The following is a 47,351-nucleotide window of genomic DNA, read 5'->3' as shown; positions in this document are numbered from 1 at the left end:
CGCGCACGGGCCCGTTTGGCCCGTGAGGAGGAACTCAGTCACTCGGGGAGTGCCCGCCGTAGGTACGGCGCCGTGGCGCTTCCCGGGGCTTGTGCCACCTCGTTCGGTGAGCCTGCCGCCACGATCCGGCCGCCCTCGTCGCCGCCGCCCGGGCCCAGGTCGATCACCCAGTCCGCGGCCGCTACGACCGTCATGTCGTGTTCGACGACCACGACCGTGTGCCCGGCGTCGACCAGGCCGTGCAGCTGGCGCATCAGCACCTCGACATCGGCCGGGTGGAGGCCGGTCGTCGGCTCGTCGAGGAGGTAGAGGGCGTGACCCCGGCGGGCGCGCTGGAGTTCGCTCGCCAGCTTGATGCGCTGGGCCTCCCCGCCGGACAGCTCGGTCGCGGGCTGCCCGAGCCGCAGATAGCCGAGCCCCACGTCGAGCAGCGTGCCCAGGCTGCGGGCCACGGCCGGGGTGTCCGCGAAGAAGTCCGCCGCACTCTCCACGGTCAGGTCCAGCACCTGGGCGATGTTCCGTCCCCGGTACGTCACTTCGAGCGTCTCGGGGTTGTAGCGCGCCCCGCCGCAGTCCGGGCACGGCGCGTAGGTGCTCGGCAGGAAGAGCAGCTCGACGCTCACGAACCCCTCGCCCTGGCAGGTCTCACAGCGCCCGCCCGCCACGTTGAAGGAGAACCTCCCCACGCCGTAGCCCCGTGCGCGAGCGTCGTCGGTGGCCGCGAACACCTTCCGTACGACGTCGAACAGACCGGTGTACGTGGCGAGGTTGGAGCGCGGGGTGCGTCCGATCGGCCTCTGGTCCACCGACACCAGCCGGCCGCCCCCGGCCGCCTCCTCGGTGATCTCGCCGATGAGCGTGGACTTTCCGGAGCCCGAGACACCCGTGACCGCGGTGAACACACCGAGCGGGAACTCGGCCGTCACCTCGCGCAGGTTGTGCCGGGTCACCGGACCGACCGTCAACCAGCCCCGCGGAGCCCGGACCTGACGCACCGGTGCGGGCGAGCGGCCGAAGAGGAAGCGCGCCGTCGCCGACCCGTCGACCCCCGCGAGCGCCGTCACCGGGCCGCTGTGCAGCACCTGTCCGCCGTGCTCGCCCGCGCGCGGGCCCACGTCCACCAGCCAGTCGGCGCCGCGCATCACGTCCAGGTGGTGCTCCACCACGAACACCGAGTTGCCCGCGGCCTTCAGCCGGGCCAGGACCGTGAGGAGGGCCTCGGTGTCCGCCGGGTGCAGACCTGCCGACGGCTCGTCGAGGACGTACACCACACCGAACAGCCCGGATCGCAACTGGGTGGCCAGCCGCAGCCGTTGCAGCTCGCCCGCAGACAGGGTCGGCGTGGCGCGGTCGAGACTGAGATAGCCGAGGCCGAGCTCGACGACCGGCGCGATACGGGACTTGAGGTCCTCGGTGAGGACACGCGCGGTCTGTGACGTGCCGTCGAGCAGTCCGGCCAGCTCGGCGAGCGGCAGCGCGGCCAGTTCCGCGATCGTACGGCCCGCGAAGGTCACCGCAAGTGCCCGGGGCCGCAGCCTGCCGCCGCCGCACACCGGACAGGGCGCGCTGGTGAGGAAGCGCTCCGCCTTCGCCCGCAGGGACGCGCTCTTGGAGTCCGAGAACGTCTTCATCACATACCGGTGGGCGCTCATGTACGTGCCCTGGTACGGCCGTTGGATCCGGTCGGCGTCCCGCACCGGATGCACCGTGACGACCGGCTGCTCTTCCGTGAACAGGATCCACCGCCGCCGCTCGGCCGGCAGCTCGCGCCAGGGCCGGTCCACGTCGTGTCCGAGGGCGTCGAGGATGTCGCGCAGGTTCTTGCCCTGCCAGGCGCCCGGCCAGGCGGCGATCGCGCCCTCACGGATCGACAGCGACGGGTCGGGGACCAGCAACTCCTCGGTCGTACGGTGCACTTGACCGAGACCGTGGCACTCGGGGCAGGCCCCGGCCGCCGTGTTGGGGGAGAAGGCGTCGGAGTCGAGCCGCTCGGCTCCCGGCGGGTAGTCACCGGCCCGCGAGAACAGCATGCGCAGCGAGTTGGAGAGGTTGGTGACCGTGCCGACCGACGAGCGGGAGGTCGGGGAGGAGCGGCGCTGCTGGAGCGAGACCGCGGGCGGCAGCCCGGTGATCTCCCCGACCTTCGGCGCGCCCACCTGATGGATCAGCCGGCGGGCATAGGGCGCCACCGACTCGAAGTAGCGACGCTGTGCCTCCGCGTAGATGGTGCCGAACGCCAGCGACGACTTCCCCGAGCCGGACACGCCGGTGAACACGGCCAGCACGTCCCGCGGGATGTCCACGTCGACGCCCTTGAGGTTGTGCTCGCGGGCGCCGCGGACACGGACGTACGGGTCGTGGGCGCTGTGCATGGGGGGTACTCCGTACGGGCCGGCCGGGCGGGGACAAACCCCGCGATTCTAGCCCGGCGCCCGCAGCGCCCCCCAGGAGTGGGGCCTTACGGGTGCGGCGGGAGGTCCCGCTCCTGGCCTCCGAGCTCGTCCTTCAGCCTCTGCTGTGCGGTGTCGACCTGGGACTGGTACTTGTTCCCGGTCTTCTGGTCGACGTGGTCGCCGCCCTTGTCGATGCCCTTGGAGGCCATGTCCTCGTGGCCCTTGAGCATTCCCTTGATCTTGTCCATGAAGGACATGGGGTCCTCCCAGCCGGTAGACGTTCCCTCTCCAAGCCTGGTCGGCCCGGGCGCCGTCCGCATCTCGGCGGCCGTCGCCGTGCGGGGGTGCCCGCCCTGTGCGAATTTGGAAGGCGCGTATGCCTGGCGCACCAGAAAGGCCCGCTCCCATGACTACTCCCGGTTTCGGTTTCGGACGCAGCCCCTTCGAAGAGTTCGACGACCTCATGAATCGCTTCTTCGGTGGATCCGGCCCGGCCTCGTCCGGCAGGCGGGTGCAGCGGGTCGACATCGGCAGCCTGCTGTCGGAGCGTGCCCGCGAGCTGGTCGCGGACGCACGCGACATCGCCGCCGTGGAGGGCAGCGAGGAGCTCGACGCACGGCACCTGCTGGCCGCCGCCACCGAGCACGAATCCACCCGCCGGCTGCTGACCGAGGCGGGCGCGGACCCCGACCGGATCCGGGAGCGGCTCGGCACGGCCCCGGGCGGCGCCGAGAAGTCCGAGCCCACCACGCTGACCCCGGCCGCCAAGCGCGCGCTGCTGGACGCCTACCAGATCTCCCGCGCCGAGGGCGCCTCCTACATCGGCCCCGAGCATCTGCTGCGGGCACTCGCCGCGAACCCGGAGTCGGTGGCCGCGCGGGAGCTCAGCGACAGCGGCTGGGAGCCGACCCGGCTGCCCGCGGAGGGGGCGGCGGAGCGCCGCAAGCCCAGCAGCACGCCGACCATCGACGAGTACGGCCGCGACCTCACCGAGGACGCCCGGGCCGGGCGGCTCGACCCCGTCATCGGACGGGACGAGGAAGTCGAACAGACGATTGAGGTGCTCTCTCGGCGCAGCAAGAACAACCCGGTCCTCATCGGCGACCCCGGCGTCGGGAAGACCGCCATCGTCGAGGGCATCGCCCAGCGCATCGCCGCGGACGACGTCCCCAAGACCCTGGAGGGCAAGCGGCTCGTCTCCCTGGACCTGGCCGGGATGGTGGCCGGGACCAAGTACCGGGGCGAGTTCGAGGAGCGGCTGAAGAAACTGCTCGACGAGGTGGGCGAGCACAGCGACGAACTGGTGCTGTTCCTCGACGAGCTGCACACCGTCGTGGGCGCAGGCGGGGGCGGCGAGGGCGCCCTGGACGCGGGCAACATGCTCAAGCCCGCCCTGGCCCGCGGTGAACTGCACCTCATCGGCGCGACGACCGTCGACGAGTACCGCAGGCACATCGAGAAGGACGCCGCGCTGGAGCGCCGCTTCGCCCCCATCCTGGTCGGCGAGCCCACCGTCGACGACACCATCGAGATCCTCCGCGGTCTGCGCGACCGCTACGAGGCCCACCACCAGGTCCGTATCACCGACGAGGCGCTCGTCGCCGCCGCCGAGCTGTCCGACCGCTACATCACCTCCCGCTTCCTGCCCGACAAGGCCATCGACCTGATGGACCAGGCCGCCGCCCGCGTCCGGCTGCGGTCCAAGACACCCCTGTCGGACACCCGGGACATCGAGGACCGGATCGCCGCCCTCAACCGGGAGAAGGACCAGGCGGTCGCCGACGAGGAGTACGAGCGCGCCAAGGAACTGCGCGACCGGATCAAGGACGCCGAGGAGCAACTGGCCGGGTCGGACCGGGCCGAGGAGCACGCGCCCAAGGTCACCGCCGAGGACATCGCCGAGGTCGTCTCCCGCACCACCGGCATCCCCGTCGCCCAGCTCACCGAGGAGGAGCGGGAGCGGCTGATGAAGCTGGAGGAGCACCTCCACGAGCGGGTCGTCGGCCAGGACGAGGCGATCACCGCGGTCGCCCGGGCCGTCCGCCGCGCCCGCGCCGGCATGAGCGACCCCAACCGCCCCGTCGGCAGCTTCCTCTTCCTCGGCCCCACCGGCGTGGGCAAGACCGAACTGGCCCGCGCGCTCGCCGCCGCCCTCTTCGGCGACGAGAACCGCATGATCCGCCTGGACATGAGCGAGTTCCAGGAGCGGCACACCGTCTCCCGGCTGGTCGGGGCCCCTCCCGGATACGTCGGTCACGAGGAGGCCGGCCAGCTCACCGAGGCCGTGCGCAGGCAGCCGTACGCCGTCCTGCTGCTCGACGAGGTCGAGAAGGCGCACCCGGACGTCTTCAACACCCTGCTGCAACTGCTCGACGACGGCCGCCTCACCGACTCCCAGGGCCGCACGGTGGACTTCAAGAACACCGTCGTGATCATGACGTCGAACATCGGCGCCGACCGGATCCTGACGTCCGGCGTCGAGGACTACACGAAGGTCCGCGAGTCGGTGACGACGATCCTGAACCGGCACTTCCGGCCCGAGTTCCTCAACCGCATCGACGAGATCATCGTCTTCCGCGGCCTGGACCGCGCCCAGCTGCGCCAGATCGTCGACCTGCTGCTGGAACACACCCGGCGCCGGCTGCACGCCCAGGACGTCTCGATGGAGGTCACCGACGCGGCCGCCGACCTGCTCGCGAACATCGGCCACCAGCCGGAGTTCGGCGCCCGCCCACTGCGCCGCACCATCCAGCGCGAGGTCGACGACCGACTCGCCGACCTGCTCCTGTCCGGTCAGCTGAACGCGGGCGACCGGGCCGTGGTGGACGCGGCCGACGGAACGATTACGATCCGGACGGATCAAGCGGCCGCCGTCTGAGGACCCTCCAGGTTCGCGATCCCGGCGAGCCGCCGGTAGGAGTCCAGCAGCGCTGGTCGGTCGTGCGTGCTGGTCGTGACGAGGATCTCCTGGGCGCCGGTGTCCTTCAACAGCATTTCCAGCTCGTCGGCCACCTGCTCCTCGGTGCCCGCGATGTGCCCGGTCAGACCGGACTCGTACAGGCCGCGCTCCTTCGCGGTCATCGTGCGGGACTCGATCCGCTCGGCGGGCGGCAGGGGCGGAAACGTGCCGTGGGTGCGCGCGTACGCCATGGACCAGGCCTCCGGGACGAGCAGGCGCCGGGCCTCCTCGGGAGTGGCGGCCACCGCGATCGCGCCGGAGACGACGACGTACGGCTGCGACGCCCAGGGCGAGGGCCGGAAGCGGGCGCGGTAGTGGTCGATGCCGCGCAGCATCTTCTCCCGGTTGCGGAGGTCGCCGATCACCATGGGCAGCCCGGCGCGGGCCGCGATGCCGGCACCCTCGCCCATGGCCAGCACGAACGGCGGCACGCGCAGCCCCTCCGCCGGACGCGCGTGCACCCCGGTGGGGGAGGTCCCCTCGAACCAGCCGAGCAGTTCGTCCAGTTGTGCCGCGAAGTCCTCCGCGTCGTCCTTGCCGCGTCCCAGCGCCCTGCGCACCCCGTCGGTGAAGCCCACGGACCGGCCCAGACCCATGTCGATCCGCCCCGGGAACAGCGACTCCAGCACCCCGAACTGCTCGGCCACGACCAGGGTTTGGTGGTTCGGCAGCATCACTCCGCCGGTGCCGACCCGGATCGTGCGCGTGGCCGCGGCCACCGCGGCGGCCAGCACGGTCGGCGCGGACCCGGCGACACCGGGCACGCCGTGGTGTTCGGAGACCCAGAGCCGGTGATACCCGAGCGCCTCCAGCTCCCGCGCCAGCACGACGGTGTCGCGCAGCGCCTCGGCGTGCGTGTGTCCCTCCCGGGTGCGGGAGCGGTCGAGAACGGAGAAGCGGGCCGAGGCGACAGCGGAACTCATACGGGGTACAACACCGCAGCGCCCGTGGGATTCCTCCCGGTGGCCGTCGTGGTCAGCGCCGCGAACGGGCCCGCGCGCCCCGCGGTGGACGGATGAACTGCAACTCCAGCGTCAACGGCGGCTCCGCGACTCCCGGACCGCCTGCCGCCGCCCACTCCACGACCTCCTGTGTGCAGTCGTCGTCCATGGCGAAGCCGATCCAGGTGGGCCCGCCCCCGGCCCGGCGGCCCGCGGCCGAGGGCTGTACGACGATGACGTTGGCCTGGTCGCAGGGGCCCAGGCAGTCGGTCGTACGGATCTGGAAGCCGTGCTCGGCCGCGGCCGTGCGCAGCCGGTCGAGCTGCCCGGCGTGGTCCGTGCCGGGATGCTTGCGCGGGTCACCGCAGCAGCAGCCCCGGCACACGACGAGGGTGCAGGGGCGCCTGCGGGCGGCGCCGAGCAGGACCGTGCGGGGGGCGGGAAGGGCGGAAGGCATGGGAGAAGCATGATCCATCGGCTCGGTGCCGTGTGCCGGGGGGGCCGTGCGTTCCTCCGCCCGGGTTCCGGGAGTCGTCGCCTATTAGGGTGGCCGGGTGACTGACAGCAGTACGCGACCGCTCGCCGTGTTCGATCTCGACAACACGCTCGCCGACACCGCGCACCGGCAGCGGTTTCTTCAGGACAAGCCGCGGGACTGGGAGGGCTTCTTCGGCGCGGCGTCGCTGGATCCGCCGCTCGCCGAGGGCGTGGCGCTGGTGCTGGAGTGCGCGCGGGAGTGCGAGGTCGTGTATCTCACCGGGCGGCCCGAGCGGTGCCGGCCCGACACGGTCGACTGGCTGGCCGCCCAGGGGCTGCCCGAGGGACGTGTCTTCATGCGGCGCGACGCCGACCGCCGGGGCGCCCGTCACACCAAGCTGGAGATCCTGCGGCGACTCGCCCGTGACCGCGAGATCCGGGTCCTGGTGGACGACGACAAGCTGGTGTGCGAGGACGCCGAACGGGCCGGATTCACCGTCGTACGGGCGCGCTGGGCCGACCGGTCGGCCGCCCTGGAGGACGCCCAGGAGCGGGAGGGGCGGACCTGAGCCGGCCGGGCACGTCAGGTCCCGTCCCGGGTCGGGTCAGGTCTCGTCCTCGATGCGGAAGCCGACCTTCAGGCCGACCTGCCAGTGCTCGATCTGCCCGTTCTCGATCTGGCCCCTGACCTGTGTCACCTCGAACCAGTCCAGATTGCGCACGGTCTGGGCGGCGCGGGCGATGCCGTTGCGGATGGCCTTGTCGACGCCCTCGGGGGAGGTGCCGACGATCTCCGTGACCCGGTAGGTGTGATTGGTCATGTGGGTGCTCCTCTCTCTCCGTGACGGATGTGTCACGCGTCACTCCACCGTGCCGTATGTGGAGGCGGAGCGCGAGGCGTCACGGCGCTACCCCCGGTAGCCCTTGACCGCCGCATTGGTCCATACCAAAATCCTCCACACCCGTACGAGCCCCACGCTCGTCCCCCCACGTCGGGCCTCTTCCCCTGTCCGCAGACAGAACAGGACCCCTCGTGAGTCACGAACCGGTGCGCCGACGGCTGCTCGCCCTCATCTGTGTCTCCGCCTCCCTCGCCACCGGCTGCGGCGTCCTGCCCGGCGGGAACGAGCGCCACACGGTCACGGTGTGGCTGATGAAGGACAGCGCGTCGAAGGAGTTCCTGCGCCGCTTCACCGAGGACTTCGAGCGCACGCACAAGAGCATCCGGCTCGACATCCGCATCCAGCAGTGGACCGGCATCGTCGACAAGGTGCAGTCGGCCCTGAAGGCACAGTCCAAGGACGGCCCCGACGTCATCGAGGTCGGCAACACCCAGGTCCCGCAGTACGTCGAGGACGGCCGGCTCACCGACCTGACGCTGGAGTCCGCGCGCGACTGGGGGATGTCGCACTGGCTGCCCGGCCTCGCCGAACCCGGACGGGACAACACCCAGCAGTACGGCATCCCCTGGTACGCGGCCAACCGCGTCGTCATCTACCGCAAGGACCTGTTCGAGAAGGCCGGCATCGACGCGCCGCCGAAGACCCGCGAGGAGTGGCTCACCGACACCCAGAAGCTCAACTCCGGCGGCAACCAGGGCATTTACCTCGCCGGTCAGGACTGGTACACCCTCTCCGGGTTCATCTGGGACGAGGGCGGCGACCTCGCCCGGGAGGCGGACGGACGCTGGAAGGGCACCCTGGAGACCCCGGCCGCCCTGCGCGGCATGGAGTTCTACCGCCGGTTGCAGGCGCTGGGCCGGGGACCCGTCGGTGCGGACGAGGAACACCCGCCCCAGGCGGGCGTGTTCGCGGACGGCAAGGTGGCGCAGATCGTGGCCGTGCCGGGACTCGCCCAGGCCATCGTGCAGCAGAACCCCGCGCTCGCAGACCAGTTGGGCTACTTCCCCGTCCCCGGCAAGACCGCGGGCCGTCCCGGCACCGTCTTCACCGGCGGCTCCGACCTCGTCGTACCGCAGAACACCGACCGGCCGTACGACGCCGCGGCCGTGGTCGGGGCGCTCGCCGGGGCCAAGTGGGACACCGAGCTGGCCCGCACCATGAACTACGTCCCCAACAAGACGACCCTGGCGAGCGCGGTCGCCGGGGCCGAGGGGGTCGCCGCCATGGCGGCCGGTGCCGCGCACGGCCGGGCGACCCCCAGCACCCCTCAGTGGACCGCGGTCGAGGCCGACAACCCGATCAAGGAGTACATGACCAGGGTGCTGGGCGGCGCGGACCCGGCGACCGAGGCGCGCCGCGCCTCCCGGCGGATCACCGAGGCCCTCGCACCCGACCTGGGCTGAGGCACCGCACCCTGCCCGGTGACGGGCACGGTGCGCACCGGCCGCGCACGGTGCTCAGCGCTCAGTGCTCGCGCACGGTGCTGAGCGACAGCGCGAAACGGTTCTGCGGGTCGGTCCACCAGTCGGTCGGCGTCAGCCCCGCCGCGGCCAGCTCGACGGAGATCCCCTCCTTCCGGAACTTCGCCGACACCTCGGTGCGCAGTTCCTCGCCCGCCGCGAACTCCACGGCCAGATCGACCGCGGGGATCTTCACGGTCTGGGCCGTACGGGAGCGCAGCCGCATCTCGATCCACTCGTTCCCGGCGTCCCACAAGGCCACATGCTCGAAGGCGTCCGGATCGAAGTCGGCGCCCAGTTCGCGGTTGACCACGGCCAGGACGTTCTTGTTGAACTCGGCCGTCACCCCGGCCGCGTCGTCGTACGCCCTGACCAGCACCTCCTCGTCCTTGACCAGGTCCGTGCCGAGCAGCAGCGCGTCGCCCGGCGACAGCAGCCCGCGCACCGACGCCAGGAAGTCGGCGCGCTCGGCGGGCAGCAGATTGCCAATGGTGCCGCCCAGGAAGGCGACCAGCCGCGGACCGGGCGTGTCCGGCAGGGTCAGCCGGGCGGTGAAGTCCGCGATCAGGGCGTGCACGTCGACACCCGGCCGCTCCTCGACGAGGGCCTGTCCGGCCTGGACGAGCGCGCTCTCGCTGACGTCCACCGGGACGTAGGTGTGCAGGTCGGTGAGCGCGTCGAGCAGGAAGCGGGTCTTCTCGGAGGAGCCGGAACCCAGCTCGACCAGGGTGCGGGCGCGGGAGGCTGCCGCGATCTCGGAGGCCCGGGCGACGAGGATCTCGCGCTCGGCGCGCGTCGGGTAATACTCGGGCAGTTCGGTGATCTTGTCGAACAGCTCGCTGCCCCGGGCGTCGTAGAACCACTTCGGCGGCAGGGTCTTGGGAGTGACGGTGAGGCCGTCCCGGACGTCGGCGCGCAGCGCGGCGTCGGTCGCGTCCTCGGGAAGCGTGCGGGTGACGTGCAGGGAACTCACGTACAAGGCTCCTTCGATGATGGGGGTCCCCCCGCTCGAACGGAGCTGGGAGCGGGGGAGGAAGCCGGGTCCTCGACCGGGGTGAGCAGCACCCCCGCGCGGCTCGCCGTGAGCAGCGTGCGGTCGGGGACCTCCTGCCAGTGCGGGTCGTCGTCGTACGGCTCGGAGGCCACGACGGTGCGATCGCCGGGTTCCGCGAGATAGAAGAGGGTGTCGCCCCAGGCGGTGGCGGCGACGGTCTCGCCGTCCGTGAGCAGCAGGTTGAGCCGGGAGGCCGGGGCCGCCTCGGCGACCTGCCGCACCGTGCCGGCCAGCGCCCGGCCCAGGTCGTCGCCGCCCCGCAGCCGGTGCAGGACCAGGGCCCACACGAACGCCGAGTCGGTGCGCGCCTCCAGGGACAGCAGATCGACCGGAGGCAGTCCGGGGACGAGTGGCGCCGCCGACTGCGGCCAGCCCGCGACGGCGCCGTTGTGGCTGAACAGCCAGCGGCCCGCGGCGAACGGTGCCGCCGCGGCCTCCGCGTCCGCGCCCGCCAGGGTCGCGTCGCGCACCGCGGCGAGCAGTGCTGCGGTGCGGACGCCCCGGGCCAGATCGGCGAAGGAGACGTCCGCCCAGATCGGCCCGGCCCGCCGGTAGCGGACCGGTACCGGATCGCCCGGGGCGTACCAGCCCACCCCGAAGCCATCGGCGTTGACCGTCCCGTACCGCTGCCGCCGCGGCGCCCACGACTGGCGGTACAGACCGTGCGGGGGCTCCACGAGCAGCCGGCCCAGCGGCTCCTCGGGTCCCAGATACGCCAGATGACGGCACATCAGGCGCTCTCCGAGCGGGCGGTGCGGAACCCGGAGAAGATCTGTCGCCGGATCGGGTAGTCCCAGTTGCGGAACGTCCCCCGGCAGGCCACCGGGTCCACGGCGAACGAACCGCCGCGCAGCACCTTGTACTCGGACCCGAAGAACACCTCCGAGTACTCCTTGTACGGGAACGCCGCGAACCCCGGGTACGGCCGGAAGTCGCTCGCCGTCCACTCCCACACATCGCCGATCAACTGCCGTATCCCCAGCGGGGATTCACCGGCCGGATAGCTGCCGGCCGGAGCGGGCCGCAGATGGCGCTGGCCCAGGTTGGCGTGTTCCGGCGCCGGATCGGCGTCGCCCCACGGGTAGCGCGTCGAGCGGTCCTGGGCGGGGTCGTGGCGGGCCGCCTTCTCCCACTCCGCCTCGGTGGGCAGCCGGCGCCCGGCCCAGCGGGCGTAGGCGTCCGCCTCGTACCAGCACACGTGCAGCACCGGCTCGTCGGGTGGCACCACCTCGGTGACGCCGAAGCGGCGCCTGAGCCACTGCCCGCCGTCGCGGCTCCAGAACAGCGGCGCCGTGATGGAGTGCCGGCGTATGTGCTCCCAGCCCTCCGGCGTCCACCAGCGCTCCTGCTCGTAGCCGCCGTCCTCGATGAACGCCTGGTAGGCGGCGTTCGTCACGGGGGTGGTGTCGAGATGGAAGGGCGCCACCTCGACCTGGTGTGCCGGGCGTTCGTTGTCCAGCGACCACGGCTCGGTGGAGGTGCCCATGGTGAACGGGCCGCCGGGGACCAGTACTTCGGCGGGGCCGGTGAACGGCGGTGCCGGGTCCGGGTCCGGGGCGGTGAGGGCCTGCGGGCCCCTGCGGAGCTGATGGGTGATCAGCATGGTCTCGTCGTGCTGCTGTTCGTGCTGCGCGATCATCCCGAAGGCGAAGCCCGCCTCGGTCAGCCGTGTGCCGTGGAACGCCGTGCTCTCCAGCAGGTCCAGCGCGCGTCCGCGCACCTCGGCCGCGTAGCGCCGGGCCTCGGCGGGCGGCAGCAGCGGCAGCGACGGCCGCTCGGCACGCGGGTGCTCGAAGGCGTCGTACAGGCTGTCTATCTCGGGTCGCATCGCCTCCCGGCCGCCGACCGAGCGCAGCAGCCACAGCTCCTCCTGGTTGCCGATGTGGGCGAGGTCCCACACCAGCGGGGACATCAGCGCAGAGTGCTGGGCGGTGAGGTCGGGCTCCTCGACGCAGCTGGTCAGCAGCGTGGTGCGGTCACGGGCCGCGGTGAGCGAGGTCAGGGCGCGTCGGCGCAGGGTCTCGGAGTCGGTCTCGGGGGCGGTCATGTGAGGATGTCCTTCCCGTGGGCGGTGGGCGTCCCTCCGGTCGAGCCGAGCCGAGACCGGGGGAGTTCCGTGCCGTGCAGACGGTCCAGCAGATCGTCGGCGGGGCAGCGGCCCCGGACGACATAGCGGTTCAGGTACGCCGCGACGGCGTCCGTGACGTCGTGGGTCGCGCCGAGGCGGGGCAGGGCCTCCAGCGCCGCCGTGAAACAGGTGACGGCTGCCTCGCGCAGCTCGGGGTCGGCGAGCCCGGTCCGTGCCGCGTCGATCCACAGCGGATTGTGCGGCGCGGGGCGCGACAGGGCCCGCTCGGCCAGCGGCTTCACGGTCCGGTACGCGGTCTCGGCCGCCTCCGGGTCGTCGAACAGCGCCGCCGTCACCGCGAGCGGCACGATCCAACCGTCGTCGCCGGGCTGTGCGTCGATCATGCGCAGTTCCAGGTGGCCGCGCGGTCTGATCGGCGGGAACAGCGTCGTGACGTGGTAGTCGAGGTCCTCGCGGGTGGGCGGCCGGGGCGCCTTCGAGCGGGTCCACTCCCGGAAGGTGAGCCCCTCGGGCACCTCCCACGGGCCGTCGTCGTGCCGTACGCACATCACCGGGGCGTCGAGAACGTGCCGGGCCCAGGCGTCGCGCGGCTCCCCGTCCAGTGGGGGAGCGCCCGCCTGCCCGGGGCCGATCTCCAGCCACAGCAGCTGCCGGGTGGACAGCCAGCCCGTGGGCTGCCGTCCCACCAGCGGGGAGTTGGCGAACGCGGCCACCAGCACCGGGCCCAGCTGATGCGCCAGCCACCAGCGGCGGCCGTGGCCCAGCGGGCCGGGTTCCTCGTACCCGGCGTCCACGCACACCTGGACGGAGGCCGAGGTGCACATCATGTGCCGGCCGGCCGTGCCCCTGCGGTCGAGACTGGTCTCCATGGCCTCGTAGCGCGGATCGCGCAGGAACCGGCGGGGCAGGTGCCAGGGGTCGTGACCGACGCCGACCAGACCGAGGCCGTCCTCGGCGAGGACCGCGCGGACGGCGTCCAGATCGGCGGAGACCGTACCGATGCACTCCATCAGGGAGGCGGCGGGCGGCGAGCTGAGTTCCAGCTGGCCGCCGGGCTCGACGGTGAGCGCCGACCTCAGGGGCACGGTACGCAGTGCGGCATAGGCCGCTTCGAGTCGTTCGGGTGTCACGGGGAGCTGCGGCTGCCGCAGCTCGTGGACCAGCCATTCCACTTCGACCCCGAGGCAGCGGGGCGGTCCGGTCTTGAAGCAGATGCCCCGGACCAGGGCCTCCACCTCGGCTTCGGTGACGGAGGTGCGTGGCTGCGTACAGTCGCTACAGTCACTCACCGAACCGGCACTGGATGTATCGGACATATCGCGATCCTCTCAGAGATTGCGCGATGCCACCGGTCGGGCGTTCGACGGGCCCCGGCCGGCGGCACTCGTCCCACCCAAGACCCTCGCCTCGATTCGCACAAGGGTGCACATAGGCGTGTTCGGGACTCGTCATCTCCGTTTCCCGCGCGTTTCCGGGGCCGGGAAACTCTGTTGCACCCGAAGACCGGCATCGCTCACGATGCGTTCATGAACACGACGGGGGAGACCGCGCGGCACGCGGTCGTGGCGCACACGGGGGTGGCGCCATGAGCGCGCGGCTGCGCGGTATCGCGACGGAGACCGAGCGGATCGTGGCGCAGGGGGCGTATCGCGCGCCCGGCGGTCACGAGGTGTCGCTCGCGGCCGGGATCGAGGCCGCGCGGGCGGGCACCCGCATGCACGGGCCCGACCCGGTCCCGTTCCCTCCCGCGACGGCCACGGCCACGGTCCTGGAGGTCACCGGCGAGAGCAGCCTGGAGGCGGCCCGCCGTCTTTCGGGACCGGTCGCCGTCCTGAACTTCGCCTCGGCCCGCAATCCGGGCGGCGGCTATCTGAACGGCGCCCAGGCCCAGGAGGAGGCCCTGTGCCGCGCCTCCGCGCTGTATACGTGCCTGCTGCGGGCCCCGGAGTTCTACGACCACCACCGCGCCCACCGCGACCCGTTCTACACGGACCGTGTCATCCACTCACCGGCCGTGCCGGTCTTCCGCGACGACCGCGGCCGACTGCTCGACGAGCCGTACGCGGCCGGATTCCTGACCTCCCCGGCCCCCAACGCCGGAGTCGTCCTGCGTACGACTCCTCAGCGGGCGCCCGACCTGCCGCGGGCCCTCGCGGTGCGTGCCGAGCGGGTGCCGGAGACGGCCGCGGCGCACGGCTACCGGCGGCTGGTCCTCGGTGCCTGGGGCTGCGGAGTCTTCCAGAACGACCCCGCGCAGGTCGCGGGCGCCTTCCATGGGCTGCTCGGGCCCGGCGGGCGGTTCGCCGGGACCTTCGAACACATCGTGTTCGGGATCTTGGACCGCACACCGGGAGCAGTGGTGCGAGCAGCTTTCGAACGGACGTTCGTGGAGCGTCAGGTCCAGCCGTAGCGCTCGTGCAGCCGCTGCCGCACCAGGTTGAACCGGCCGCGGTCCAGCGCGCACGCCTCCCGGCGCATGCCCTCCTCGTGCAGCCGCAGCACCCGGTCGACGTCCACCCATGAGTCGCGTCCCGTGCGGTCCCACGGCCCGCTGCCGATGGCCACCCACTCGCGGTCACCGTCGTGCCGCTTGCTGGACAACTGGACGGCGAGGAACGTCCCCTCGGCCTCCCGCGCCACGACCAGCACCGGCCGGTCCTTGCCCCGCCCGTCGTTCTCCTCGAAGGGCACCCAGGTCCACACGATCTCACCGGGATCCGGGTCGCCGTCGTGCGCGGGGGAGTACTCGGTGCGCACCCGGCCCACCGCACGGGGGTCGGCCTCGGTGGTGGCGGTGGGGCCGTGGCGGCCCGGAACGTTCTCTTCGGTAAACGCGGTCACGGGGGCACCTTAAAGGGTGCCCCCGTGACCGCGTCAGCCCGTCACCTACTCCTTCTCCACCGGCACCTTCTGCGCCGGCGGCGTCGCGATCCCGCTGAGGGACGAAGTCCCGTTCGGGGCCTGTCCGTTCTGGTTCATCGAGGCCAGCAGCTGACGCGCGAGGCCAAGACCGGTGCCGCCCATGGTGAGCGCCTTGGCGAACATGTCGGCCATGCCGTCGGCACCGTTGAGCAACACCATGTTGTCGACGTTGCCGAAGGCGGACGCGCCGGCCTTCACGATCTCCGGCCAGTTCTCGGCGAGTTGCTGGGCGACGACCGCCTCCTGGTTCTCGGCGAGGGCCGCGGCCCGCGCCTTGATGGCCTCCGCCTCGGCGAGACCCTTGGCCTTGGTCGCCTCGGCGTTCGCCAGGCCCTTCGCCTGTGCCGCGGCAGCCTCGGCCTCCCCGGTGGCCCGGGTCGCCGCCGCCGACGCCTGACCACGGGCCTTCGTCGCCTCGGCCTCGGCGCTCGCGGCCGTCTTGACCCGGGTGGCCTCGGCGGCCGCCGCGAGCTCCGTCTCCTTGGCCTTGGCCTGGGCCCCCGAGATACGCGCGTCACGCTCGGCCTCGGCCAGCGTGCGCTTCTCGTAGGCCCGGGCGTCGGCCGGCTTGCGGATGTCCGCCTGGAGCTGCTGCTCGCGCCGGTGCGCCTCCAGTTCGGCGACCCGCGTCTCCTGGACGACGACCTCCTGCCGGGCGGCCGCGTCGGCGAGCGGTCCGGCCTGCCGGGCCTTCGCCCCCGCCTTGTCCCGCTCGGCCTGGTAGCCGGCCTGGAGGATCTCGCTGTCCCGGGTGGCCTCCGCCATCCGGGCGAACGACTGCTGCTCGGCCTCGGTGGCGAGACGATTCGACTCCGCCTGCGCGATGCGCGCGTCCCGCTGGACGGCCGCCGCGTGCGGGGCGGCCAGGTTCTGGATGTAGCCGGTCGGGTCCTCGATCTCGTGGATCTGCAACGAGTCGACGATCAGGCCCAGCTTCTCCATCTCCGTGCCGCAGGCGGCGCGGGTCTGCCCGGTGAGCTTCTCCCGGTCGCGGATCATGTCCTCGACCGTCAGTCCGCCCACGATGGACCGCAGATGACCGGCGAAGACGTTGTGCACGCGCTCCGACATCATCTTCTGCTGGTCCAGGAACCGGCGGGCCGCGTTGGCGATCGACACGAAGTCGTCGCCCACCTTGAAGATGACCACACCCCGCACCTTCAGCGGAATGCCCTGGTGGGTCACGCAGTCCACCGACAACTCGGTCTCGTTCAGGTCGAGGGAGAGCTTGCGCACCGCCTGCACACCGGGCAGCACCAGCGTGCCGCGCCCCGTGACGATGCGGAATCCCATGCCCTCCTCAAGACCCTCGGTCCGATGCTTCGAACCGGAGATGATGAGCGCCTCGTTCGGTTCGGCGACCCGCCACATCATCTTGAACACACCGATCAACACGAGGACGGCAACGACCGCCACCCCCGCAACGACGCCGACAACCATCGGCATACGCCCCCTTTGCATGGTGCCCTCTCGGCACCGAACGAAGGGAGTGTGCTCCCGCGCAAGCCCACGGAGAAGATGCTGACGGATCCTTGTTGCAATCTTGACGCGAGGCCCTCACCTGGGGCGACGGATGCTCAACTGTCGTACGCGGCAGTGACGTAGACGGTCCTCGGCGGCAGGTACTCCACCACCATCACCACCGTGCCCCGCTCCAGCCGCCCCGCGCCGTCCGCGGCGTACGCGAGGAAGTGCTCCGCACCCCCGCGCACCCGGACGATCACCTCGCCGACGAGTCCCGGCCCGATCGTTCCGGTGACCCGCCCCATGAGCCCGACCATCGACGCATCGTCCATGGTCACAGGGTACGGGCCGAGCGCCGTCACGCGGCCGGGGCGTCGGCGACGGCGTGCTTCGGCGGCCACAGTTCGTGCCAGCGCAGCTCCGCCTCCAGCTGGGCGGCGACGGAGATCAGCAGGGCCTCGCTGTTCGCGGGGCCGAGCAGCTGGGCGCCGACCGGCAGCCCGCCGTCGACGAAGCCGGCCGGGACGTTCACCCCGGGCCAGCCCAGGACGTTCCACGGCCAGGCGTAGGGACACGCGGCGATGATGGCGCGGTCGGTGGCCAGGCCGCCCAGTTTCAGCATCGAGCCGATACGGGGCGGGGGAGCGGCCGTCGTCGGGGCGAGGATCACGTCGTACGTCCCGAAGAAGCCGCCGATCCGCCGGTGCAGGGCCGCCTCCGCGCGCCGGGCCACCCGCAGCGGCGCCCCGCCGAGCAGCCGGCCCAGCCGGGCGGCGTCCCGGGTGCGGCGGTCCAGCAGGGCGGGGTCGGGTGTGTCGGCGACGTGCTCGGCGATGCCGACCGTGGCACGCGGTACGAAGGTCAGCCCGATCTGGCCGTAGGGCGGGTCGGCCTCCTCGACGGTGTGCCCCAACGCGGCGAGTTTTTCGGCGAGTTCGAGGACCCTGGCCCGCACCTCGGGCTGGAGTCGGGCGGGCACCGCGGTGAACGGCGGCTTCAGCGACAGCGCGATGCGCAGCCGCCCGGGGTCCCGGCCGACCGCGTCCGAGGCCGTCAGCGGGGGCGGCTGGTGCGGGTCCCGGTCGTGGTTGCCGCTCGCCGCGTCGAGGAGCAGGGCCGCGTCGGCCACGGTCCGGGCCAGGGTGCCGTTGACCGTGATGCCCTGGAAGGCCTCGCCGCGCGGCCAGGTGGAGATACGGCCGCGCTGCGGCTTGATGCCGATCAGATGGGTCCAGGAGGCCGGGATCCGTACCGAGCCGGCGCCGTCGGAGCCGAGCGCGGCCGGGACGAGCCCCGCGGCGACCGCCGCCGCCGAGCCGCCCGAGGAGCCTCCCGGGCTGTGGTCCGTGTGCCAGGGATTGCGGGTGTCGCCGAACGCGGGCCCCTCGGTGAACGGCCACTGCCCGAGCTCACAGGTGTTCGTCTTGCCGACGATCACGGCTCCGGCCGCGCGCAGCCGCCGTACCGCCTCGCCGTCCTCGGCCACCGGCGGGAAGTCGCCCGGGCAGCCGAAGGCGGTCGGCTCGCCCGCGACGTCCATGTCGTCCTTCACCGCGACCGGCACGCCGAGCAGCGGGCCGCGCTCTCCCGCGGCCAACGCCCGGTCGGCGGCGTCCGCTTCGGCGAGGGCCGCCTCGCCGCGTACGATCCGGAAGGCGTTCAGGGAGCCCTGGGTGGCCTTGATGCGGGCGAGGGCCTGCTCGACCAGCCGACGGGAGGTCACCTCCCCCGCGGCCAGTGCGCGGGCGGACTCGGCCAGGCCTTGGGCACGGTCGGGCGTCATTGCGGGACCACCTCCGGAGCACGTTGTCTACCGGAGAGTAACGTCGGAACGGCCGGCGCAGTACAGGTTTCGCACAGGTGACGGCGAGCCGTGTCGAAAGCATTGACGTGCACCTGCCTCCCCTCTACTTTCTGCTCGACTTCTCGAACTTCGTCCGAAATCTCGGACGTCTTGAGTATGCCGAGATGCACGAGCCCCAGGGAGAGCCGCCCGTGACCCCACGTCCTTCCACCCCCTCCCGTCGCGCCCTGCTCCGCGCGATGGCCGCCCTGCCCGCGTCGGCCCTCGTCCTGGGCGAACTGCCCGGACTGCTCGGCACGGCCGCGGCCGCCGCCCCCGCGAGCGGCTCCGCCACCCGCTACACCATCGTGCCGTTCCTCAACAGCAACGACGGCACGGTGAACGTCTACCAGTCCGACGACGCCACCGACTTCCGCCTGCTGCGGGCCTCCGCGTACACCCCGGCCGCGGGCCGCATCCGGGACGCGAGCGTCCTCAGGCACACGGACGGCTACTACTACCTCACCTACACCACGCACACCTGGCAGGACGTCAGCACCACCATCGGCTTCGCGCGCAGCTTTGACCGGGTGAACTGGACCTTCCTGTACGACTACCCGGTCCCGATCACCAACCTCTCGCGCGCCTGGGCGCCCGAGTGGTTCGTGGACAGCGACGGCAGCGTCCACGTCATCGTGTCCTGCTCGACCGCCGACAACGAGTGGATCTTCACGCCGTATGCGCTGAAGGCCACCGACTCCGACCTCACCGCCTGGAGTTCACCGGTCGCCCTGTCCGGCATCGGCAGCAACCACATCGACACGTACATCGTGCGGATCGGCTCCACCTACCACGCCTTCACCAAGAACGAGACGGCCAAGTACATCGAGTACGGCACCGCCTCCAGCCTCACCGGCCCGTACACGATCTCCAGGACGGGAGACTGGGCGGGCTGGGGCAGCTATCGCGAGGGCCCCTCGGTGATCCAGCTCGACAACGGCGGCTGGCGGATCTTCTTCGACGGCTACGGCGACGGCAGCTACTACTACAGCGACAGCTACGACACCTTCGCCACCTGGACCGCGCCGAAGGCACTGCCGGGCATCTCGGGCACGGCCCGCCACTTCACGGTCGTCAAGGAGACGGTGTCCGGCGGCGCGAGCATCACCAGGAACGCCACCCGCTCCTTCCAGTCCGCCAACTACCCGAGCCGGTACTGGGCGGAGCAGTCCGCCCTGCTCAACCTGCCGGTGGTGAGCGGCTCCAGCGCCACCGCCGACAAGCAGGCCGCCACGTTCACGGTCGTCGCGGGCCTCGCCGACGCCAACGGCTACTCGTTCCGCGACGCGTCCGGCAACTACCTGCGCCACTACAACTTCCGGGCCCGCTTCGACGCCAACGACGGCACGACGACGTTCGCGAAGGACGCCACGTTCATCGCGCGGGTGGGCTCGGCCACCGGCTCGGTGCGCTTCGAGTCGTACAACTACCCCGGTTACTACCTGCGCCACTACAACTACCAGCTCCGTGTGGACGTTTCGGACGGCACCGACCTGTTCCGCCAGGACAGCTCGTTCGTGCCGGTGACCGCCTGGGGCTGAGCGGCCGGGTCACCGCGGCCCCCGGCGGAGATCACCGGGGGCCGCCGGTCCGCCGGACTCAGCCCGTCTGCGCCGTCGGCATGACCGTGACCTGCTGGAGGTTGACCCGTGCCGGCAGGGACGCGATGAACCCGATGGTCCGGGCGATGTCCTGGGGCGTGAGCCAGTCGATGGTCTGCCGGGAGCCCTCCAGCCAGGCCAGGGCGCCCTCGTCGGTGACGTGGTTCTGCAGCTCGGTGCCGACGATGCCCGGCTCGATCGCCGCGACCCGGACGTTCTTGGCGCCCAGCTCCGCCCGCAGGTGCCGGGAGAGATGGGTGACGTAGGCCTTGGTCGCGGAGTAGACGGCGAAGGTCGGGAAGACGTTCCGCGCCGCGATCGAGGAGGTGTTGATCAGGTCGGCCACCCCGCGCTCACCCGCGGCCGCGACCAACTGCGGGGTGAATGCGCCGATGACGTTCATCAGGCCGGTGATGTTGAGGTCGATCTGGTGCTGCCACTGGTCGGCGGCCACCTGCTCGACGGGGGCGGGGAGCATGACGCCCGCGTTGTTGAACAGCAGGTCGGCGCCGCCCAGTTCGGCCGAGACCCGGACGGCGGCCGCCCGTACCGCCGCCGCGTCGGTCACGTCGACCGCCAGGGCCAGGGCCCGGCCGCCGTTCTTCTCGATCCGGGAGACCAGGTCGTCCAGCCGCTCCGCGCGCCGCGCCAGGACGGCGACCCGGGCGCCCAGCTCGGCCAGATGCTCGGCCGACGCCTCGCCGATGCCGCTGGAGGCACCGGTGACGACCGCGACCCGGCCGGTGAGTGGACGGGCGGAAGTCTGCGTGGTCATGAGACACACCTTTCAAGGCAGTGAGAGGTCAGGGCAGGGAGAGACCGAGGGCGGGGAGAGATCGAGAGCGGGGCTCTCAGCCGTGCGCCGTCTCGGCCCTCCACCAGCAAACCGCCCGCCGAGCCCGTACCGGGCGCCGGAAGTTGCCCTGAGCGGGCAGGTATCCGCGAGGCAGGTACTGGCAGGGCCACCCACCCGAGGCCATGTCCCGCCCGGCCCGGTCACACTGAAGGCATGGGAGAACCAAGTCGCGAGCTCGCCGATTTCCTGCGCACCTGCCGCGCCCGGATCACCCCCGACCAGGCGGGACTGCCCGCCGACGGCCGGGCCCGCCGCGTACCCGGACTGCGCCGCGACGAGGCCGCCCGGCTGGCCGGCGTCAGCACCGAGTACTACACCCGTATCGAACAGGGGCGCGCCCACAACCCCTCTCCCGAGGTCTTCGAGGCCCTCGCCCGCGCGCTCCGGCTCGACCACTTTGAGCGCGAACACCTCGCCGACCTGCTGGCCCACCGCCCCGCCACCGCGCGCCGCGCACCCACCAGCCCTCAGCGGGTCCGGCCGGGCCTGCACCTGGTGCTGCACACCCTCGACCATGTGCCCGCCCTCATCCTCGGCCGTCGTACCGACGTGCTGGCCGCCAACCGCCTCGCCCGCGAGGTCCTGACCGACTTCGAGGCCCTGCCCGCGACCCGCCGCAACCTGGCTCGCTACTACCTCCTGGACCCCGAGGCCCGCGAACGCGTCGGCGAATGGGAGCGGGCCGGCGCCGAGACCGTCGCCGTCCTCCGGCTGGAAGCCGGCCGGCACCCGCACGACCGGCAGCTCGCCGACCTGATCGGCGAACTCACCCTGCGCTGCCCCGAGTTCACCACCTGGTGGAACGACCACCGCGTCCTGCGCCGCACCCACGGCACCAAGCACCACCGCCACCCGCTCGTCGGCGACCTCCACTTCACCTACGAGTCCTTCCAGCCCCTCGGTGACACCGACCAGACCCTGTGCGTCTACACCGCCGAACCCGGATCCGACACCGCCGAGGCCCTCCGGCTCCTCGCCGGCCGGACGGAGCCCGGCGGCGCCGCTCACAACGGCCCGCCCGGACCTGTGCGGCGGGCTTAACTCCCGATGATCGGCCGAGGTGATCTCGACGTAATCAGCGTTACGTACGTTCGCCCTGTACGAACCGGCCGATCACCAGGGAGAGGAAGCGCCCGTGGCCACGCCCGACCCGCGGACCGACGGCAGCTCGACGGTGCGGACGGTCTGTTCGTACTGCGGCGTGGGCTGCGGCATGGTCCTCGACGTCGGACGCGCGCCGGACGGCCGCCGTACGGTACTGAAGGCCTCCGGGGACAAGGAGCACCCGGCGAACCGCGGGCGGCTGTGCACCAAGGGCGCCACCACGGCCGACATGCTGTCCGCCCCCGGCCGGCTGACCACGGCCCTGCTCCGGCCCGAACGGGGTGAGGAGCCGGTCCCCGCCCCCATGGACGCGGCGATCGACGAGACCGCCCGGCGGCTGCGCGCGATCATCGACCGGCACGGCCCGGACGCCGTCGCCCTCTACGTCTCCGGGCAGCTGAGCCTGGAGGCGCAGTACCTCGCCAACAAGCTGGCCAAGGGGTTCTTCCGCACCAACCAGATCGAGTCCAACTCCCGGCTGTGCATGGCGAGCGCCGGCACCGGCTACAAGCTCTCGCTCGGCGCGGACGGCCCGCCCGGCTCGTACCAGGACCTCGACCAGGCCGACGTCTTCCTCGTCATCGGGTCCAACATGGCCGACTGCCACCCCATCCTCTTCCTGCGCATGATGGACCGGGTGAAGTCGGCCGGCGCCACGCTGATCGTCGTCGACCCGCGCCGCACCGCGACGGCCGCCAAGGCGGACCTCTTCCTACAGCTCAGGCCCGGCACCGACCTCGCCCTGCTGAACGGCCTCCTGCACCTCCTGCACGAGAACGGCCACACCGACCCCGACTTCATCGCCGCCCACACCGAGGGCTGGGAGGCGATGCCCGGGTTCCTCGCCGACTACCCGCCCGCCACCGTCGCCGAGCTCACCGGCATCCCCGAGGCCGATCTCCGCGAGGCCGCCCGGCTGATCGGCGAGGCGGGGGAGTGGACCAGCTGCTGGACGATGGGCCTCAACCAGTCCACGCACGGCACCTGGAACACCAACGCCCTGATCAACCTCCACCTCGCGACCGGAGCGATCTGCCGCCCCGGCAGCGGCCCCTTCTCCCTGACCGGCCAGCCCAACGCGATGGGCGGACGGGAAATGGGCTACATGGGGCCGGGGCTGCCCGGACAGCGGTCCGTCCTCGTCGACGACGAGCGCGCCTTCGTCGAGGAGCTGTGGGAGCTGCCCCCGGGCACGATCCGCGCCGACGGCGTCGGCAAGGGCACCGTCGAGCTGTTCCGGAAGATGGCCGACGGGGACATCAAGGCCTGCTGGATCATCTGCACCAACCCGGTCGCCTCCGTCGCCAACCGCAAGACGGTCATCGAGGGCCTGGAGGCCGCCGAGTTCGTCGTCACCCAGGACGTCTTCACCGACACCGAGACCAACGCGTACGCCGACGTCGTGCTGCCCGGCGCGCTGTGGACCGAGACCGAGGGCGTTCTCGTCAACAGCGAACGCAACCTCACCCTCGCCCGGCCCGCCGCCGATCCGCCGGGCGAGGCCATGGCGGACTGGCGGATCATCGCGGCCGTCGCCCGCGCGATGGGCTACGAGAAGGGGTTCTCGTACGACAGCGCCGAGCAGGTCTTCGAGGAGATCAAACGCGCCCGGAACCCGAAGACCGGCTACGACCTGCGGGGCGTCACCTACGAGCGGCTGCGCTCCACCCCCGTCCAGTGGCCCGCGCCGACCCCCGACGGCCCCGACCGCAACCCCGTCCGGTACCTCGCCACGGACGGCACCCTCACCTTCCCCACCGCCACCGGCCGGGCCGTCTTCCACGCCCGCCCGCACCTCCCGCCCGCCGAGCTGCCGGACGACGACTACCCCTACGTCCTCAACACCGGCCGCCTCCAGCACCAGTGGCACACTCTGACCAAGACGGCGAAGGTGGCAAAGCTCAACAAGCTCAACCCCGGGCCCTTCGTGGAACTGCACCCCGAGGACGCGGCCGGGCTCGGCATCGAGGACGGCGACTCGGTGGAGGTCGCCTCCCGGCGCGGCAGGGCCGTGCTGCCCGCGGTCGTCACCGACCGGGTACGGCTCGGCTGCTGCTTCGCGCCCTTCCACTGGAACGACCTGTTCGGCGAGTATCTGAGCGTCAACGCGGTGACCAGCGACGCCGTCGACCCGCTGTCCTTCCAGCCGGAGCTGAAGGTGTGCGCGGTGTCGCTGACCAAGGTGTCCACACCGGTCGCCGTGCAGACGCCGGGGACCGATCAGACGCCGGCCGGTGCTCTCACGCCTACGGCCGTGCTGCCCTCCGCCGCCTCCGTCTTCGGCCTGGAGCCCGCCCCGCCGCCGGTCCTCACCGACCGCGAACGGCAGTACCTGGTCGGCTTCCTCGCAGGCATCCCGGTCGGCGCCCCCGGCGTTCCCGTCCTGCCGCCGGACGCCCCGTTCAGTCCCGAACACGCGCTGTGGGTGAACGGCACCCTCGCCGGCATGTACTCCCGTACCGCCGCCGCCCCGGCCGCCGAACCGGCCGTCGGCCGCCGGGTCGTGATCCTGTGGGCGTCCCAGACCGGCAACGCCGAGGAGTTCGCCGCCGCCACCGCCGAGCGGCTCACCGCCGAGGGCCACGCCCCGTCCCTCGTCGCCATGGACGAGGCCGACCCGGCGGCCCTGCCCTCCGACGCCGACCTGCTGCTCATCACCAGTACCTTCGGCGACGGCGACGCCCCCGACAACGGCGCCGGCTTCTGGGACACCCTTGCCGCGCCCGGCGTCGACCGCCTGGAGGGGCGCCGCTATGCGGTGCTCGCGCTCGGCGACTCGTCGTACGACGACTTCTGCGGCCACGGCCGGCGTCTTGACCGGCGCATGGACGAGCTCGGCGCGGTACGGCTCGCACCGCGCACGGACTGCGAACCGGACTACGAGAAGGCCGCACACGGCTGGCTCGACCAGGTGCTCACGGCCCTCACCGGCACCTCGGGACCGACACCGGCCCCGGCACCGGCTCCGGTGACCGCCCGCCCCAAGCGCCCCGCCCCGATCACCGCGCGCCTCATGGGCAACCGGCTGCTGAGCCTGCCCGGCGCCGGCAAGGAGGTCCGCCGGTTCACCTTCGACACCCGCGACAGCGAGACCCCGCTGGTCTACGAGGCGGGCGACGCGCTGGGTGTTCGCCCCCTCAACTCCCGTGCTCTGGTGGAGGAATGGCTGTCCGGCACGGGACTCGACGCCGCAACCGGCGTGATGATCGACGGAGTCGGTGAAGTTCCCTTCTCCGAGGCCCTGTTGCGGCATCTGGACATGACCCGGATCACCCCGCACCTGCTCCGCTTCGTCGCCGAACGCGCCTGCGACCCACGCGAGTTGCGCAAGCTCCTGCGCCCCGACAACAAGGACGAGCTGGCCAAGTGGTCCTGGGGGCGGCAGGCGATCGACGTCGTCGCCGAGTTCGGGATCCGCGCCGAGGCGGAGGAGTGGGCCGGCGTGCTCGGCAAGCTGCAACCGCGCCTGTACTCCATATCCTCCAGTCCGCTCACCGACCCTCACCAGGTGTCCCTCACCGTCTCGGTCGTCCGCTACGAGAACCTGCACGGCAAGCCCCGCCAGGGCGTCTGCTCCCCGTTCCTCGCCGACGCCGGGCCGGACACGGCCGTACCGGTGCACGTCCAGCGCTCGCCGCACTTCCGGCCGCCCGCCGACCCGGGGACACCCATGGTGATGGTCGGCCCCGGCACCGGCGTCGCGCCCTTCCTCGGCTTCCTGGAGGAGCGCCGGGCCCGCGGCCACCGCGCCCCCAACTGGCTGTTCTTCGGCGAGCAGCACCGGGCCACCGACTTCTACTACGAGGAGGAGCTGACCGCCTTCCTGGCCGACGGCACCCTGCACCGCCTCGACACCGCCTTCTCCCGGGACCAGCGGGCCAAGCTCTATGTCCAGGACCGGATGCGCGAACACGGCCCCCAGCTGTGGTCCTGGCTCCGCGACGGCGCCCACTTCTACGTGTGCGGCGACGCCTCCCGCATGGCCAAGGACGTGGACCGGGCACTGCGGGACATCGCCGTGGTGCACGGCGGGCTGACGGAGGAGGACGCGACGGCGTACGTCAAACAACTCGGCACCGACCGCCGATACGTCCGGGACGTCTACTGACCGCGGCGGCCGCCGCCCGCGGACGACGGCCCCGGCATGCAACCAAGGGCGCGGTCCGTCCCTCATATCTGTCGAGACGAGTCGTGACGCACCGGCAGTCGTGACGCACCGACGATCGACAGGAGCCCTCGTTTGGACGCCAACGAGTCCTTGCGGCCCCGTCAGGCCGACGGGTTTTCCCGCCGGAGGTTCATGGTCTACACACTGGCGGCGACCACTTTGACCGTCGCCGCCCCGCTCGGCTGCGACACACCGTCCGCGGAAGGCGCCGAACCCACCGCGGAGGGCGCGCGCCGGGCCTCCGACGTCCTGGTGACCGGCACCGACGAGGAGATGCTGGTCCTGGAGGTCACCGCGGCGAACAGGATCGTCGTGCGGCTGCCGCGCCTGGAGGTCGGCCAGGGCATCACCACCGCGGTCGCCATGATGATCGCCGAGGAACTGGACGCCCGCCTGGCCGATGTCTCCATTCCGCTCGCCGACGCCCGCGCCAAGGGCAACCAGTACACCGGCGGTTCGAGTTCGGTCAGTTCGCTGTACGGACCGGCCCGGCAGCTCGCCGCCACCGCACGCGCCAGACTGGTGACCGCGGCCGCCCGGCGGTGGCACCTGCCCGCGCGGCTGCTGCGCACCCGCGACACCATGGTCGTCGCGCCGGACGGGCGCACCGCCACCTTCGGGTCGCTCACCGAGAGCGCCGCGCGCATCCGCCGCCCGGCCGTGCCCGACCGGCCCAAGCCGGCCTCCCGGCACCGGGTGATCGGACGGCCGGCGAACCGGATCGACGCCCGGGACATCGTCACCGGCCGGGCCGAGTACGCGGGCGACCTGTCGGCGGCCGGAGCGAAGCCGACCGTGGTGGCCCGGCCGCCGACGGTCAGGGGCAAGCTCGTCTCGGTCGACGACGCCGCGGCCCGGGCCATGCCGGGGGTCCTCGCCGTGGTCAAGGCGGCCGGTGGGGTCGCCGTCGTCGCGGAGACCTTCCACCATGCCCTCAAGGCACGGGACGCGTTGCGCATCACCTGGGCCGCGGGCCCGCTCGCCCCGCTCTCGGACGCGGGCATCCGCACCCGGCTCAAGGGCGCGGTCCCCCGCCTGTCCACCCCGCCGCGCGGATCGACGCAGGTTCAGGGCGAGTTCGAGTTCGCCTTCGTCAGCCATGCCCCGATGGAGGTGCTGACCGCGGTGGCCGACGTACGCGCCGACCACGCGGAGTTCTGGTTCTCCTCGCAGACACCGATGGACGCCCGGGACACACTGGCCGACCTGCTCCGGCTGCCGAAGTCCAAGGTCCGGGTCCATGTGGTGCGCGGCGGCGGCTCGTTCGGGCGGCGGCTGAACTTCGACGCCGCGATCGAGGCGGCCCTGATCTCCAAGGCGGCCCGCCGCCCGGTGAAGCTGATGTGGACCCGCAACGACGACACCCGGCACGGCCGGATGCGCCCGGCCAGCCACCACCGGATCCGGGCCAGCGTCGTGCGCGGCCGGGTGGTCGCCTTCGAGCACGCGATGGCCTCGGTGGGCGAGTCGTCCCAGGGCAAGGGTCTGACCGCGCAGGGCGGGGCGGCCCCCGCCGCGCTGCTCACCGGTCGTACGCCCGCGGCCGGCCCGCTGCCCAGCGACAGCGGTCTGTACAACTTCGGCCGGGTGTCCGGGAATTCGGGCGGTATCGAGCTGCCGATACCGCTCGGTGCCTGGCGGTCGGTGGACTCCGGCACGATGCGGACCGCGGAGGAGATCGTCGTCGACGAGGTCGCGCGCAGTCTGGGCAAGGACCCGGTCGCGTTCCGGCGCACCACGCTGCGAAGCAAGGCCGTGAAGGCCGTGCTCGACAAGGTCGCGGCCGCCGGGCACTGGGGCCGCGCCATGCCGGCGGGCACGGCCCAGGGGGTGGCCGTCCACGAGGAGTACGGCTCCTGCGTGGCCTGTCTCGCCGAGATCGACGTCACCGACCCGAAGCATCCCAGGGTGACCAAGGTGGTGATGGCAGCGGACGTCGGGACCGCCGTCAACCCGCGCGGTCTTCAGGCCCAGCTGATGGGTACCGCGATGGACGGGATCTCCACCGTGCTCCAGGCAGGTCTGCACATCGACCGGGGCGCCGTCCGCGAGGGCAGCTTCGCCGACTTCCGCTATGCCCGCCAGGCGCAGGCCCCGCTGCACTTCGAGGCGCACGTCATGCCCTCCCGCGGGGAGCCGGGCGGGGCCGGTGAACTCGGCGTGCCGGCCGCTTCCGGCGCCGTCGCCAACGCCTACGCCCGGGCGACCGGCACCAAGCCCCGCCGCTTCCCCCTCGACTTCTGATCAGCCGCCGATCAACTCCGAGAAGGCTCCTATGCGTTCGTACTCCTTCGTCCTCAACGGGAAACCGGTCACCGTGCAGGCGCCCGCCGACATGCCGCTGCTGTGGGTGCTGCGCGACATGCTCGGGGTGACCGGCCCCAAGTACGGCTGCGGGGTGGGCGTCTGCCGCGCCTGCACCAGCCATCTCGACGGCGCGGAGATCCAGCCCTGCGTCGTACCGGTCGCGGACTGCGCGGACCGCAGCGTCACCACGATCGAGGGCCTGGCCGACGGTGACACCCTCCACCCCGTGCAACAGGCCTGGATCGACTGCGACGTGGCACAGTGCGGCTTCTGTCAGCCGGGCCAGATCATGGCCGCGGCGGCCCTGCTGAAGAAGACGCCCCATCCGACGGACGCCGACATCGACCGCATCGAGAACGTCTGCCGCTGCGGCACGTACTTCCGCGTCCGGGAAGCAATCAAGAAGGCCTCGGCCGCCGGCCCACGGAATGATCACTGACCCTCCGGACATCGGGCCCACCACATCGCACCCGGCGCGTGGCCCTCGCGGGGCCGGGCACGCCGCGCGCTGATCGGTTTCGCCGCCGGCGGCGCGGCCGGTGGCAGGCGTGCAGCCTGGCCGGTGTGCCCAGGTTCCGCGACGGGGCGGAGCTGCGCCTGCTGCCTGCGAAGACCCGTCCGGGCCGCCCCGCTGCTCCCCGAGCAGCGCGGTCCAGCCGGTCTCGTGGGCCACGCGGTCCCAGGCGCCGGGCATCGGGAGCCGCGTGCCGTGACGCCACCGCTCGTGTCCGGATCGAGGACCGCTGAAGGGCCTTGGCCCGAGCCGCCCTTCACGTCCTAATCTCGCTCCTGTCGTTGAGGGCCTGGGCGGAACGGAGACGGACATGCGGGTGGGCGTGCACATCAACCGGTTCAACCATTCCGAGGGTGCTCCCGCGCTCGCCGCCGAACTGGCCGCGGCGGGCAGCGCGGCCGAGGCGGCGGGCGTGAGCTGGCTCTCGGTGATGGACCACTACTTCCAGATGGAGATCAACGGCGGCGCCGAGGACCCCATGCTGGAGGCCTACTCGACCCTCGGCTACCTCGCGGGCCGGACGTCGACCGTCCGTCTCGGCGCGCTGGTCACCGGTGTGACGTACCGTCATCCCGGCCTGCTCGCCAAGATCGTCACCACCCTCGACGTGCTGTCCGGCGGCCGGGCCACGCTGGGCATCGGAGCGGCCTGGTACGACCGTGAGCACCATGGGCTGGGTGTGCCGTACCCGCCGCTCGCGGAGCGGTTCGAGCGGCTGGAGGAGACCCTGCGGATCTGCCTGCAGATGTGGGACCCGGAGAACAACGGCCCGTTCGAGGGGGAGTACTACCGGCTCGCCGAGACGCTGTGCGTGCCGGGGCCGGTCAGCGCCCCGCACCCGGAGATCATGATCGGCGGCACGGGCGAGAAGAAGACGCTGCGTCTGGTCGCCCAGTACGCGGACGCCTGCAATCTGATCGCCACGTCCCCGGAGCAGCTCCGCCACAAGCTCGACGTGCTGCGCGGGCACTGCGACGCCCTCGGCCGTGACTACGACGCGATCCGCAAGACCATCGGTTACATGGGCGAGTCGGCCACCGCCGAGGACCTCGACGCGTTCCTGACCGACATCAGCGGCTACACCAAGCTCGGCATCGACACCGTCGTCCTCTTCCCGTTCCTGGGCGAGCCCGCCGGATGGATCGAGCGCTTCGCCGCCCCGGTGGTCGAGCGGCTGGCCGAGCTGGAGTGAAAGGGACGCGGCAGGGGCCGGAACTCCGGGAGCTCCGGCCCCTGCGGGACTCGCGACGGCCCGGCTCAGGCAGCCGCGCCCACGGTGCCGTGCAGCCGCGTCACGACGTCGGTCAGCGCGGCGGCGACCTCGGCGTCGTCGGCCGGGTGGGTCTCGGCGAAGCGGGTCAGCGAGCCGGGGATGGACAGCTTGACGTCCTCCAGCACCTTGCCGCCGGCGATGCCCACGGCCTTGCGGGCCTCGTCCTGGGCCCACACACCGCCGTACTGGCCGAAGGCGGTGCCGACCACGGCGACCGGCTTGCCCCCGAAGGCGCCGGCGCCGTACGGGCGCGACAGCCAGTCGATGGCGTTCTTCAGGACGGCCGGGATGGTGCCGTTGTACTCGGGGGAGAACAGCAGGAACGCGTCGGCGGCCTGCGCGGCCGCACGCAGCTCGGCGGCGGCCTCGGGGACCCTGCCCTCGACGTCGATGTCCTCGTTGTAGAAGGGGATGTCGGCCAGGCCCTCGAAGAGAGCGATCTCGGCGCCCTCGGGAGCGTGCTTGACGGCGGCCTCGGCGAGCTGGCGGTTGGTCGAACCGGCGCGAAGGCTGCCGACGAGCGCGAGGATACGGACGGACATGGGGAACTCCAGGGGGCTGAAACAGTGCGGTTACGATCCGGACCGGGGTCCGTTTATCGTTGTAACACCATAACCGGACCGCGGTCCAGTTTTCTTCCCGGTGCTTTACGCTGTCTTCATGTCCAGCACCCTGCCGCCCTTCCCGAAGCACCAGGAGCCCTTCGACGCGCCTCAACTTCTGGAGGTCGGCTTGGGGCCCGGTGAGCCGTGCCTGCGCGCCGACGCGGCCCGCAACCGCGCCCGGCTGCTGGAGGCCGCCGCCCGGCTGATCGCCGAGCACGGGGTGGCCGGGGTCACGATGGAGGCGGTGGCGGCGGCTGCCGAGGTGGGCAAGGGGACCGTCTTCCGGCGCTTCGGCGACCGCACCGGCCTGCTGACGGCGCTGCTCGACCACTCGTCGCGGCAGCTGCAGGCCGACTTCCTCGGCGGCCCGCCGCCGCTGGGTCCCGGTGCGCCGCCGGTCGAGCGGTTGCGCGCGTTCGGCATCGCGGTGCTGTACCGCGCGGCGGAACAGCTGGACCTGCAACTGGCCGCCCAGCCGGAGGCGACCCGCCGCTTCTCCCACCCTTCGGTGCAGGCGCTGCGCACCCACGTCACGATGCTGCTGCGGCAGATCCTGCCGGACGCCGACTGCGAACTCCTCTCGCAGACGCTGCTGGCGTATCTCGACCCGGCCCTGATCAATCATCTGACCAGGCAGTGCGGGATGCCCATGGAGCGGCTGGAGGCCGGCTGGACCGACCTCGTCGCCCGGGTGACCGGTACGGAACCGCCCGCGTGAGCGGTACGGAACCGCCCGCGTGAGCGGTACGGGGCCGCCCCCGTGACCCCGAGCCCGGTTCAGCCGAGCGCGGCGAACTGCTCCAGCAGACCGCGCGGTGCGTCCTCCCGGAACAGCAGCACCGCGCCGCGGGCCGAGTCGGCCGCGGATGCCTCGCTGCGCGGGAACAGCCGCTCCTCGTAGGCGGCCAGCGCGGCCTCGACGTCGCCCGGGTGCGCGGCGATCGCCAGGCCCAGTTCCGCGCCGTCGAGCAGGGCGAGGTTGGCGCCCTCGCCCGCGAACGGCGACATCAGGTGGGCGGCGTCACCGAGCAGCGTGACACCGGGGACCCGGTCCCAGCGGTGCCCGATGGGAAGGGCGTGGATCCGCCGCGGCACCAGTGCGCCGTCCGCGTCCGCGACCAGCGCCCGCAGGCACTCGTCCCAGTCCGCGAAGTGTTCCAGGACGGCCGACTTGGCCGCCTCGGTGTCGCCGAAGTCGATCCCGTCCAGCCAGTCCTCGGGGGCCTTGAGGGCGACGTACACATGCAGGCTGCCGTCGCTCTCGCGGTGGGCGAGGAAGCCGCGGCCCGCGTCGAGCGCGAACAGCATGCCGCCGCCGACCACCTGCGCGCTCACCGGGTGGCGGGTGTCCGCCTCCAGCAGGTCCGCCTCGACGAACGACACGCCCATGTAGGCGGGTTGGCCGGCGGAGAGCAGCGGGCGGATGCGCGACCAGGCGCCGTCGGCGCCGATCAGCAGATCCGTGGTGAAGCGTCCGCCGTCCGCGAGGGTCACCTCGTGCCGGCCGTCGCCGAGCGGGCGGGCCCCGGTGACCTTCGTGCCCCAGCGGACCGTGCCCTCGGGCAGCGACCGCAGCAGCAGGCCGCGCAGATCGCCGCGGTCGATCTCCGGCCGCCCGCCGGTGCCGTCGTCGGACTGGTCCAGGTGGACCACGGCGTCCTTGTCGAGGATCCGCATCCGCTGTCCGCCCTGGTGGACGAGTGTCAGGAACTCCTCGTGCAGGCCGGCGGCGCGCAGGGCCTCCTGGCCGGAGTCGTCGTGGATGTCGAGCATCCCGCCCTGGATGCGGGCGGCGGGGGAGTCGTCCAGGTCGAAGACGGCCGCCTCGATGCCGTGCACCCGCAGGACACGGGCGAGGGCGAGCCCGCCCAGACCGGCTCCGACGACGGCTATGGGGTGATGGGTGATGGACATGGTGGCCTCCTGAGGGATGGTCAGTCGGGTACGGCGGTCCGCTCGATGCCGTTGATCAGTGCCTGGAACGCCCACGACAGACGGGCCTCGGGCGCCCCCGACATCAACTCGCCGGCGGTGGCGGCGATGTGCGGATGGGTGCGCTCGGACGCGTTGCCCAGGGCCCGGCCCAGGGCGTCCCAGTCGCCCCGCGCGGTGGGTGAGGTGTCCTGCCCGGCGTGCTCGGCGGCGGTCGCCGTGGCGTGCTGGAGCAGCAGGTCCACGCCCCACGCGGCCCGGGCGGACGGCACACCGCCCTCGTCGAGCAGCGCCAGCAGGGTCTCGATGAGGTCGAGGTAGTGCGGGCCGCTCGGGCGGGCCGTCAGTGCGGAGCGGGCCAGGCTGGGGTGTTCGAGGAGCATCTCGGTGTACGCGGTGAGTACCCGCTCCAGACGCTCCCGCCAGGTGCCGTCCGCCGGGGCGGGCCCCACCGTGCCGAGCAGCTCGTCCAGGACGGCCGCGTGCAGTTCGTCGGTGTTGCGCACGTAGACGTACAGCGAGGCCGGGCCGGTGTCGAGCTCCTGTGCCAGGCGCCGCATGGTGACCTTCCGCAGTCCTTCGGCGCGGAGCACGGCGACCGCGGCGGCCACGATCCCCTCCCGGGTCAGGGCGGGCTTGGCGGGGCGCTCCCGGCGGCTGCGGGGGGTGTCGGGTCGGGCTGTCATGCCCTCACGATAACGAACACGTTCGTCACGAACAAGTTCGCGACGAACGTGTTCGTCGCAGCTCGCTCGCCCGCTGCCTGCCCGCTTCGGTGCTACCGTGAATCACGTTCCCCCGCCGCGACCGTCGCTCGGCGCTTCTGCCAAGATGCGGTACGTCATGGTGCAGATACCGAACACGCCCTCGTCCGCGTCGCCCGCACCGCGCTCCGTCCCCACGAGCGCCGATGTGGCCCGCCTGGCCGGCGTCTCGCGCGCGACCGTCTCCTACGTCCTCAACAACACCAGTGCCGTACGGATCAGCGAGCCCACGCGCCGCCGCGTCCACGAGGCAGCGAAGGAACTCGGGTACGTGCCGCACGCGGCCGCCCGCAGCCTGCGCGCCGGGCACAGCCGCATGGTCCTGATGCCCGCCCCGGCCATCCCGGTGGGCCCGCTCTACGGCCAGTTCCTCAACGAGCTCCAGTGGGCCCTCGGCCGCCTCGACTACACGGTCGTCCAGTACGGCACCGTAGGACTGCAGGGCGACGAAGCCGCCCGCGCCTGGGCCGAGTTGCGACCGGTCGCCGTCCTGGTGCCCGGCGCCGGACTCGGCCCCCAGGGAGTCGCCGTCCTCAAACGCGCCGGCGCCCGCGCGGTGGTCACCCTCGGCCCCGAGGGCGTCGAGGGGGCCCATGCCCTGCTGATGGACCACGACGGCGTCGGCCACTGTGCCGGCGCCCATCTGTATGCCCGTGGCCGCCGCCGTATCGGCGTGGTCGTCCCCGAGGAACCCGGCCTGGAGGCCTTCTCCCGGCCCCGCCTCAAGGGCCTGCGCGAGGCGCTGCGCGGCACGGACGCCACGGTGACCGAACTGCCCCTCGCCCACGACGAACGGGCCGCCGCCGAACTCGCCGCCCGCTGGCGGGACTTCGGCCTGGACGCGGTGTTCGCGTACAACGACGAGTACGCGATGCTCCTGATGCGCGCGCTGCAGGACGAGGGCGTCCGCATACCCGAGGACACCGCCGTGATCGGCGCCGACGACCTCATGTTGGGGCGGCTGCTGCGGCCCCGGCTCAGCACGGTCCACATCGAACTGCCGTCCGGCCGCGACCTGGCCGAACTGGTCGACCGCGCGGTACGCAACCCCGGCGCGCCACCCGAGACGCACAAGGTCCTGGGCGCGTCGATGGTCCACCGGGACTCCAGCTGACGGCGGCCGCCGGTGTGCCCCTGGCAGGCGTCGTACCTCTTCCGGCCGGACCCCGTGCGGCCGTGCCCCTTCCAAGGGACACGGCCGTTCCCGGGGAAGCGCGGACTACTCGCCCTGCGTGCCGCCCTGCTGCTCGGCGATGTTCTTGCGGACCTCGTCCATGTCCAGCTTCCGGGCCTGCCCGATGACGTCGGTCAGGGCGGCCTCGGGCAGCGCGCCCGGCTGCGCGAACACGGCCACCTGGTCACGGACGATCATCAGCGTCGGGATCGACTGGATACCGAAGGCCTGCGCCAGCTCCGGCTGGGCCTCGGTGTCCACCTTGCCGAACACCAGGTCCGGGTTCTCCTGCGCGGCCTTCTCGTAGACCGGGGCGAACATACGGCACGGCCCGCACCAGGACGCCCAGAAGTCGATCAGGACGAACTCGTTCTCCGTGACCGTCTGGTCGAAGTTCTCCTTGGTGAGCTCCACGGTGCTGCTCATGCGTAATCCCTACTTCCTGCTGCGGGGGCGAAACCGTCCGCACAACACGGCGGCCCGGGTACCTATTCCGCGCGCTTACCCATGTGGCCACCGCGCACACCAGCCACCAGACTGACCCCATGACGGAAACGGAATCCATCGCGTACGACGTCGTGGTGCTCGGGGCCGGACCCGTGGGGGAGAACGTGGCCGACCGCACCCGCGCGGCCGGACTGTCCACCGCGGTCGTGGAGAGCGAACTGGTCGGCGGCGAGTGTTCGTACTGGGCGTGCATGCCCAGCAAGGCCCTGCTGCGCCCGGTCATCGCCCGCGCCGACGCCCGCCGGCTGCCCGGCCTGAGCCAGGCCGTCCAGGGCCCCCTCGACACGGCCGCCGTCCTGGCCCGACGCAACGCATACACCTCGCACTGGAAGGACGACGGCCAGGTGGGCTGGCTGGACGGCATCGGCGCCGACCTGCACCGCGGCCACGGCCGCCTCGCCGGACCCCGCACGGTCACCGTGACCGGCCCCGACGGCGCGACGAAGACCCTCACCGCGCGGCACGCCGTCGCCGTCTGCACCGGCACCCGCGCCCAACTGCCCGGCCTGCCCGGGCTCGCCGACGTGAAGCCCTGGACCAGCCGCGAGGCCACCGCCGCACAGGCCGCCCCCGGCCGGCTGATCGTGGTGGGCGGCGGGGTGGTCGCCACCGAGATGGCCACCGCCTGGCAGGCCCTCGGATCCCGGGTCACCCTGCTGGTCCGCGGCAAGGGCCTGCTGTCCCGCATGGAGCCGTTCGCCGGTGAACTGGTCGCCGAGTCCCTCACCGAGGCCGGCGTGGATGTCCGCACCGGCACCTCCGTGGAGTCCGTGACCAGGCAGAACGGCACCGTCGTGGCGATCACCGACGCCGGCGACCGCATCGAGGCCGACGAGATCCTCTACGCCACCGGCCGCGCCCCGCGCACCGACGACATCGGCCTCGACACGATCGGCCTGGAGCCGGGCTCCTGGCTGCCCGTCGACGACAGCCTCCGCGTCACCGGCAGCGACTGGCTCTACGCGGCCGGCGACGTCAACCATCGCGCCCTGCTCACCCACCAGGGCAAGTACCAGGCCCGTATCGCGGGCGCCGCCATCGCCGCCCGCGCCTCCCGGGTCCCGATCCTGGAGACGGACCCCTGGGGCGCCCACGCCGCCACCGCCGACCACCACGCCGTACCGCAGGTCGTCTTCACCGACCCCGAGGCCGCCGCCGTGGGCCTCTCCCTGGCCGAGGCGGAACAGGCCGGACACCGCGTCCGCGCCGTCGACGTCGAGTTCTCCTCGGTGGCCGGAGCGGGCCTGTACGCCGACGGCTACCGCGGCCGCGCCCGCATGGTCGTCGACCTGGACGAACAGATCCTGCGCGGCGTCACCTTCGTCGGCCCGGGCGTCGGCGAGCTGATCCACTCGGCGACGATCGCGGTCGCCGGCCGGGTCCCGGTCAACCGCCTGTGGCATGCGGTGCCGTCGTATCCGACGATCAGCGAGGTATGGCTGCGGCTGCTGGAGGCGTACCGGGGTTGACGTCACCGGATCACGGCAGCCGGAAGCCCAGTTCCTCGGCCGCCCTTTGCGGTGTCGGCTGCGTCCAGCGCTCCGCCATCGCCTCGTTCGACGACAGGGAGCGGAGTTCCGCGCGGTCGAGGTAGAGCATGCCGTCGAGGTGGTCCGTCTCGTGCTGGACGATCCGGGCGGGCCAGCCGGTGAAGAGCTCGTCGAGTGTGCGGCCGTGCTCGTCCTGCGCGCGGAGCCGCACCTCGGCGTGCCGGGCCACCACCGCCTGCCAGCCCGGGACGCTCAGGCAGCCCTCGAAGAACGCCGCCGTGGCGGTGCCGACCGGCTGATACGACGGGTTGACCAGGACGCGGTACGGCTGCGGCACCCGGCCCCGGGCCAGCCGTACCGCTTCCGGTACCGGCGCCGGATCCTCGATGACCGCGATCCGCAGTTCCACCCCGACCTGCGGCGCGGCGAGCCCGACGCCCGGGGCCGCGTGCATGGTGGCGCGCAGGGCCGCGACGAAACGCGCCAGCAGGGCGGGCTCCAGCTGCCCGTCGAACGGCTCGGTGCCGCGCCGCAGCACCGGGTCGCCGGCCGCGACGATGGGCAACGGGCCGTCAACGGCGAGGAGTTGCTCGACCCGCTCGGCCAGGGGCGCAAGAGGGGCACGGTCATGGGGAGTCGGCATCGCGTCAGCATGACACGGCACTGCGCCCTCTTAGGTGACACAGGCCACTTCGTCGGCCGAGATCGCCCACCGCCGGGGCCACCGCACGACAACGGGGGCCCGGTTCCTGGTCGGTGAACCGGGCCCCCGTGTGCGGGGTGTCGTTCTCAGCCGCGCTCGAAGTCGCCCGCGAGCGCCGAGGCGATCCGCAGGTGCTGCTCCGCCTCCTCGTGCCGCGCCTGCCGCTGGAGCGTGCGGCCCAGCATCAGCCGGGCGTAGTGCTCCACCGGGTCACGCTCGACGATGACGCGCAACTCGGCCTCCGCGCGCCGCAGTTGGGCCGAGTGGTAGTAGGCGCGCGCCAGCAGCAGCCGGGGTCCGGTCTGCTCCGGCGCCTCCTCGACCAGCCCGGTCAGGACGCGTGCCGCTCCCGCGTAGTCCTTGGCGTCGAAGAACTGCCGCGCGCGCTCCCAGCGCTCCGCCGCGGTTCCGTGGTCGTAGTACCTCGTGTCCACCTGGGTCTCCACTCGTGACCTCCTTCGAGGCCGACAACGGAACCAGGTGGTTCAATATTCCACTACTTGTGCAGGGTGGCCAGCTCCGCGTTGGCCCGCTCCGTGACCAGCGTCAGCACCCGGCCGGCGACGGCCCGGTCCTCCTCCGGGATGCCGTCGTAGATCCGGGCGGCGGCCGCCGCGGTCTCGGCGGAGCCCTTGGCGTACAACTCCCGCCCGGCGTCGGTGATCCGCATACGGGACGGCTCCTCCTCGGTCAGCAGTCCCGCGGTGATCAGTTCGTCGAGCGTGACGTACACATCGGACGCGTCGACCTTCACGGCGCCGGTGACGCCGTCGACGAGTGCGTCGCGCTCGACCGGGCCGTCCGCCACGGCGGCCAGGCGCAGGGTGATGAACTGCTGGAAGGTGACGTCGTACGCGGAAAGGATGCGTTCCAGGACGGCACGCGCTGCATAGTGGGCCAGGGCGACGACGCGGCCGTCGACGACGGGTGCGCTGGTGGTCATGACTGCTCCGTCTCGTTGTCGGACGTGCTGAACGGGTCGAGTGGTGCGTCGAGCAGGGTTGCCAGGTCCCGGGTGAACTCCCGGGACCGCGGGCTGTCGAGCCCGCCGAGCGGTTCCAGCAGCTGCTTCAGGAGTCCGTGGACGACATCGATCGCCCGCCGGGTGACCTCGCGGCCCTCCTCGGTGAGTGCCAGCTGTACGGCACGGGGGTCGTGCGGATCCCTGGTGCGTTCCACGAGGCCGGCCGACTCCAGGCTGCGGGCCAGCTTGGACACGTACAGGGCCTCCAGGCCGGTGTGGTCGGCGAGGCGCCGCTGGCTGGGCCGCAGTCCGGAGCGCTGCATGCCGTACAGGGACGCGACGAGCGAGTACTGCGCGTGGGTGAGTCCGAGCGGAGCCACCGCGCGGTCGACCGCGACCCGCCACTTCATCGACAGCCGCCACACCAGGAAGCCGGGCGTGGCTCCTGCGGAACCGTTGCTCATGGCAGATACAGTACATGGCTATTATGTCCATGGCTACTATTTACGGCGCCTGAACGGTTCAGGGCGACCGCACCACGGTCCCGGAGGCCCGCTAGCGCGTGCGGCCCCGCGGCTTCAAGGGCGTCGGCGGCAGGCTGGGCGCCGCCAGCGGAGCGCCGTCGTAGCCCTTGACCTCACCGAAGCGAGAGCCCGTCGTCCAGTCCGCGCGGGCCTGCTCGATCTCCGCCTGGGTACGCCCGACGAAGTTCCACCACATGACCAGCTCTTCCTCGAACGGCTCGCCGCCGAGCAGCATCAGTCCCGCGTCCGACTCGGCACGCAGGGGCAGTTCGGTGCGTCCGCAGCCGAGGTAGAGCATCGAGCCCGGCAGTACGGGCACCCCGTCGACGCGCACCTCGCCGGACATCGCCAGGACGCCGTACTCGAAGTCGGGGTCGAGGGGCAGCCGGACGTCGGCGCCGTGGCCGAGCGCGAGGTCGGCGCCGACGATCGGTGTGTACGCCGTACCGGGCGAGGCCGCGCCGTCGAGGGCGCCCAGGACGACCGTCGCCGTGAGGCCGGGGGCGATGACCGTGGGCAGGTCGGGGTGGTGTTCGAAGCGGGGGTCGGTGTCGCGGTGCGCGTCGGGCAGCGCGACCCACAGCTGTGCGCCGTGCAGGAAGCGGGCGTGCGGCCGCGGGCTCTCCTCGGAGTGGCTGATGGCCCGGCCCGAGGTCATCAGCCCGAGCTCCTTCGGTCTGATCGTCTGCAGGCTGCCGGTCGAGTCGCGGTGCAGCACCTCGCCCTCGTGCAGCCAGCTCACCGTCTGCAGCCCCATGTGCGGATGCGGCGGGACCTGCATGCCCGGCTCGTCGGCGATGTCGTCCGGGCCGTAGTGGTCGACGAAGCACCAGGCGCCGATCATGCGGCGTCCCAGGTTGGGCAGCAGCCGCCGTACCTCGGTCGACTCGCCCAGCGGGACCTGACGAGGGCTCAGCAGCTCCCGGACGGGTTCCGCGACGACGAACCCCCGGCCGCCGCACACACTGGGCACCGCATGACGGTCAAGATTGCTCATGCCGCACAACCTAGCCCCGGCGTGGCCCCACCGGCAGACCAACGCCTCGGTACGGCCGCCCGTTCGGCCGGTCGCGCAGCCGCCGAGGTCGCCCCGGCGGCCCGTGGCCATGCCGCCGTGGTCCTCGCCCGGGACGCGCGCCTCACTTGGGCGGCAGGCCCGCCGCGAAGCCGTGTCCCTCGTCGATCCACTCGCCCAGTACCGCGTCGTCGGTCACGGCCGGGCCGGCGACCAGGATCCAGCCGCGCATCGGGCGGCCGGTCCGGTCGAAGAGGCGGGCACCCGGGCGGGCCAGGGCCGCATCCGTGGCGTCGGCGGCGATGCGCACGATCAGGTCGTCACCGCTCACGCCCACGGCCATGTTGCCGCGGCACAGGAAGCCCGTCCCGCCGAACATCCGCTTCTCCACGATGTCCGGATCCCCGCCCAGCCGCTCCCGGATCCGCTGGGCCAGTCCTTCGTCGTACGCCATGAGGAGCCTCGCTTCCGGCCGGGCCACCCTGGCTGCCGTCACACCGGCCTGTCGTGACTCCAGGATCCGCGATCGCCGGCGACGACGGCGGCGAGCCATAGGCAATCGCCGAGGCAGTCGCTGTCCGGCATTGGAAGATCTATGGGTCGCGGACCATACTCGGACGGGTGGACAGCTCCTCCCTCGACCTGAACCTGCTGCGCACCTTCCTGGCCGTGTACCGGTCGGGGTCCTTCACCGGTGCCGGGCAGCTGCTGGGGCTGTCGCAGCCCACGGTGACCACCCAGATGCGCACCCTGGAGCGGCAGGCCGGGCGGGAGCTGTTCGAACGGCTGCCCAGGGGCGTCGCGCCGACGGCCGTCGCCGACGAGCTGGCGGCGCGGATCGCCGCACCGATGGACGAACTCGCGGCCGTGGCCGGCCCGCACCCCGTGCCGGGCGGCCGCACCGATCCCGTCCATCTGGCCGGGCCCGCGGAGTTCCTGTGCATCAGTGTGCTGCCCGCCCTGGCACCGCTGGTGGCGGAGGGCGTACGGCTGCGCGTGGCGACGGGGCTGACGGACCCGCTGCTGGACGAACTGCGCGCGGGCCGCCACGACCTGGTGATCTCCACGACCCGTCCGCGCGGCCGCACCCTGAGCGCGGTCCCGCTCGCGGACGAGGAGTTCGTGCTGGTCGCCGCCCCCGTGTGGGCCGAGCGGCTGAAGCGGCAACTGGCCGTCGAGGGCCCCGCCGTGCTGCACCCGGTGCCCCTGATCACCTACGCCGAGGACCTCCCGATCGCCCGCCGCTACTGGCGCCATGTCTTCGGCCGGCGGCTCTCCTGCCCCGCCGCCGTGACCGTGCCCGATCTGCGCGGTGTCCTGGCGGCGGTGACCGCGGGCGCGGGCTTCACCGTGCTGCCCCGCTACCTCTGCCTCGACCAGCTGGCCTCCGGCGCCCTCGTACCGCTCCACGAGCCCGACGATCCGCCGATCAACACGGCCTTCCTGGTCCAGCGCCCCGGCCGGTCCGAGAACGCCGACGTGGCCCGGGTCCGCGACCACCTGCTGCACATCGCGCGGTCCTGGTAGCGAGCTCCGTCAGCGGAGCCAGTCCGGTGCCAGCACCGACCAGATCTCCTCGTCGTGCCGCTTCCCCCGATAGAGGTAACTCTCCCGCAGGACACCGTCCTTGGTCATCCCGAGCCGACGGGCCACGGCGATGCTCGGCTCGTTCTCCGGGGACACCCACCACTCGACGCGGTGGATCTTGCGTTCCCTGACCGCCCAGTCGATGAGCACGCGCGCGGCACGGGTCACCAGCCCCCTGCCCACCGCCGAAGGCTCCAGCCAGCAGCCCGCCTCGGCGATTGCCTGCCCGACGTCCAGCCTGCGCAGCACGACCGCGCCGACCAGCCCGCCGTCCACCCGGATCCCGGCGATCCGCCCGGTGTCCGACGCGGCCTTGTCCGCGTAGGCACGCAGGAACGCCCGGCTCGACTCCAGGTCCGTGACGACGTCCGGCAGCCCGTTGAACCGGCCGATGAACTCGCGCCCCCGGTCCACATGGGCCAGGAACTCCCCGGCCCGACCCGGTTCGAGGGAGCCGAGTTCGGCGCCGTCGTCGCCCAGGGATGTCGAATGCATCGTCACCTTCGTGTCACGGGATGGGACATCTGGTACGCCAGCCTACGGTCGGCGTCCTCACCGATGGCCGTGAGGACCTCGTCCAGCAGCAGGAACTCCTCCCAGTCCGGCCGCCCGCCGGCCCGGGAGAGCCGTGCCACGACCAGGTCCTCCAGGGCGGGGACGCGCTTGTTCTTCCAGACCTTGTCGGCCAGGCTCACCAGCAGGTCCTCCACGCCGACCACCGGGGCGTCCCAGGACGCGTGCGTACCGGCGAACCGGGCCAGTGCCGCGTCGACGCCGTGCGCCAGCAGGAGTTCACGTCCGGCCTCCTCGTGCCGCGCGCCGGGGCCGGTGAGTTCGCCGGGGTGCAGGGTCTTGCCGATGTCATGGGTGGCGGCCCCGAAGAGCACCGCGTCCCGGTCGAACTCCATTGCCGGGCAGTTTTCTTGGGCCCAGTCGGCCAGCCGTGCCGCGACATCGTGCACCGCCCGGAGATGGGCGACCAGCCGGGGCGGGGCATCAAGTCGGTGCAGCAGTTCGGCGGCCCTCTGCGGAAGCGGTCTCAGTGGCGGGTCCCAGGTTTCGTCCACGGCGATCGAGAGCACGTTCGTGAGGGTCACCGTGCCAGAGTAGTCACCGGCGCGAGCCGGACCGGGGCGGCTTACGGAGGGCATCCATGCATACAGTGCACACGGCGTTTCTCCTGGGGACGGGAGTCTTCTGGACCATCGCCTACGTGCTGCTGATCCGGACCGGAGTGCGGGAGCGGACGTTCGGCATGCCCATCGTGGCGTTCGCCACCAACATCAGCTGGGAGTTCATGTTCGCCTTCGTTCGGCCGCCGTCCGGTCTCGGGCATGTCATCAACATCGTGTGGTTCTGCTTCGACGTGGCCGTCGGCTACACCGTCGTCCGCTTCGGCCGGGCCGAATTCCCCTATCTGCCCGACCGGTTGTTCCTGCCCGCGCTGGGCGCGCTGCTGCTCCTCGCCTATCCGGGCATGAACTACGTCTCGGAGGAGTTCGACGCGGGCGACGGCGTTCTCACCGCGTTCGGCAGCAACCTGGCGATGTCCGGGATGTTCCTGGCGGTGCTGGCCGCGCGCCGGGGGACGCGCGGCCAGTCCGTGGGCATCGCGCTGGCCAAACTCCTGGGAACCGCCTGTGCCTCCCTGACGATGCTCACCGACCCCGACGGGGACCCGCGCTACGACAACGCCCTGATGTACTACCTCTACCTCGGCTGCCTCGTCGTCGACCTCGCCTATGTGTACGCGGTGTTCGCGGTACGACGTACCGAAGGCGCCGCCGTTTCGGGTGAGTTGGCCGCGCCGGGTGCCGTCCGGCGCTGACGCGCCCTCACGCCCGCTCCAGCCGCCACTGCTGCGAGGCCGCGTCACCGGCCGTCCGCTGCACCACCGCCGCGCCGTTGGCGGTGCCGTCGACGTCCAGGGCCATGCCGCTGTTGCGGTTGACGAGGCGCTGGTGGCCGCCGCCCATCGCCTGGAGCGTCCACTGCTGGGTGGCGGTGCCGTTGTGCGCCCACTGGTTCAGGGCCGTGCCGTCCGCGGTGGAGGAGCGCGGCACCTCCAGCACCTTGCCGCTGTTGAGGCCGGTCAGCTTGGTGAGTCCGCCCGAAGTGGTCGCGATCCAGCGCTGGTTGGCGCCGGAGTGCGGGGTCCACGTGATCACCGCGCCACCGTCCGCCGTCGATGCGCCGCTCACGTCCATGGCCCGCCCGGTCGCCCGGTTGACCAGCCGGAAGGTGCCGCTCGGCGCGGGTGCGGCGACCCGGTTGGCGCCGCGCAGCACATTGCCTTCGGTGGTCAGGTAGTTGGTGGTGTAGTCGAAGCGCGGCGCACCGGACCACAGCAGATAGAAGTACTTCATGTTCTCCGAGAACCAGTACCCCGGTGTCAGATCCCCCTTGGTCGTCGGGGTCGTCGTCATGTCCGACACGATCGTGTAGCCGTTCGCGACCTTGCAGTGGCTCTTCTGCGCGTTCCAGAGCCACTTGGCGCGGTCCCGGTAGACCTCCTTGCCGGTCAGCAGCCACAGGAACAGCGCGGAGTCCACGTACTCCGGGCGCAGCTGGTACTGCGTGCTGGTCGCCGAGAGCGTCGAGTAGTCGATCCCCTCCGGCGGCAGCCGGAACGACCCCAGCGCCGCCGCCCACGAGGAGTGGTAGGACTCGCCCTCGTTCAGGTTGCCGCCCTGGGCGAGCAACCCGGCGTAGAACGCGCTGAGTTCGGACTGTCTCCGGCTGACCAGCGCCCCGCTGTTCATGTTCACGGACCTGAACCACAGCCGCCCGTCGTAGGTCTCCCCGAGCCGTTGCAGGACGGCCGAGGCCAGGGTCTGGTACCAGCCGCGGATCTCGGTGTCGCCGAAGAACTGGTAGGCGTCCCACAGATACTCGAAGTAGGAGTCCACGGGCGGGTCCACCCGGGCGGTGGCGTCGGTCCAGGCGCCGGTGTCGACGTTGAGCGTCGTCCCGACCAGGTTCAGCGAGGAGCGCCGGTCGTACGGTGCCTTCAGCGCCTTCTTGGCCGCGTCGAAGTACTTCTGGTCGCCGGTCAGCAGGGACAGCCACCCCAGTTCGGTGATGTTGCTGCCGATCTCGGCGAGCGGCACCTGGTTGCCGCTGACCGCGCCCGTGCGCAGATTGACGTATCGGTACGGCGCCCCGGTCGGCGACGACGTGAACGCCGGCAGCAGTCGGTCGGCCAGATCGCGGGCCTTGGTCAGCAGGAGCGTGTCGCCGGTGCAGTGGTAGCCGGAGAGGAGGCCGCCGACCAGTCGGATGATCGTCTCGAATACCTGCACGCTCGCGTTGCGGTCGAAGTCCAGGTTCCCGCCGATCCAGGAGACGGCCGTGTCGAGTTCGCCGTCCAGCTCCATCAGATACAGCGTGTCCAGCGACTCCACGACGGTCAGCCCCAGCGGCACCCCGCTGATGAAGAACTCGGAGCCGGTGCCGGACACCGGGCGCAGCTCGTCGCGGCCCCAGGTCAGCCGCCGGTAGGCGGTCCAGGAGGTGAGGAACTCCTGGCGCACGTCCTCGGCGAGAGCGGGGTCGGCCGGTCCGGGCGCGGCCGCCTCGGCCGTCGCGGTGGCTGTGCCGGGTCCGCCGAGCGCGGCGAGCGCGGCCGCGGCCCCGGCTGCCGTGCGCAGCAGGGAGCGGCGCGTGGGCCGGGCGCCCGGCGGTCCGACCGGGAAGCTGCTGGTGGGGGGTGTTGCCATGAGGGGCCTCCGTCCGGGGCGTTGACAACGTTGTCTCGGTAGGGTTACTGGCTCAGCATGCGGGGATGACACGGGATTTTTGGTGAACGGACCGCGCGTCGCGGGGAGTCGGGCGTACGTGCGCGGGTCGGCCGAGCGGCGGGGCGGCGCGCGGGCAGCCGGAGCTGGGGTGAATCAGATATGAATTGCATGAGCATGTCAATGTTGCCCGCGTAACGAACTCGACGTCCCAGGAGCTCCGCCGCACTCCGCCGTTCCCCGAATGGCGGCGCCGAGTTGACGGGCAGAGGATGGAGTGGTGGGGCACGGCCGCCGTCCGAGCGCCCGGCGCCACCCGGGGCCGCCGGGAGACGGAGACCTGCCCCGGCCGTGGTGAGCGGCCGGAAGGGAGGACACCGTCATGTTGGAAGTGAAGACGGTCGACAAGCCTGACGAGCGGCGCGACTTCCCCCGCGGCCATCTCGAAGCGGTCCATCTGACCGGACTCGACTTCGCCGTGGCCACGTTCGAGCCGGGCTGGCGCTGGTCGGAGTCCGTGGGCCCGATCGTGGGCACCGAGACCTGCCAGATCCACCACAACGGCTATGTGGTCCAAGGGCGGATGCATCTGCGCATGGACGACGGCGGCGAGGGCGAGGTCGGCCCCGGCGACGTCTTCGTGTGCCCGCCCGGCCACGACGCCTGGGTCGTGGGCGACGAACAGTGCGTGGTGTACGACTTCGCGGGCGCCATGGCACAGGACTACGCGAAGGCTCCGGGGACCTGAGCCGATCCCGAGGTGCCCCGCGGTGCGTGCCGCGCCGCGGGGCACCTGCATGGACGGGCAGGGACGGGCCTGGACGCGCCGGGCGGGCCGTCACACCGTGACGACGATTTTCCCCCGGGCGTGCACGTCCTCCAGGTACCGGATGGCCTCGGGCGCCTCCGCGAGCGCGTACGTCCGGTCGATCACCGGGGCCAGCTTCCCGGAGTCGGCCAGCTCCCGCAGCTCCGCCAGCACCGCCTTGCTGGGCGCCGGGCCGATGAGCGGGCGCAGCCGCTGGCGTACGAAGGGGGAGAGCACGAGCCCCTTGAGAATGAGGACGGGGGCTCCGAGGAACTGTCCCGGGCTGCCCCCGCTGCCGAGGACCAGCGTCCCGGTGGGCGTCAGGGCGCGCCGGAGGCCAAAGATGCCGTGGCTGGCCGCGAGGTCGAGGACGACGTCGTACCGTCGCCCGCCGCGTGTGAAGTCCTCGCGCGTGTAGTCGACGACGTGGTCCGCGCCCAGCGAGCGGACCAGCTCGGCGTTGCGCGTGCTGCACACGCCGGTCACCTCGGCGCCGAGCGCCTTGGCGATCTGCACGGCGAACGTGCCGACCCCGCCGGAGGCGCCGTTGACCAGCACATGCTGGCCCGGTCGCACCCCTGCCACGTCACGCAGTCCGCGCAGGGCGGTGTTCCCGGCCAGCGGCAGGGCCGCCGCCTGCTCGAAGGTGAGGGCGGCGGGCTTGCGCTCCACCCAGGCGTCCGGGACGCACACATACTCCGCGAAGGTGCCGTCGACCTCGCCGAACACCTCGTCGCCCGGCCGGAGATCCGTTGCGTTCCGGCCGACCGCCGCCACCTCGCCCGCGAAGTCCCGGCCCCGGATCCGGGCACGGGGCGCGCGTGGCCCCAGTGCCAGCCGGGCCACGTACGGGTCACCGCGCATCAGGTGCCAGTCGTACGCGTTCAGCCCGGCGGCCCGCACCCGCACCAGCACTTCGTCGTCACCGGGCACGGGCCTGTCCACGTCCCTGAGCTCCAGCACGTCCGGTGAGCCGTACCGGTCCTGGACGACCGCCTTCATGTCATCGCCCCCCTTTGCCGCATACCGGCAGGTTAGGGGCAGGCCCGCCGGCCGGGCATCGGGGAAGTGCCGTAGTTCCGGGGGAGGAGAAGCACGGGTGCGTGTAAGGGGCCAGGTGCCGTCAGGCCTCGTGGGTGCTGATCCCTTCCTCCGCGTACGCGATTGCCTGCGCGTGTCCGAACAGGCCGGGCAGTCCGCCGGTGTGGACGAAC

44 protein-coding genes are annotated in these 47,351 nt (G+C 72.2%); 16 read left to right on the top strand and 28 right to left on the bottom strand.

Annotated elements, in window-relative coordinates:
* Positions 1 to 38: 38 nt before the first annotated feature.
* Together ACFY1J_RS13010 and ACFY1J_RS13005 are read right to left on the bottom strand one after the other, a co-directional pair.
* The gene (locus ACFY1J_RS13010) at positions 39 to 2,372 is read right to left on the bottom strand and encodes an ABC transporter (protein ID WP_390705755.1); all 2,334 of its coding nucleotides are present in this window, start codon (positions 2,370 to 2,372) and stop codon (positions 39 to 41) included.
* A gap of 86 nt (positions 2,373 to 2,458) precedes the next feature.
* Positions 2,459 to 2,650, bottom strand: a complete 192-nt coding sequence (locus tag ACFY1J_RS13005; RefSeq protein ID WP_390705756.1) for an antitoxin — start codon at positions 2,648 to 2,650, stop codon at positions 2,459 to 2,461.
* Between the two features lie 149 nt (positions 2,651 to 2,799).
* Between ACFY1J_RS13005 and ACFY1J_RS13000 the strand changes: the two genes are divergently transcribed.
* The gene (locus ACFY1J_RS13000) at positions 2,800 to 5,271 is read left to right on the top strand and encodes an ATP-dependent Clp protease ATP-binding subunit (protein WP_390705757.1); all 2,472 of its coding nucleotides are present in this window, start codon (positions 2,800 to 2,802) and stop codon (positions 5,269 to 5,271) included.
* On the opposite strand, the gene ACFY1J_RS12995 is transcribed toward ACFY1J_RS13000, so the two are convergent.
* Positions 5,253 to 6,275 carry an LLM class flavin-dependent oxidoreductase gene (locus tag ACFY1J_RS12995; RefSeq protein WP_390705758.1) on the bottom strand — a complete coding sequence of 341 codons (1,023 nt, stop codon included), beginning with the start codon at positions 6,273 to 6,275 and terminating at the stop codon, positions 5,253 to 5,255. The genes ACFY1J_RS13000 and ACFY1J_RS12995 overlap by 19 nt on opposite strands.
* Before the next feature lie 52 nt (positions 6,276 to 6,327).
* Positions 6,328 to 6,750: a (2Fe-2S) ferredoxin domain-containing protein gene (locus ACFY1J_RS12990; protein WP_390705759.1), complete on the bottom strand. Its 423-nt coding sequence runs from the start codon at positions 6,748 to 6,750 to the stop codon at positions 6,328 to 6,330.
* Positions 6,751 to 6,847: 97 nt separating this feature from the next.
* Between ACFY1J_RS12990 and ACFY1J_RS12985 the strand changes: the two genes are divergently transcribed.
* The gene (locus tag ACFY1J_RS12985) at positions 6,848 to 7,339 is read left to right on the top strand and encodes a hypothetical protein (RefSeq protein ID WP_390705760.1); all 492 of its coding nucleotides are present in this window, start codon (positions 6,848 to 6,850) and stop codon (positions 7,337 to 7,339) included.
* 36 nt (positions 7,340 to 7,375) lie between these two features.
* Here the strand turns inward: ACFY1J_RS12985 and ACFY1J_RS12980 are convergent, their stop codons facing one another.
* On the bottom strand, positions 7,376 to 7,591 hold the full coding sequence (locus tag ACFY1J_RS12980) for a dodecin (RefSeq protein WP_390705761.1): 216 nt from the start codon (positions 7,589 to 7,591) through the stop codon (positions 7,376 to 7,378).
* 227 nt (positions 7,592 to 7,818) lie between these two features.
* Between ACFY1J_RS12980 and ACFY1J_RS12975 the strand changes: the two genes are divergently transcribed.
* The gene (locus tag ACFY1J_RS12975; RefSeq protein ID WP_390706240.1) at positions 7,819 to 9,075 is read left to right on the top strand and encodes an extracellular solute-binding protein; all 1,257 of its coding nucleotides are present in this window, start codon (positions 7,819 to 7,821) and stop codon (positions 9,073 to 9,075) included.
* A gap of 61 nt (positions 9,076 to 9,136) precedes the next feature.
* Here the strand turns inward: ACFY1J_RS12975 and egtD are convergent, their stop codons facing one another.
* Genes egtD through egtA form a run of 4 tightly spaced genes read right to left on the bottom strand, consistent with a single transcriptional unit; the run spans position 9,137 to position 13,591 of the window.
* Positions 9,137 to 10,105, bottom strand: coding sequence for an L-histidine N(alpha)-methyltransferase (gene egtD / locus ACFY1J_RS12970; RefSeq protein WP_390705762.1), 969 nt, complete (start codon positions 10,103 to 10,105; stop codon positions 9,137 to 9,139).
* Complete coding sequence (egtC, locus tag ACFY1J_RS12965) at positions 10,102 to 10,917, bottom strand: ergothioneine biosynthesis protein EgtC (RefSeq protein WP_390705763.1); 816 nt, start codon at positions 10,915 to 10,917, stop codon at positions 10,102 to 10,104. Before egtC ends, egtD begins: the two co-directional genes overlap by 4 nt.
* Positions 10,917 to 12,233 (bottom strand): ergothioneine biosynthesis protein EgtB, encoded by a 1,317-nt coding sequence (egtB, locus tag ACFY1J_RS12960; protein ID WP_390705764.1) that lies wholly within the window; start codon positions 12,231 to 12,233, stop codon positions 10,917 to 10,919. The genes egtC and egtB overlap by 1 nt, the downstream gene beginning before the upstream one ends.
* The gene (gene egtA / locus ACFY1J_RS12955; protein ID WP_390705765.1) at positions 12,230 to 13,591 is read right to left on the bottom strand and encodes an ergothioneine biosynthesis glutamate--cysteine ligase EgtA; all 1,362 of its coding nucleotides are present in this window, start codon (positions 13,589 to 13,591) and stop codon (positions 12,230 to 12,232) included. Before egtA ends, egtB begins: the two co-directional genes overlap by 4 nt.
* A gap of 269 nt (positions 13,592 to 13,860) precedes the next feature.
* On the opposite strand from egtA, the gene ACFY1J_RS12950 reads away from it, so the two are divergent.
* Positions 13,861 to 14,685, top strand: coding sequence for a TIGR02452 family protein (locus ACFY1J_RS12950; protein WP_390731214.1), 825 nt, complete (start codon positions 13,861 to 13,863; stop codon positions 14,683 to 14,685).
* Here ACFY1J_RS12950 and ACFY1J_RS12945 read toward each other — a convergent pair.
* From ACFY1J_RS12945 to ACFY1J_RS12930, 4 genes are all read right to left on the bottom strand, one after another.
* The gene (locus ACFY1J_RS12945) at positions 14,670 to 15,116 is read right to left on the bottom strand and encodes a type II toxin-antitoxin system PemK/MazF family toxin (RefSeq protein ID WP_363298186.1); all 447 of its coding nucleotides are present in this window, start codon (positions 15,114 to 15,116) and stop codon (positions 14,670 to 14,672) included. The two genes, ACFY1J_RS12950 and ACFY1J_RS12945, sit on opposite strands and share 16 nt — an antisense overlap.
* A gap of 45 nt (positions 15,117 to 15,161) precedes the next feature.
* The gene (locus tag ACFY1J_RS12940; RefSeq protein ID WP_390705767.1) at positions 15,162 to 16,643 is read right to left on the bottom strand and encodes an SPFH domain-containing protein; all 1,482 of its coding nucleotides are present in this window, start codon (positions 16,641 to 16,643) and stop codon (positions 15,162 to 15,164) included.
* 131 nt (positions 16,644 to 16,774) lie between these two features.
* Entirely contained in the window at positions 16,775 to 16,993 is a 219-nt protein-coding gene (locus tag ACFY1J_RS12935; RefSeq protein ID WP_390705768.1) for a hypothetical protein, read from the bottom strand.
* Positions 16,994 to 17,019: 26 nt separating this feature from the next.
* A complete protein-coding gene (locus tag ACFY1J_RS12930) occupies positions 17,020 to 18,444 on the bottom strand; it encodes an amidase (RefSeq protein ID WP_390705769.1) in 1,425 nt (474 codons plus the stop codon).
* A gap of 212 nt (positions 18,445 to 18,656) precedes the next feature.
* Between ACFY1J_RS12930 and ACFY1J_RS12925 the strand changes: the two genes are divergently transcribed.
* Positions 18,657 to 20,045: a glycoside hydrolase family 43 protein gene (locus ACFY1J_RS12925; protein WP_390731213.1), complete on the top strand. Its 1,389-nt coding sequence runs from the start codon at positions 18,657 to 18,659 to the stop codon at positions 20,043 to 20,045.
* A 58-nt stretch (positions 20,046 to 20,103) separates the two neighbouring features.
* Here ACFY1J_RS12925 and ACFY1J_RS12920 read toward each other — a convergent pair whose 3' ends face one another.
* Positions 20,104 to 20,880, bottom strand: a complete 777-nt coding sequence (locus tag ACFY1J_RS12920) for an SDR family oxidoreductase (protein ID WP_390705771.1) — start codon at positions 20,878 to 20,880, stop codon at positions 20,104 to 20,106.
* A 234-nt stretch (positions 20,881 to 21,114) separates the two neighbouring features.
* Between ACFY1J_RS12920 and ACFY1J_RS12915 the strand changes: the two genes are divergently transcribed.
* The 5 genes from ACFY1J_RS12915 (at position 21,115) to ACFY1J_RS12895 (ending at position 30,246) form a co-directional block, all read left to right on the top strand.
* Complete coding sequence (locus ACFY1J_RS12915) at positions 21,115 to 22,002, top strand: helix-turn-helix domain-containing protein (protein ID WP_390705772.1); 888 nt, start codon at positions 21,115 to 21,117, stop codon at positions 22,000 to 22,002.
* 172 nt (positions 22,003 to 22,174) lie between these two features.
* On the top strand, positions 22,175 to 26,173 hold the full coding sequence (locus ACFY1J_RS12910; protein WP_390731230.1) for a molybdopterin-dependent oxidoreductase: 3,999 nt from the start codon (positions 22,175 to 22,177) through the stop codon (positions 26,171 to 26,173).
* A gap of 192 nt (positions 26,174 to 26,365) precedes the next feature.
* Entirely contained in the window at positions 26,366 to 28,477 is a 2,112-nt protein-coding gene (locus ACFY1J_RS12905; RefSeq protein WP_390731212.1) for a molybdopterin cofactor-binding domain-containing protein, read from the top strand.
* Between the two features lie 31 nt (positions 28,478 to 28,508).
* Positions 28,509 to 28,979 (top strand): (2Fe-2S)-binding protein, encoded by a 471-nt coding sequence (locus ACFY1J_RS12900; RefSeq protein WP_390705774.1) that lies wholly within the window; start codon positions 28,509 to 28,511, stop codon positions 28,977 to 28,979.
* A 385-nt stretch (positions 28,980 to 29,364) separates the two neighbouring features.
* A complete protein-coding gene (locus ACFY1J_RS12895; RefSeq protein ID WP_390705775.1) occupies positions 29,365 to 30,246 on the top strand; it encodes an LLM class F420-dependent oxidoreductase in 882 nt (293 codons plus the stop codon).
* A gap of 65 nt (positions 30,247 to 30,311) precedes the next feature.
* Here the strand turns inward: ACFY1J_RS12895 and ACFY1J_RS12890 are convergent, their stop codons facing one another.
* Positions 30,312 to 30,869 (bottom strand): NAD(P)H-dependent oxidoreductase, encoded by a 558-nt coding sequence (locus tag ACFY1J_RS12890; RefSeq protein ID WP_390705776.1) that lies wholly within the window; start codon positions 30,867 to 30,869, stop codon positions 30,312 to 30,314.
* A gap of 100 nt (positions 30,870 to 30,969) precedes the next feature.
* Here ACFY1J_RS12890 and ACFY1J_RS12885 point away from each other — a divergent pair, with 100 nt between their 5' ends.
* Positions 30,970 to 31,650 (top strand): TetR/AcrR family transcriptional regulator, encoded by a 681-nt coding sequence (locus ACFY1J_RS12885; RefSeq protein ID WP_390705777.1) that lies wholly within the window; start codon positions 30,970 to 30,972, stop codon positions 31,648 to 31,650.
* A 59-nt stretch (positions 31,651 to 31,709) separates the two neighbouring features.
* On the opposite strand, the gene ACFY1J_RS12880 is transcribed toward ACFY1J_RS12885, so the two are convergent.
* Together ACFY1J_RS12880 and ACFY1J_RS12875 are read right to left on the bottom strand one after the other, a co-directional pair.
* On the bottom strand, positions 31,710 to 32,846 hold the full coding sequence (locus ACFY1J_RS12880; protein WP_390705778.1) for an FAD-dependent oxidoreductase: 1,137 nt from the start codon (positions 32,844 to 32,846) through the stop codon (positions 31,710 to 31,712).
* 20 nt (positions 32,847 to 32,866) lie between these two features.
* Entirely contained in the window at positions 32,867 to 33,550 is a 684-nt protein-coding gene (locus ACFY1J_RS12875; RefSeq protein ID WP_390705779.1) for a TetR/AcrR family transcriptional regulator, read from the bottom strand.
* Between the two features lie 145 nt (positions 33,551 to 33,695).
* Here ACFY1J_RS12875 and ACFY1J_RS12870 point away from each other — a divergent pair, with 145 nt between their 5' ends.
* On the top strand, positions 33,696 to 34,742 hold the full coding sequence (locus ACFY1J_RS12870) for a LacI family DNA-binding transcriptional regulator (protein WP_390731229.1): 1,047 nt from the start codon (positions 33,696 to 33,698) through the stop codon (positions 34,740 to 34,742).
* A 105-nt stretch (positions 34,743 to 34,847) separates the two neighbouring features.
* On the opposite strand, the gene trxA is transcribed toward ACFY1J_RS12870, so the two are convergent.
* Positions 34,848 to 35,228 carry a thioredoxin gene (trxA, locus tag ACFY1J_RS12865; RefSeq protein ID WP_263214994.1) on the bottom strand — a complete coding sequence of 127 codons (381 nt, stop codon included), beginning with the start codon at positions 35,226 to 35,228 and terminating at the stop codon, positions 34,848 to 34,850.
* A gap of 119 nt (positions 35,229 to 35,347) precedes the next feature.
* Between trxA and ACFY1J_RS12860 the strand changes: the two genes are divergently transcribed.
* Positions 35,348 to 36,778, top strand: coding sequence for a dihydrolipoyl dehydrogenase family protein (locus ACFY1J_RS12860; protein ID WP_390731211.1), 1,431 nt, complete (start codon positions 35,348 to 35,350; stop codon positions 36,776 to 36,778).
* A gap of 10 nt (positions 36,779 to 36,788) precedes the next feature.
* Here the strand turns inward: ACFY1J_RS12860 and ACFY1J_RS12855 are convergent, their stop codons facing one another.
* From ACFY1J_RS12855 to ACFY1J_RS12830, 6 genes are all read right to left on the bottom strand, one after another.
* A complete protein-coding gene (locus tag ACFY1J_RS12855; RefSeq protein WP_390705782.1) occupies positions 36,789 to 37,442 on the bottom strand; it encodes a peptide deformylase in 654 nt (217 codons plus the stop codon).
* A 146-nt stretch (positions 37,443 to 37,588) separates the two neighbouring features.
* Positions 37,589 to 37,936 carry a tetratricopeptide repeat protein gene (locus ACFY1J_RS12850; protein WP_390706242.1) on the bottom strand — a complete coding sequence of 116 codons (348 nt, stop codon included), beginning with the start codon at positions 37,934 to 37,936 and terminating at the stop codon, positions 37,589 to 37,591.
* A gap of 62 nt (positions 37,937 to 37,998) precedes the next feature.
* Positions 37,999 to 38,445, bottom strand: coding sequence for a MarR family transcriptional regulator (locus ACFY1J_RS12845; RefSeq protein ID WP_390705783.1), 447 nt, complete (start codon positions 38,443 to 38,445; stop codon positions 37,999 to 38,001).
* A complete protein-coding gene (locus ACFY1J_RS12840) occupies positions 38,442 to 38,930 on the bottom strand; it encodes a MarR family winged helix-turn-helix transcriptional regulator (RefSeq protein WP_390731210.1) in 489 nt (162 codons plus the stop codon). Before ACFY1J_RS12840 ends, ACFY1J_RS12845 begins: the two co-directional genes overlap by 4 nt.
* A 91-nt stretch (positions 38,931 to 39,021) precedes the next feature.
* Positions 39,022 to 39,987 (bottom strand): pirin family protein, encoded by a 966-nt coding sequence (locus tag ACFY1J_RS12835; protein WP_390731209.1) that lies wholly within the window; start codon positions 39,985 to 39,987, stop codon positions 39,022 to 39,024.
* 142 nt (positions 39,988 to 40,129) lie between these two features.
* Positions 40,130 to 40,459 carry a TfoX/Sxy family protein gene (locus tag ACFY1J_RS12830; RefSeq protein ID WP_390731208.1) on the bottom strand — a complete coding sequence of 110 codons (330 nt, stop codon included), beginning with the start codon at positions 40,457 to 40,459 and terminating at the stop codon, positions 40,130 to 40,132.
* Between the two features lie 167 nt (positions 40,460 to 40,626).
* Between ACFY1J_RS12830 and ACFY1J_RS12825 the strand changes: the two genes are divergently transcribed.
* Positions 40,627 to 41,532, top strand: coding sequence for a LysR family transcriptional regulator (locus ACFY1J_RS12825; protein ID WP_390731207.1), 906 nt, complete (start codon positions 40,627 to 40,629; stop codon positions 41,530 to 41,532).
* Between the two features lie 9 nt (positions 41,533 to 41,541).
* Here the strand turns inward: ACFY1J_RS12825 and ACFY1J_RS12820 are convergent, their stop codons facing one another.
* A complete protein-coding gene (locus ACFY1J_RS12820) occupies positions 41,542 to 42,087 on the bottom strand; it encodes a GNAT family N-acetyltransferase (protein ID WP_390731206.1) in 546 nt (181 codons plus the stop codon).
* 2 nt (positions 42,088 to 42,089) lie between these two features.
* Positions 42,090 to 42,689 (bottom strand): HD domain-containing protein, encoded by a 600-nt coding sequence (locus tag ACFY1J_RS12815; protein WP_390731205.1) that lies wholly within the window; start codon positions 42,687 to 42,689, stop codon positions 42,090 to 42,092.
* A gap of 56 nt (positions 42,690 to 42,745) precedes the next feature.
* Between ACFY1J_RS12815 and ACFY1J_RS12810 the strand changes: the two genes are divergently transcribed.
* A complete protein-coding gene (locus ACFY1J_RS12810) occupies positions 42,746 to 43,420 on the top strand; it encodes a hypothetical protein (RefSeq protein ID WP_390705790.1) in 675 nt (224 codons plus the stop codon).
* A 7-nt stretch (positions 43,421 to 43,427) separates the two neighbouring features.
* Here ACFY1J_RS12810 and ACFY1J_RS12805 read toward each other — a convergent pair whose 3' ends face one another.
* The gene (locus ACFY1J_RS12805; protein ID WP_390731204.1) at positions 43,428 to 45,311 is read right to left on the bottom strand and encodes a glycoside hydrolase family 47 protein; all 1,884 of its coding nucleotides are present in this window, start codon (positions 45,309 to 45,311) and stop codon (positions 43,428 to 43,430) included.
* Positions 45,312 to 45,711: 400 nt separating this feature from the next.
* On the opposite strand from ACFY1J_RS12805, the gene ACFY1J_RS12800 reads away from it, so the two are divergent.
* A complete protein-coding gene (locus tag ACFY1J_RS12800; RefSeq protein ID WP_363298160.1) occupies positions 45,712 to 46,077 on the top strand; it encodes a cupin domain-containing protein in 366 nt (121 codons plus the stop codon).
* 90 nt (positions 46,078 to 46,167) lie between these two features.
* Here ACFY1J_RS12800 and ACFY1J_RS12795 read toward each other — a convergent pair whose 3' ends face one another.
* Positions 46,168 to 47,139: an NAD(P)-dependent alcohol dehydrogenase gene (locus ACFY1J_RS12795; RefSeq protein WP_390731203.1), complete on the bottom strand. Its 972-nt coding sequence runs from the start codon at positions 47,137 to 47,139 to the stop codon at positions 46,168 to 46,170.
* Positions 47,140 to 47,351: the final 212 nt, after the last annotated feature.

Source organism: Streptomyces sp. NPDC001406, from assembly GCF_042895285.1.
Classification (GTDB): domain Bacteria; phylum Actinomycetota; class Actinomycetes; order Streptomycetales; family Streptomycetaceae; genus Streptomyces.
This window is presented reverse-complemented; position numbering and strand designations above follow the sequence as displayed.

Bases quoted from the DNA above. Each gene is read 5' to 3' on its own strand.
- ACFY1J_RS12905 (WP_390731212.1), top strand. From the start codon at position 26,366: ATGGTCTACACACTGGCGGCGACCACTTTGACCGTCGCCGCCCCGCTC.
- ACFY1J_RS13000 (WP_390705757.1), top strand. From the start codon at position 2,800: ATGACTACTCCCGGTTTCGGTTTCGGACGCAGCCCCTTCGAAGAGTTC.
- ACFY1J_RS13005 (WP_390705756.1), bottom strand. From the start codon at position 2,650: ATGTCCTTCATGGACAAGATCAAGGGAATGCTCAAGGGCCACGAGGAC.
- ACFY1J_RS12810 (WP_390705790.1), top strand. From the start codon at position 42,746: ATGCATACAGTGCACACGGCGTTTCTCCTGGGGACGGGAGTCTTCTGG.
- ACFY1J_RS12855 (WP_390705782.1), bottom strand. From the start codon at position 37,442: ATGCCGACTCCCCATGACCGTGCCCCTCTTGCGCCCCTGGCCGAGCGG.
- ACFY1J_RS12900 (WP_390705774.1), top strand. From the start codon at position 28,509: ATGCGTTCGTACTCCTTCGTCCTCAACGGGAAACCGGTCACCGTGCAG.
- ACFY1J_RS12940 (WP_390705767.1), bottom strand. From the start codon at position 16,643: ATGCCGATGGTTGTCGGCGTCGTTGCGGGGGTGGCGGTCGTTGCCGTC.
- egtA (WP_390705765.1), bottom strand. From the start codon at position 13,591: ATGTCCGATACATCCAGTGCCGGTTCGGTGAGTGACTGTAGCGACTGT.
- egtC (WP_390705763.1), bottom strand. From the start codon at position 10,917: ATGTGCCGTCATCTGGCGTATCTGGGACCCGAGGAGCCGCTGGGCCGG.
- ACFY1J_RS12875 (WP_390705779.1), bottom strand. From the start codon at position 33,550: ATGACAGCCCGACCCGACACCCCCCGCAGCCGCCGGGAGCGCCCCGCC.
- ACFY1J_RS12950 (WP_390731214.1), top strand. From the start codon at position 13,861: ATGAGCGCGCGGCTGCGCGGTATCGCGACGGAGACCGAGCGGATCGTG.
- ACFY1J_RS12805 (WP_390731204.1), bottom strand. From the start codon at position 45,311: ATGGCAACACCCCCCACCAGCAGCTTCCCGGTCGGACCGCCGGGCGCC.
- ACFY1J_RS12830 (WP_390731208.1), bottom strand. From the start codon at position 40,459: ATGGCGTACGACGAAGGACTGGCCCAGCGGATCCGGGAGCGGCTGGGC.
- egtB (WP_390705764.1), bottom strand. From the start codon at position 12,233: ATGACCGCCCCCGAGACCGACTCCGAGACCCTGCGCCGACGCGCCCTG.
- ACFY1J_RS12910 (WP_390731230.1), top strand. From the start codon at position 22,175: ATGGTCCTCGACGTCGGACGCGCGCCGGACGGCCGCCGTACGGTACTG.
- ACFY1J_RS12995 (WP_390705758.1), bottom strand. From the start codon at position 6,275: ATGAGTTCCGCTGTCGCCTCGGCCCGCTTCTCCGTTCTCGACCGCTCC.
- ACFY1J_RS12795 (WP_390731203.1), bottom strand. From the start codon at position 47,139: ATGAAGGCGGTCGTCCAGGACCGGTACGGCTCACCGGACGTGCTGGAG.
- ACFY1J_RS12890 (WP_390705776.1), bottom strand. From the start codon at position 30,869: ATGTCCGTCCGTATCCTCGCGCTCGTCGGCAGCCTTCGCGCCGGTTCG.
- ACFY1J_RS12915 (WP_390705772.1), top strand. From the start codon at position 21,115: ATGGGAGAACCAAGTCGCGAGCTCGCCGATTTCCTGCGCACCTGCCGC.
- ACFY1J_RS12980 (WP_390705761.1), bottom strand. From the start codon at position 7,591: ATGACCAATCACACCTACCGGGTCACGGAGATCGTCGGCACCTCCCCC.
- ACFY1J_RS12880 (WP_390705778.1), bottom strand. From the start codon at position 32,846: ATGTCCATCACCCATCACCCCATAGCCGTCGTCGGAGCCGGTCTGGGC.
- ACFY1J_RS12860 (WP_390731211.1), top strand. From the start codon at position 35,348: ATGACGGAAACGGAATCCATCGCGTACGACGTCGTGGTGCTCGGGGCC.
- ACFY1J_RS12935 (WP_390705768.1), bottom strand. From the start codon at position 16,993: ATGGACGATGCGTCGATGGTCGGGCTCATGGGGCGGGTCACCGGAACG.
- ACFY1J_RS12845 (WP_390705783.1), bottom strand. From the start codon at position 38,445: ATGACCACCAGCGCACCCGTCGTCGACGGCCGCGTCGTCGCCCTGGCC.
- ACFY1J_RS13010 (WP_390705755.1), bottom strand. From the start codon at position 2,372: ATGCACAGCGCCCACGACCCGTACGTCCGTGTCCGCGGCGCCCGCGAG.
- trxA (WP_263214994.1), bottom strand. From the start codon at position 35,228: ATGAGCAGCACCGTGGAGCTCACCAAGGAGAACTTCGACCAGACGGTC.
- ACFY1J_RS12835 (WP_390731209.1), bottom strand. From the start codon at position 39,987: ATGAGCAATCTTGACCGTCATGCGGTGCCCAGTGTGTGCGGCGGCCGG.
- ACFY1J_RS12930 (WP_390705769.1), bottom strand. From the start codon at position 18,444: ATGACGCCCGACCGTGCCCAAGGCCTGGCCGAGTCCGCCCGCGCACTG.
- ACFY1J_RS12920 (WP_390705771.1), bottom strand. From the start codon at position 20,880: ATGACCACGCAGACTTCCGCCCGTCCACTCACCGGCCGGGTCGCGGTC.
- ACFY1J_RS12870 (WP_390731229.1), top strand. From the start codon at position 33,696: ATGCGGTACGTCATGGTGCAGATACCGAACACGCCCTCGTCCGCGTCG.
- ACFY1J_RS12840 (WP_390731210.1), bottom strand. From the start codon at position 38,930: ATGAGCAACGGTTCCGCAGGAGCCACGCCCGGCTTCCTGGTGTGGCGG.
- ACFY1J_RS12895 (WP_390705775.1), top strand. From the start codon at position 29,365: ATGCGGGTGGGCGTGCACATCAACCGGTTCAACCATTCCGAGGGTGCT.
- ACFY1J_RS12800 (WP_363298160.1), top strand. From the start codon at position 45,712: ATGTTGGAAGTGAAGACGGTCGACAAGCCTGACGAGCGGCGCGACTTC.
- ACFY1J_RS12990 (WP_390705759.1), bottom strand. From the start codon at position 6,750: ATGCCTTCCGCCCTTCCCGCCCCCCGCACGGTCCTGCTCGGCGCCGCC.
- ACFY1J_RS12820 (WP_390731206.1), bottom strand. From the start codon at position 42,087: ATGCATTCGACATCCCTGGGCGACGACGGCGCCGAACTCGGCTCCCTC.